At 73.8% G+C, this 55,563-nt stretch carries 55 protein-coding genes, 1 tRNA gene and 1 riboswitch (1 of these 57 only partly in view); of the genes, 32 read left to right on the plus strand and 24 right to left on the minus strand.

From position 1 onward, the window contains the following. Positions 1–1,218, minus strand: a 1,218-nt coding sequence (locus tag MWU57_RS18430) for a sensor histidine kinase (RefSeq protein ID WP_246909290.1), incomplete at its 3' end; no start/stop codon positions are given. A 138-nt stretch (positions 1,219–1,356) separates the two neighbouring features. On the opposite strand from MWU57_RS18430, the gene MWU57_RS11350 reads away from it, so the two are divergent. Then, positions 1,357–2,118: a GAP family protein gene (locus MWU57_RS11350; RefSeq protein WP_246909291.1), complete on the plus strand. Its 762-nt coding sequence runs from the start codon at positions 1,357–1,359 to the stop codon at positions 2,116–2,118. A 7-nt stretch (positions 2,119–2,125) separates the two neighbouring features. Here the strand turns inward: MWU57_RS11350 and MWU57_RS11355 are convergent, their stop codons facing one another. Continuing rightward, a complete protein-coding gene (locus MWU57_RS11355) occupies positions 2,126–2,767 on the minus strand; it encodes an HAD family hydrolase (RefSeq protein WP_246909293.1) in 642 nt (213 codons plus the stop codon). Positions 2,768–2,871: 104 nt separating this feature from the next. Here MWU57_RS11355 and MWU57_RS11360 point away from each other — a divergent pair, with 104 nt between their 5' ends. Further along, positions 2,872–3,759: a sugar phosphate isomerase/epimerase gene (locus tag MWU57_RS11360; protein ID WP_246909294.1), complete on the plus strand. Its 888-nt coding sequence runs from the start codon at positions 2,872–2,874 to the stop codon at positions 3,757–3,759. 27 nt (positions 3,760–3,786) lie between these two features. Here MWU57_RS11360 and MWU57_RS11365 read toward each other — a convergent pair whose 3' ends face one another. Beyond that, complete coding sequence (locus tag MWU57_RS11365; RefSeq protein ID WP_246909295.1) at positions 3,787–4,392, minus strand: TetR/AcrR family transcriptional regulator; 606 nt, start codon at positions 4,390–4,392, stop codon at positions 3,787–3,789. A 52-nt stretch (positions 4,393–4,444) separates the two neighbouring features. On the opposite strand from MWU57_RS11365, the gene MWU57_RS11370 reads away from it, so the two are divergent. From MWU57_RS11370 to MWU57_RS11380, 3 genes are all read left to right on the plus strand, one after another. Continuing rightward, positions 4,445–5,011, plus strand: coding sequence for a DinB family protein (locus tag MWU57_RS11370; RefSeq protein ID WP_246909296.1), 567 nt, complete (start codon positions 4,445–4,447; stop codon positions 5,009–5,011). A gap of 71 nt (positions 5,012–5,082) precedes the next feature. Further along, positions 5,083–6,090 (plus strand): hypothetical protein, encoded by a 1,008-nt coding sequence (locus MWU57_RS11375; protein ID WP_106264485.1) that lies wholly within the window; start codon positions 5,083–5,085, stop codon positions 6,088–6,090. A 755-nt stretch (positions 6,091–6,845) separates the two neighbouring features. Continuing rightward, on the plus strand, positions 6,846–7,892 hold the full coding sequence (locus MWU57_RS11380) for a pirin family protein (RefSeq protein ID WP_246909297.1): 1,047 nt from the start codon (positions 6,846–6,848) through the stop codon (positions 7,890–7,892). A gap of 12 nt (positions 7,893–7,904) precedes the next feature. On the opposite strand, the gene MWU57_RS11385 is transcribed toward MWU57_RS11380, so the two are convergent. Beyond that, on the minus strand, positions 7,905–9,224 hold the full coding sequence (locus MWU57_RS11385) for a hypothetical protein (protein ID WP_246909298.1): 1,320 nt from the start codon (positions 9,222–9,224) through the stop codon (positions 7,905–7,907). 247 nt (positions 9,225–9,471) lie between these two features. Here MWU57_RS11385 and MWU57_RS11390 point away from each other — a divergent pair, with 247 nt between their 5' ends. Together MWU57_RS11390 and MWU57_RS11395 are read left to right on the plus strand one after the other, a co-directional pair. Next, a complete protein-coding gene (locus tag MWU57_RS11390) occupies positions 9,472–10,032 on the plus strand; it encodes an RNA polymerase sigma factor (RefSeq protein ID WP_246909299.1) in 561 nt (186 codons plus the stop codon). Between the two features lie 11 nt (positions 10,033–10,043). Next, positions 10,044–11,009, plus strand: coding sequence for a CU044_5270 family protein (locus MWU57_RS11395; RefSeq protein ID WP_246909301.1), 966 nt, complete (start codon positions 10,044–10,046; stop codon positions 11,007–11,009). A 35-nt stretch (positions 11,010–11,044) separates the two neighbouring features. On the opposite strand, the gene MWU57_RS11400 is transcribed toward MWU57_RS11395, so the two are convergent. Next, entirely contained in the window at positions 11,045–11,536 is a 492-nt protein-coding gene (locus MWU57_RS11400) for a DUF6328 family protein (protein ID WP_246909303.1), read from the minus strand. 156 nt (positions 11,537–11,692) lie between these two features. On the opposite strand from MWU57_RS11400, the gene MWU57_RS11405 reads away from it, so the two are divergent. Continuing rightward, positions 11,693–12,163, plus strand: coding sequence for a DUF4395 family protein (locus MWU57_RS11405; protein ID WP_246909304.1), 471 nt, complete (start codon positions 11,693–11,695; stop codon positions 12,161–12,163). A 68-nt stretch (positions 12,164–12,231) separates the two neighbouring features. On the opposite strand, the gene MWU57_RS11410 is transcribed toward MWU57_RS11405, so the two are convergent. Next, positions 12,232–12,302, minus strand: a tRNA-Gly gene (locus MWU57_RS11410). A 105-nt stretch (positions 12,303–12,407) separates the two neighbouring features. On the opposite strand from MWU57_RS11410, the gene dcd reads away from it, so the two are divergent. From dcd to MWU57_RS11455, 9 genes are all read left to right on the plus strand, one after another. After that, the gene (gene dcd / locus MWU57_RS11415) at positions 12,408–12,983 is read left to right on the plus strand and encodes a dCTP deaminase (RefSeq protein WP_246909305.1); all 576 of its coding nucleotides are present in this window, start codon (positions 12,408–12,410) and stop codon (positions 12,981–12,983) included. A 104-nt stretch (positions 12,984–13,087) separates the two neighbouring features. Then, positions 13,088–14,212, plus strand: coding sequence for a hypothetical protein (locus MWU57_RS11420; protein WP_106264505.1), 1,125 nt, complete (start codon positions 13,088–13,090; stop codon positions 14,210–14,212). Between the two features lie 92 nt (positions 14,213–14,304). After that, complete coding sequence (locus MWU57_RS11425) at positions 14,305–17,190, plus strand: Na+/H+ antiporter subunit A (protein ID WP_246909306.1); 2,886 nt, start codon at positions 14,305–14,307, stop codon at positions 17,188–17,190. Further along, the gene (locus MWU57_RS11430; protein ID WP_246909307.1) at positions 17,187–17,741 is read left to right on the plus strand and encodes a Na(+)/H(+) antiporter subunit C; all 555 of its coding nucleotides are present in this window, start codon (positions 17,187–17,189) and stop codon (positions 17,739–17,741) included. The genes MWU57_RS11425 and MWU57_RS11430 overlap by 4 nt, the downstream gene beginning before the upstream one ends. Continuing rightward, positions 17,738–19,342 (plus strand): Na+/H+ antiporter subunit D, encoded by a 1,605-nt coding sequence (locus tag MWU57_RS11435; RefSeq protein WP_246909308.1) that lies wholly within the window; start codon positions 17,738–17,740, stop codon positions 19,340–19,342. Before MWU57_RS11430 ends, MWU57_RS11435 begins: the two co-directional genes overlap by 4 nt. Further along, positions 19,339–19,941, plus strand: a complete 603-nt coding sequence (locus MWU57_RS11440; RefSeq protein WP_246909309.1) for a Na+/H+ antiporter subunit E — start codon at positions 19,339–19,341, stop codon at positions 19,939–19,941. The genes MWU57_RS11435 and MWU57_RS11440 overlap by 4 nt, the downstream gene beginning before the upstream one ends. Further along, positions 19,941–20,273: a monovalent cation/H+ antiporter complex subunit F gene (locus MWU57_RS11445; RefSeq protein ID WP_246909311.1), complete on the plus strand. Its 333-nt coding sequence runs from the start codon at positions 19,941–19,943 to the stop codon at positions 20,271–20,273. Before MWU57_RS11440 ends, MWU57_RS11445 begins: the two co-directional genes overlap by 1 nt. After that, on the plus strand, positions 20,270–20,791 hold the full coding sequence (mnhG, locus tag MWU57_RS11450; RefSeq protein ID WP_106264515.1) for a monovalent cation/H(+) antiporter subunit G: 522 nt from the start codon (positions 20,270–20,272) through the stop codon (positions 20,789–20,791). The genes MWU57_RS11445 and mnhG overlap by 4 nt, the downstream gene beginning before the upstream one ends. Before the next feature lie 116 nt (positions 20,792–20,907). Further along, the gene (locus MWU57_RS11455) at positions 20,908–22,827 is read left to right on the plus strand and encodes a heavy metal translocating P-type ATPase (RefSeq protein WP_246909313.1); all 1,920 of its coding nucleotides are present in this window, start codon (positions 20,908–20,910) and stop codon (positions 22,825–22,827) included. On the opposite strand, the gene MWU57_RS11460 is transcribed toward MWU57_RS11455, so the two are convergent. From MWU57_RS11460 to MWU57_RS11475, 4 genes are all read right to left on the minus strand, one after another. Then, a complete protein-coding gene (locus MWU57_RS11460; RefSeq protein ID WP_246909314.1) occupies positions 22,773–23,297 on the minus strand; it encodes a methylated-DNA--[protein]-cysteine S-methyltransferase in 525 nt (174 codons plus the stop codon). The two genes, MWU57_RS11455 and MWU57_RS11460, sit on opposite strands and share 55 nt — an antisense overlap. Further along, complete coding sequence (locus MWU57_RS11465) at positions 23,294–24,835, minus strand: AlkA N-terminal domain-containing protein (RefSeq protein WP_246909315.1); 1,542 nt, start codon at positions 24,833–24,835, stop codon at positions 23,294–23,296. Before MWU57_RS11465 ends, MWU57_RS11460 begins: the two co-directional genes overlap by 4 nt. Before the next feature lie 76 nt (positions 24,836–24,911). Continuing rightward, a complete protein-coding gene (locus tag MWU57_RS11470) occupies positions 24,912–25,907 on the minus strand; it encodes an alpha/beta hydrolase (protein ID WP_246909316.1) in 996 nt (331 codons plus the stop codon). Between the two features lie 14 nt (positions 25,908–25,921). Continuing rightward, positions 25,922–26,893 carry a hypothetical protein gene (locus tag MWU57_RS11475; RefSeq protein ID WP_246909317.1) on the minus strand — a complete coding sequence of 324 codons (972 nt, stop codon included), beginning with the start codon at positions 26,891–26,893 and terminating at the stop codon, positions 25,922–25,924. A 148-nt stretch (positions 26,894–27,041) separates the two neighbouring features. Between MWU57_RS11475 and clpB the strand changes: the two genes are divergently transcribed. Continuing rightward, entirely contained in the window at positions 27,042–29,669 is a 2,628-nt protein-coding gene (gene clpB, locus MWU57_RS11480; protein ID WP_106264526.1) for an ATP-dependent chaperone ClpB, read from the plus strand. Here the strand turns inward: clpB and MWU57_RS11485 are convergent. The 7 genes from MWU57_RS11485 to MWU57_RS11515 form a co-directional block, all read right to left on the minus strand. Continuing rightward, on the minus strand, positions 29,638–30,321 hold the full coding sequence (locus MWU57_RS11485) for a response regulator transcription factor (RefSeq protein WP_246909318.1): 684 nt from the start codon (positions 30,319–30,321) through the stop codon (positions 29,638–29,640). The two genes, clpB and MWU57_RS11485, sit on opposite strands and share 32 nt — an antisense overlap. Next, a complete protein-coding gene (locus MWU57_RS18435) occupies positions 30,318–31,706 on the minus strand; it encodes a sensor histidine kinase (protein ID WP_246909319.1) in 1,389 nt (462 codons plus the stop codon). Before MWU57_RS18435 ends, MWU57_RS11485 begins: the two co-directional genes overlap by 4 nt. Positions 31,707–31,798: 92 nt before the next feature. Further along, positions 31,799–32,674 carry a hypothetical protein gene (locus MWU57_RS11495; protein WP_106264532.1) on the minus strand — a complete coding sequence of 292 codons (876 nt, stop codon included), beginning with the start codon at positions 32,672–32,674 and terminating at the stop codon, positions 31,799–31,801. Continuing rightward, positions 32,674–33,387 carry an ABC transporter ATP-binding protein gene (locus MWU57_RS11500; protein ID WP_106264534.1) on the minus strand — a complete coding sequence of 238 codons (714 nt, stop codon included), beginning with the start codon at positions 33,385–33,387 and terminating at the stop codon, positions 32,674–32,676. The genes MWU57_RS11495 and MWU57_RS11500 overlap by 1 nt, the downstream gene beginning before the upstream one ends. Before the next feature lie 196 nt (positions 33,388–33,583). Next, positions 33,584–34,459 carry a C40 family peptidase gene (locus MWU57_RS11505; protein ID WP_246909320.1) on the minus strand — a complete coding sequence of 292 codons (876 nt, stop codon included), beginning with the start codon at positions 34,457–34,459 and terminating at the stop codon, positions 33,584–33,586. A 1-nt stretch (position 34,460) separates the two neighbouring features. Continuing rightward, a riboswitch (cyclic di-AMP (ydaO/yuaA leader) is annotated at positions 34,461–34,605 on the minus strand. Between the two features lie 325 nt (positions 34,606–34,930). Beyond that, positions 34,931–35,683 (minus strand): septum formation family protein, encoded by a 753-nt coding sequence (locus MWU57_RS11510; protein ID WP_246909321.1) that lies wholly within the window; start codon positions 35,681–35,683, stop codon positions 34,931–34,933. Between the two features lie 43 nt (positions 35,684–35,726). After that, positions 35,727–36,527: an exodeoxyribonuclease III gene (locus MWU57_RS11515; protein WP_246909322.1), complete on the minus strand. Its 801-nt coding sequence runs from the start codon at positions 36,525–36,527 to the stop codon at positions 35,727–35,729. 30 nt (positions 36,528–36,557) lie between these two features. Between MWU57_RS11515 and MWU57_RS11520 the strand changes: the two genes are divergently transcribed. Beyond that, positions 36,558–37,331 carry an SDR family oxidoreductase gene (locus MWU57_RS11520; RefSeq protein WP_106264542.1) on the plus strand — a complete coding sequence of 258 codons (774 nt, stop codon included), beginning with the start codon at positions 36,558–36,560 and terminating at the stop codon, positions 37,329–37,331. Between the two features lie 4 nt (positions 37,332–37,335). Here MWU57_RS11520 and MWU57_RS11525 read toward each other — a convergent pair whose 3' ends face one another. The 3 genes from MWU57_RS11525 to MWU57_RS11535 are packed head-to-tail and all read right to left on the minus strand — an operon-like array spanning position 37,336 to position 40,229. Then, a complete protein-coding gene (locus MWU57_RS11525; RefSeq protein ID WP_246909323.1) occupies positions 37,336–38,361 on the minus strand; it encodes a TetR/AcrR family transcriptional regulator in 1,026 nt (341 codons plus the stop codon). Positions 38,362–38,418: 57 nt separating this feature from the next. Next, positions 38,419–39,252 (minus strand): ABC transporter permease, encoded by an 834-nt coding sequence (locus MWU57_RS11530; protein ID WP_246909324.1) that lies wholly within the window; start codon positions 39,250–39,252, stop codon positions 38,419–38,421. Next, a complete protein-coding gene (locus MWU57_RS11535; RefSeq protein ID WP_246909325.1) occupies positions 39,249–40,229 on the minus strand; it encodes an ATP-binding cassette domain-containing protein in 981 nt (326 codons plus the stop codon). Before MWU57_RS11535 ends, MWU57_RS11530 begins: the two co-directional genes overlap by 4 nt. 137 nt (positions 40,230–40,366) lie before the next feature. Between MWU57_RS11535 and pyrE the strand changes: the two genes are divergently transcribed. Continuing rightward, entirely contained in the window at positions 40,367–40,945 is a 579-nt protein-coding gene (gene pyrE, locus MWU57_RS11540) for an orotate phosphoribosyltransferase (RefSeq protein WP_246909326.1), read from the plus strand. A gap of 92 nt (positions 40,946–41,037) precedes the next feature. On the opposite strand, the gene MWU57_RS11545 is transcribed toward pyrE, so the two are convergent. Then, positions 41,038–41,814, minus strand: a complete 777-nt coding sequence (locus MWU57_RS11545) for an HAD-IIA family hydrolase (RefSeq protein WP_106264549.1) — start codon at positions 41,812–41,814, stop codon at positions 41,038–41,040. Positions 41,815–41,842: 28 nt separating this feature from the next. On the opposite strand from MWU57_RS11545, the gene MWU57_RS11550 reads away from it, so the two are divergent. From MWU57_RS11550 to fbaA, 3 genes are all read left to right on the plus strand, one after another. After that, a complete protein-coding gene (locus tag MWU57_RS11550) occupies positions 41,843–42,817 on the plus strand; it encodes a DUF368 domain-containing protein (protein ID WP_246909327.1) in 975 nt (324 codons plus the stop codon). Continuing rightward, positions 42,810–43,454: a TrmH family RNA methyltransferase gene (locus MWU57_RS11555; RefSeq protein ID WP_246909328.1), complete on the plus strand. Its 645-nt coding sequence runs from the start codon at positions 42,810–42,812 to the stop codon at positions 43,452–43,454. Before MWU57_RS11550 ends, MWU57_RS11555 begins: the two co-directional genes overlap by 8 nt. A gap of 160 nt (positions 43,455–43,614) precedes the next feature. Then, positions 43,615–44,634: a class II fructose-bisphosphate aldolase gene (gene fbaA, locus MWU57_RS11560; RefSeq protein WP_246909329.1), complete on the plus strand. Its 1,020-nt coding sequence runs from the start codon at positions 43,615–43,617 to the stop codon at positions 44,632–44,634. A gap of 64 nt (positions 44,635–44,698) precedes the next feature. Here the strand turns inward: fbaA and MWU57_RS11565 are convergent, their stop codons facing one another. Continuing rightward, complete coding sequence (locus tag MWU57_RS11565; RefSeq protein WP_106264557.1) at positions 44,699–45,121, minus strand: STAS domain-containing protein; 423 nt, start codon at positions 45,119–45,121, stop codon at positions 44,699–44,701. Positions 45,122–45,235: 114 nt separating this feature from the next. On the opposite strand from MWU57_RS11565, the gene MWU57_RS11570 reads away from it, so the two are divergent. Beyond that, on the plus strand, positions 45,236–47,506 hold the full coding sequence (locus tag MWU57_RS11570; RefSeq protein ID WP_106264559.1) for a SpoIIE family protein phosphatase: 2,271 nt from the start codon (positions 45,236–45,238) through the stop codon (positions 47,504–47,506). A gap of 56 nt (positions 47,507–47,562) precedes the next feature. Here the strand turns inward: MWU57_RS11570 and MWU57_RS11575 are convergent, their stop codons facing one another. Continuing rightward, on the minus strand, positions 47,563–48,012 hold the full coding sequence (locus MWU57_RS11575) for a DUF3151 domain-containing protein (protein ID WP_246909331.1): 450 nt from the start codon (positions 48,010–48,012) through the stop codon (positions 47,563–47,565). A gap of 124 nt (positions 48,013–48,136) precedes the next feature. On the opposite strand from MWU57_RS11575, the gene MWU57_RS11580 reads away from it, so the two are divergent. The 5 genes from MWU57_RS11580 (at position 48,137) to MWU57_RS11600 (ending at position 53,117) form a co-directional block, all read left to right on the plus strand. Continuing rightward, positions 48,137–48,514: an STAS domain-containing protein gene (locus MWU57_RS11580; RefSeq protein WP_106264563.1), complete on the plus strand. Its 378-nt coding sequence runs from the start codon at positions 48,137–48,139 to the stop codon at positions 48,512–48,514. Between the two features lie 120 nt (positions 48,515–48,634). Further along, positions 48,635–49,930, plus strand: a complete 1,296-nt coding sequence (locus MWU57_RS11585) for an adenylosuccinate synthase (RefSeq protein ID WP_246909334.1) — start codon at positions 48,635–48,637, stop codon at positions 49,928–49,930. Positions 49,931–49,963: 33 nt separating this feature from the next. Next, complete coding sequence (locus MWU57_RS11590; protein WP_246909335.1) at positions 49,964–50,698, plus strand: transporter substrate-binding domain-containing protein; 735 nt, start codon at positions 49,964–49,966, stop codon at positions 50,696–50,698. An 85-nt stretch (positions 50,699–50,783) separates the two neighbouring features. Then, the gene (gene purD / locus MWU57_RS11595; protein ID WP_106264568.1) at positions 50,784–52,079 is read left to right on the plus strand and encodes a phosphoribosylamine--glycine ligase; all 1,296 of its coding nucleotides are present in this window, start codon (positions 50,784–50,786) and stop codon (positions 52,077–52,079) included. A gap of 75 nt (positions 52,080–52,154) precedes the next feature. Continuing rightward, the gene (locus tag MWU57_RS11600; RefSeq protein ID WP_246909353.1) at positions 52,155–53,117 is read left to right on the plus strand and encodes a phosphoribosylaminoimidazolesuccinocarboxamide synthase; all 963 of its coding nucleotides are present in this window, start codon (positions 52,155–52,157) and stop codon (positions 53,115–53,117) included. 18 nt (positions 53,118–53,135) lie between these two features. Here MWU57_RS11600 and MWU57_RS11605 read toward each other — a convergent pair whose 3' ends face one another. Further along, entirely contained in the window at positions 53,136–53,975 is an 840-nt protein-coding gene (locus MWU57_RS11605) for a DUF4190 domain-containing protein (RefSeq protein ID WP_246909336.1), read from the minus strand. A 218-nt stretch (positions 53,976–54,193) separates the two neighbouring features. Between MWU57_RS11605 and purS the strand changes: the two genes are divergently transcribed. The 3 genes in view from purS to MWU57_RS11620 are tightly spaced (at most 17 nt apart) and all read left to right on the plus strand, a layout consistent with a single transcriptional unit that may run on beyond the window. Further along, positions 54,194–54,466, plus strand: coding sequence for a phosphoribosylformylglycinamidine synthase subunit PurS (gene purS / locus MWU57_RS11610; protein WP_106264576.1), 273 nt, complete (start codon positions 54,194–54,196; stop codon positions 54,464–54,466). Then, positions 54,466–55,197: a phosphoribosylformylglycinamidine synthase subunit PurQ gene (gene purQ / locus MWU57_RS11615; protein ID WP_246909337.1), complete on the plus strand. Its 732-nt coding sequence runs from the start codon at positions 54,466–54,468 to the stop codon at positions 55,195–55,197. The genes purS and purQ overlap by 1 nt, the downstream gene beginning before the upstream one ends. A gap of 17 nt (positions 55,198–55,214) precedes the next feature. Beyond that, positions 55,215–55,563 carry the 5' portion of a GNAT family N-acetyltransferase gene (locus MWU57_RS11620; RefSeq protein ID WP_246909338.1) on the plus strand. Its footprint extends 161 nt past the window's final position, so the window shows 349 of its 510 coding nt (coding positions 1–349); its start codon is at positions 55,215–55,217; its stop codon lies off the right edge, out of view.

Consider the following 55,563-nt stretch of genomic DNA (forward strand, 5'->3'; position numbering starts at 1 on the left):
CACGACACGCCGCTGAGCCGCGTGACCCGACGGCGCGTCGTGCACCCACAGCGAGGGGAGGGGGTTGCTGATGCGCAGGGTCAGACCGGCGCCCTCGTCGAGGGCGACCGTCACGGGTTCACCGGGGGCGTGCTTGCGGGCGTTCGTCAGCGCCTCCTGCGCGATGCGGTGCAGGGCCTGCCCGACGGCGGCCGGGACCGCACGGCCCGCGAGCTGCTGCGGGTCGTCGACGGTGACGTCGTCGCCGGCCGAGCGCGCCGTCCGCACCAGCTCGCCCAGCCCGTCGAGGCGGCCCGGGGCGGTGAGCGGGTCGGGCGGGACGTCGGCGCGCAGCAGCTCGATCATCGACCGCATCTCGGTGAGCGAGGCGACCGAGCTCTCGCGCACCTGCTCCAGGGCGGCGCGGTCCCGCCCCGCATCGGGCGGCAGGGCGAGCGCCGCGCCGGAGTGGATCGCGATGGACGACAGGTGCGAGGCGATGACGTCGTGCAGGTCGCGGGCCATCGCCGCCCGCTCGGCCTGGACGGCCTCGTGCCGGTCCAGAGCGGCGATGCGGGCCTGGTCGGCGGCGCGCTCGCGCTCCAGGTCCGCCGCCCGGGCGGCCTCGTCGGCGCGGGCCCGCTCGAGGTCGGCGAGCTCGGACTTCTGCCGCACGTTGTCCGCCCACCACATCGGCATCACCACGACCGCGGCCATCTGCAGACCGGCGAACACGAAGTAGCGCAGCTCCTGGCTCGCCTCCCCGGCAGCGACCGCCACCGCCAGGGTGAGCGTCGCCGCGGCCGTCCACAACCAGGTCCGCGCCGTGCGGCCGGTCCGCAGGACGGCCTCGTAGAGCAGCTCCCACAGCACCACGAGCAGGATCGCCAGGCTGCCGCCCCACACGAGGTCGAGGGCCACGACGGCGAGGCCGGCGGCGAGCGCGAGCAGCGGGTGCGTGCGCTTGGCGAGGAGCACCAGGCAGCCGACGGCGAGCAGCGCGACGCGCCACCACGGCTCCGGGTCGACCGAGCCCAGCGGTCCGACCTGCTGGACGAGGTCGACCAGCCCGACCCCCAGCAGCACGAGGCCGACGACGAAGGCCACGACGGCACCGAGCACGTCCGCCAGCAGGTCCTCACCGGTCCACGCCCGCAGCGGGCTCCACGCCCGCAGCGGGGTCCACGCCCGGAGCGGGCCGCGCCGCGGGCTCGCGCTGGCGGAGGGCTCGGTGCTCACGTCCCCATCCCAGCACAGCGCGCGGAGCGGCGGATCGGCGAAAGGATGGACACGCCGCGCCAGGAGCCTCGGAGGCGGGCCCGAGGATCATCCGTCCGGCGGACGCCGCGGACCTGCTCCCCGGGCGATGCTCGGCCCATGGACCTTCCAGTGGACCTCGTCGGGACCGAGGGCGGGCTCGTCGCGATGGCGGGCGTGCTCGTCGTGCTCGCGCTCGTCGACTCGACCAGCTTCGGCACCCTGCTCGTTCCCGTCTGGCTGCTCCTGGCCCCCGGCCGGGTGCGGTCCGGTCGCGTGCTCGCCTACCTCGGCACCGTGGCCGTCGCCTACCTGCTGATCGGTGTCGCGGTGCTGCTCGGTGCCGGTGTGGTGCTCGCACGGTTCGGCGACGTCCTGGAGTCGCGGCCGGTCCTGCTGGCGCAGCTCGTGCTGGGCGTCGGCCTGCTGGCGCTGAGCTTCCGGTTCGACGGCAAGCGGTCGGCCCGCCGGGCCGAGGCGGCCGGCGGGCGGCCGGGTCGGTTGGCGCGGTGGCGCGGACGGGCCCTCGGGCTCGACCCCGGCTCCTCGTCCGTGCTGCCGCTGATGGGCCTGGCGCTCGGGGCCGTCACGCTGGAGGCGGCGACGATGCTGCCGTACCTGGCCGCGATCGGCCTGCTGACGGCGTCGGACCTCGCGACCCCGGTGACGGTGGGGATCCTCGCCCTGTACTGCGTGGTGATGGTGCTGCCGGCGCTGCTCCTGCTCGGCGGACGCCTGGTGGCGGCACGGTGGATCGACCCGCTGCTGCACCGCCTCGAGCGGTGGTTGTCGAAGAACGCCGCCGAGATGACCGGCTGGGTGCTCGGCGTCGTCGGTGTGCTGCTCGCCCTGGACGCCGTCGGGCGCCTCGGGTGGACGTGAGCCGCCGTCAGGCGAGGAGGCCCGGCAGCTCGAGCAGCGAGTCGACGACGTCGACGCGGCCCGCGGCGGGGCGCGTCGCGTGCAGGTACCCCCACGGTCCGCGACGGACCAGCACGGGCCGCATCCCGGCGTCGGCCGCCGGGAGAACGTCGTTGTCGAGGCGGTCGCCCACGTAGGCGATGTCCGACGGCGGCACTCCGGTCAGCTCCGCCACCGCGGCGAAGAACCGGGGGTCGGGCTTCTCGACGCCCCACTCGTCGGAGGTGCGGATGCTGTCGACGGGCAGGTCCATCGCCTCGAGCGCGGCACGCGCCTGGGGCGGCTGGTTCCCGGCGACGACGACGGCGAACCCGGCGTCGCGCAGCGCGGCCAGAGCGGGGCGGACGTCGTCGTAGAGGTCGTCCGCGTCGAAGTTCTCACGCAGGTCGTCGGGGTCGTCGACGGCCCACCGGGCGATCTCCGCGGGCAGGTCGATGCCGGGACGGGCGAGCTCGAACGCGTCCTCCAGCGGACGGTCCGTGGCGGCGCAGGCACCGATCAGGCCGAGGAACGTGCCGGCCGGGACGCCGAGCCGGCCCGCCCAGCGGGAGAAGATGCGGGTCTCGTCCACGAGGGTCTCACCGACGTCGAACACCACCGCGCGCACCATGTGCCCGAGCCTAGCCTCCGCGCCGGGCATGGGATGCGCGCTCTTCGGGGGGCAGAGGTAGCGTGTTCAGCGCACGTTCAGATCCCCGGCCTAAGGTGAGTGACATGACCGATCCGGCGATCCCCGTGACGCTGTCCACAGCGTCCGTCTACCCGCGCCGTGCGGCGTTCGCCTTCGAGTCCGCGGCCGAGATCGGCTACGACGGCGTCGAGGTCATGGTCTGGTCCGACCCCGCCACGCAGGACCCGAAGGCGCTCTCGCGGCTCGCGGCCGACACCGGCATGCCGATCCGCTCGATCCACGCCCCGACGCTGCTGGTCAGCCAGCGGGTGTGGGGGCGGTCCCCGGCGGACAAGCTCGCCCGAGCCGTGGACATGGCGGGCGAGCTGGGCGCGCGGACCGTCGTCGTGCACCCGCCGTTCCGCTGGCAGTACCGCTACGCCCGCAGCTTCGAGGAGCAGGTGCGCGAGCTCAACGCGGCCAGCCCGGTGACCGTCGCGGTGGAGAACATGTACCCGTGGCGCCCCCACTCCCGGCTCGACCGGGAGCTCAAGGCGTACCTGCCCGGCTGGGACCCGATGGAGCACGGCTACGACGCCGTGACGCTCGACCTCTCGCACGCCGCGATCGCGCAGCAGGACGGCCTGAGCCTGCTCCACGAGTTCGGCGACCGCTTGCGGCACGTGCACCTGGCGGACGGCACGTTCAACGCGCGCGACGAGCACCTCGTGCCGGGACGGGGCGACATGCACTGCGACAAGGTGCTGACCGAGCTGGCCCACTCCGGGTTCGACGGCGACGTGGTGCTGGAGATCTCCACCCGCAAGGCGTACGACGCCCACGAGCGGCACACCGACCTCGTGGCCGGGCTGGAGTTCGCGCGCGCCTACCTCTCGCCGGAGCCCGTCCCGTACACGCCGCCGCCCCCGGAGCACCGGCACCGTCCGGCGGACGCGTGGGAGCCGGAGCGCCCCGGCCTCGCGGGCTCCTGACCTGGCGGGCTCCTGACCCCGCGGGGGTCAGGCGGCCAGCGAGGGGCGGGCGCCGACCGCGCGGAGCACGAACGTCTCCGCGGCGCTGATGGCGCGCTCCCGGGCCGCCGGCTCCTCGGGGATGAGCCGGCCCGAGAGGCAGGCGTTGACGAGCTGCACGGTCGGCTCGATGTCCTGGCGCGGGAACGAGCCGACGGCGATGCCGTCGTGCAGGATCCGCTTGAGGATGGACTCCACGATCTCGGCGTGCTCGCGCAGCCGGTTCTGCGTGGACCGGGAGAGCACGGTCCGCAGGTCCGGGCCGGGCGCCAGGTGGAAGACGCGTGCGAGCTGGGCCTGCTGGCGGATGTAGGTGCGCAGCTGCTCCACGGGGTCCTGGACCTCGGCGAGCGCGCGCTCCAGCGTCAGGGCGTACTGCTCGGTCTCGTGGGTGATGAACCCGAGGAGCAGCGACTCCTTGTCGGAGAAGTGGTTGTACACCGCGGTGCGCCCCACGCCGGCCGCCGTCGCGATGTCGGCCAGCGTGATCGTGTCGAACCCGCGCTCCGCCATGAGCGTGGACAGCGCCGCGAACAGCTTGTGCCGGGTCATCTGGCGGTGCTCGTGCAGACTCTTGCCGATGATCTTGGGCATGCTGACATCATAGGCAGCGTGTGTCAGGTCAAGGGCCGCTATCCTCCCGGTTGTGACTGATGACACCGGTGGCCGGGAGCCGGAGCGCGAGGGCACCCGTGACGGCATCGTCCCCGACACCAAGGACTGGACGTGGGTGATCGAGCGCCCGTGCGACGAGTGCGGCTTCGACCCGACCGGCGTCGACCCCCTCGCCGTCGGTGACGCCGTCCGGGCGACCGTCCCGGCCTGGCAGGGCGTCCTCGCCCGGCCCGAGGTCCGGCGTCGGCCCGCCCCCGGGGTCTGGTCGCCGCTGGAGTACGCGGCCCACGTGCGCGACGTCTTCCGGGTCTTCGACGAGCGGCTCGCGCTCATGCTGGCGACGGACGGCGCGGCGTTCCCGAACTGGGACCAGGACGCGGCGGCGGTGGCCGGCGGGTACGCGCAGGCCGACCCCGCGGTGGTCGCCACCGAGCTGGCCGCCGCCGCGGGCGCCGTCGCCGACCGGTTCGACACCGTGCGCGTGGACCAGCTCGAGCGGGTCGGGCGGCGCTCCAACGGGTCCACCTTCACGGTGCGGACCTTCGGGCGGTACTTCCTCCACGACGTCGTCCACCACCTCCACGACGTGCGCGCCTGACCTGCCGCCCGTCACACGCCTGTAACACGCGGGGCTTATGGCGGACGGCGGGGAGGAGTACCTTGCGCGACATGTCGTACGTGCAGACGCTCGTCCCGCCGGAGCACGCCTCGAACCACGTCCTCGTCGTGCCCGAGGCGTGGGGGCCCGACCGTGTCCGGGGACTCGCCGACGCATGGTTCCCGGACGTGCGGTGGCTGAAGGAGCCGCGGGCCGACGCCGCCCCGCGGCCCCACGGCGGCGCACGCTTCCGGGGCATGGCCACCGGACCCGCCCAGCAGGCCGGGCCCGGCGTGCTCGGCGTCGGCGACGAGCACGGGGCGGCCGGGCCGTTCCCGGTCAGCGAGACGCTGTCGCCCCAGGCCGGTCTGACCGGGCGGGCCGCGGCGTACGCCCTCGGCCGCGTCGACGGCATGTTCGACGCCCGTGCCGGGCGACCGACGACCACGGAGGACCGCGACGGCATCGCGCGGGCCTTCGCGGCCGGGCTGCCCGAGGGCGAGGAGCTCCGGCTGGTCCAGTGGGGCGTCGCGGTGGCACGCAAGACCAGCGGGGTGCTGCTCGCCGACGGGCGCCAGCTGCTGCACCCCGACCCGGCGAGCGCCGTGGACCTCGCCCTCTTCGCGGCCCACCTCGTCCCGCCCGACGAGCTGCTCGGCTTGCTGCGCTCGTTCGTCGCGACCGCGGAGCAGGAGTCCAGCACGACGGCCCCCGACGGCACGGCCCGCACGCGCCTCGTGGCGCGCACTCCCTACGACGGCACCATCACGGTGGAGGCGGAACGCGTCGAACGCGTGCCGCGCGCCCTCGTCGGGCTCGACTGGCGCGAGTACGGGCCGCACACCTACCGGATGGCGTGGGTGCCGCAGGACCCCTACGAGCTGGGTCTCGAGCAGCCCTCCGGGGTCCACGTCATCGCCCGGGCGCGCATGCGGGCGATGATCGCGCGGATCGCCCTCCTGCTGCACTCGACGGTCGGCGGCGCGATGGTCGACGACGGGGCTTTCCTCGCGACGACGGCGGAGGTCGAGCGGCGGACGGCCGAGGACCAGCGCACGGCGTCGCGCGCCTGGATCTGAGCGGGTGGCGCCGGGGGACGCCGCCGCCGTTGTCCACAGGTGTGTGGAGGACCGGCGCCGTGCGCCGGTACCTGCGACGACGCCGGTGAACGCCGGGCTCGTCGTCGGTGCCCGGTGGCGGGACGGGCGAGCCGGACATCCCTCTCGAACGGCTCGGACCCGCAGGATCCTGCGGCTGCGACTCGTTACCACGCTGTTCCCGCGGTCGACAACTCGACCGGCCTCCCGCCGTCGAACCTCCCGACGGCGCGCCGGTGCTGGCGTGTCGTCCACAGATTTCTTCCACAGGGTTGTGGACGGTATGGGGATTCCGGGCGTCGGGCTGTGGACGACGCTGTGGCCGAAGATCCACGGCCCCCGACCCCTTGCAGACCTCCTCCAGCGGGTCTAGAAACGTGGCTATCGGTCTCGACGGGATGTGGCACGGATCACGGTGACGTGGCAGTGGCGCAGACCGCCGGGATGAAGGTCGACCGGAGAACGACGGGCCGATCCGCACCGAGTGCGGGCCGTGGGTGACGACACGGGTGTCCGGCGGCGCCGGAAGACCAGCCGCGTCCGAGGACTCTGCGGAGAACGGGCCGGCCGAGGCGACGACGCATCAGGCCTCGACCGGTTTGGCAGAAGATCCGGAGCTGTGACGTCGACGCAGCGCCCCGACAGCGATCGCTGGGGAACGCGGTGATGCCGAGGCCCCCGGCCGCCCCGGGGGCCTCGGCCGCCCGTGGGAGCGCGACCGCGCGTAATCTCGGCCCATGAGCAACCTCGAGACGCGTCCCGCCGAGCAGGTGTGCGAGGCCGGGAGCGCGGCCGGCGGTATCGAGCTGCTGGACGCGCGCGACGTCCCGCTCGGGGGACCGCGCGCCATGACGGTCCGCCGCACCATCCCGCAGCGCCGACGGTCCCTCATCGGGGCGTGGTGCTTCTGCGACCACTACGGCCCGGACGACGTCTCGTCGTCGGCCGGCATGCAGGTGCCGCCGCACCCCCACATCGGGCTGCAGACGGTGAGCTGGTTGTTCGCCGGGGAGATCCTGCACCGCGACTCCGTCGGCTCGCTGCAGACCGTGCGCCCGGGCGAGCTCAACCTCATGACGGCGGGCCGGGGCATCTCCCACTCGGAGGAGTCGCCGGAGGACGCGTCCGAGCACCCGCGGCCGCCGACCCTGCACGGCGTCCAGCTGTGGACGGTGCTGCCCGGCGAGGCGAAGGACGGCGAACCGGCCTTCGAGCACCACGCGAACCTTCCCGTCGCCGTGCATGCCGGCGTCCGTGTGCAGGTCTTCATGGGCACGCTGCGGGTGGCGGGCGAGGCGCTGGTGTCGCCGGCTCGCACCTGGACCCCGCTCGTGGGGGCCCAGCTCGACCTGGAGGCCGGGGCGTCGGTCGAGCTCGACGTCGACCCCGGGTTCGAGCACGGCCTGCTCGTCGATGCCGGCGAGGCGCGACTGGAGGAGACGACCGTCCCGGTGGGCACGCTGGCGTACGCGGGACCGGGCCGCCGCCGGCTCGTCGTCTCGGCGGGCGAGGAAGCCGTCCGCGCGGTCCTCATCGGCGGCACGCCGTTCGACGAGGACGTCGTCATGTGGTGGAACTTCGTGGGGCGCAGCCACGAGGAGATCGTCGAGGCGCGCGCGGACTGGGCCGCGCAGGTCACCGATGCGGACGACGGCGGCACCGGCTACGCCGCGGGATCCGCCGACCGGCGCTTCGGCCGGGTCGACGGGTACGCGAGCGGGCCGCTGCGGGCTCCGGCCCTCCCGGACGTCCGGCTCCGACCACGCCGGCGACCGGGGGAGTGAGCCCCGCCGTCGTCAGGGGAAGGTGATCCGGAGCTTGGCGCTCCGCATCCCCGTGCCGATGTTGACCACCTTGATCTTCAGGTCGCCGCTGCGGCTGGTGAACGTCTGCCCCTCCCGCATGGTCGACCGGCGGTTCGACTCGCGCCCCATGGGCACGATGAGGTGCTCCCCCGGGTAGGCCCAGGTGGAGGACCCCCCGGCCATCCGGCTCACGGTGATGCCGTACCGCACGGTGTAGTCGGAGGACGCCCGGTAGGGCAGGCGGGTGTACGGGTAGCGCACGCCGGGCTCCGCTCGCCGCAGCTCGATGAAGTAGACGTCACCGGTGCGCGGGTCGCGGGCACGGACCAGCGTGGGCCGCCGCGTGTCGCGGTGCCGCGCGGTGAGGAGCACCGTCTGGTTGCCGTCCCGGGCGCCCACGTACCGCTGCTCGGACCGCGGCAGCACCCCGAGCCGGCGCTTCTGGGCGCCGGAGAGCGCGGGGACGCCGTCGGCCGCGAACTCGGACCCCATCAGGTCGAGGGGGTCGAGGCCCTCGGCGGCCCCGCAGCGCGAGCTCTTGAATCCGCCGTCGGCCTTGCCCTCGCACCAGCCGACACCGGAGTGCTCGAGGCCCATGTTGTGCGCGAGCTCGTGCGCCAGCGTGGCCACGCCCTTCTCGTACTGGCCGTGGCCCCACCGCTGCCCGGAGCCGTAGCCGTTCGGCCCGCCGAAGAGCGAGAACGTCCACCCGCCCGGTGAGTTGCGCCCGGCCTTCGACGGCATCGAGCCGAGGCCGACCTTGCCCCCGCAGGTCGTGCCGTAGCGGGACCCGCCCGCGTAGTCGCCCTTGCGGTAGGGGAAGAGCACGGCGAGATGGGCTCGGCGGTCCGGCCCGCGGTCGGCGGACGTGTACCAGCGCTTGCCGTAGTGCTTGGACCCGCCGCGCTTGACCTGCTTGAGCACCTGCTGGGTGGTGCGGCACGCCCCGTCGCCCGTGTTGATCCGACGCACCTTTCCGGAGCGGACGAACTTCACCTTGCCGCCGGACTGCTCGGACCAGTAGACCGACACCTCCTTGAGGAGGCGGTCGACATCAGAGCGGCGAATCCATTTCTTGACGCGCTTCTGCGAGACGTTCTTCGGTGTCGCGACGACGACCTGCACGGTGTGCTGCTTCTTGCTGGTGGTCGCCGCCGTCGCCAGGGCGCGGGTGCCGTCGTTCGCCGACGACCGCCCGAATCGGGACGAGTCCACCGAGGACTCCCAGGTCACAGGGCTGGCGTCGTGCGGTTCCCGCACGTCCGGGGCGGCCGCGGCGGCGGTCACGTCGACCAGGAGCAGAGCGGCCACGACAGTGGCGACCACAGGAAAGCGGAACGACATATCGAGCCCCCGAGCCGATCGACATCGATTTGTCGGAGCGTATCGACGAAGTGCGGAACGTGCCTGTCGAGCGATAATGTCCTTTTGGTCTGATATCGGATTTTCGGCATGGTCCCCGCGAGGAGATCGCGGCACGCCAACGGCACCGTCGACACCGTGTGTTGCACTTGCGCGCGGTCGAACGACGTAGGGGTGTGAGACGAAGGATGAGGTCGTGACAGCCGGCCCGGACATGGTGTTCAGCGAGGTCTTTCGCGCGATGTACCCCGAGGTGCTGCGGTTCGTGCAGCGGCGTGCAGGGCCCGACGCCGCCGAGGACCTCGCGGCCGAGGTCTTCACGATCGCGTGGGGAAAGTGGGGCGCCGTGCCGCGTGAGGTCCGTCCGTGGCTGTTCGGCGTCGCCCGGAACGTGCTGGCCGAGGACCGGCGTGTCCAGGGACGGAGACGCCGGCTCGAGCTGCGGCTCGGCGGTGAGCGGGAGCCGCTATATGACGAGGTCGGTCTGACAGCCATGACGGTGGACCTGCAGGTCGCGTGGGCCCGGCTGAGTGATGTCGACCGCGAGGCACTTGCTCTGGTCGCCTGGGACGGCCTGACCGGGCGCGAGGCGGCTCAGGTGCTCGGCTGCACACGAGCGGCCTTCTCCGTCCGCCTCAGCCGGGCGCGCCGGCGCCTCAAGCGCCTGCTCTCCGACGTCGAACCGCACGCGGCCACGGGTTCCACTCCGTGCGTCGCTCATGACTCCACGCCGTCCACCCTCAAGGGAACGCCATGACGAAAAGCTTGATGGATGACCCGGTGATGCGTCGCCTGGCTGACGCCGACCCTGTGCCTACCGGCCCCCTGACTCTGGCCGAGACCGCGCGAGCCCAATCCGTGCTGTACCGCATCATGGCTCGACCGCGGACCGCCGTGCGCCGCTCGCACCGACGGCGGTTGTGGACCCGAGGGGCCGCAGCCGCAGCCGCGCTCGCCACCGCACTGCTCGCCGGGACGTTCGCCACGACACCGGCATCGGCACGGTACGTCCTGCTCGAGGCGGCAGCCGGTGCCGCGGTCCAGCCGGTGGAGGATGGCGAGTACTGGTACGTGCGGTCACAAGAGGACGATCCGCGATCGGTTCCGTACCAGCGCGAGGTCTGGAGGTCTGCGGACAGCTTCCTCCTGCGAAGCGAGTCCTCGGCCGCTTTCGCGGCATGGGAAGCGGGCGTGTCGTTCCTGGATCCTGAACTGGTCCGGGTGCAGGACATGAGCAACGACGACGGGACCATCGCGGGGTTCGGAGACGGTGTGCAGCTCACCTGGGCAAAGCTCGAGTCCTTGCCCAGCGATCCTGATGCGCTCTCCCGGCAACTCACCGCAGAGCTTGCCGTCTCGGGACACGGCGGTGACTGGGACCTGTGGAACCAGGTCGTCGGCATGCTGCAGGAGAGCCCTGCTTCACCAGAGCTGCGTCGTGGGTTGTGGCAAGTTCTCTCCGGCATCTCGGGCGTGGAACTCGTCGGGGCCGTCACCGACAGCGCCGGGCGCGAGGCGACGGCGATCCAGGCCGACTTCACCGACAGGAGGCTGCCGCGGTACGAGCTTCTGCTCGATCCCGGGGACGGGGCCTTGCTGGAGACCCGGGTCTACGACCTCGACGACTCGCTGCTGTTCCGCTCGACCGTGCTGGAGCAGGGCTACCGGGATGCAGCACCGGCGCCGGAGCCCCCGCTCTGCGGACCCGGCTCCGCACCCGAGCAGTCCTGCTGAACCGGTGGTACCTGTCGGCGTGCGCCGGCGTGGTGTCAATGCCGTCGTCGGATGACCACGGGCAGCACGACCCACAGCCCGAGCAGCAGCAGGGCGCACCCGCCGCCGACGATCAGGCCCGCCGTGCGGTCCAGCACGACGTCGAAGACGAGCAGCGCCGTGGAGGACAGCGCGACGGCGAGCAGCACCAGGGCGGCACGGGTCATCCGGTCGCCGACGGTGACGACCGGCCGCTTGAGGTGCTTGCGGAACAGCGCCCGGTGGATCGCGACCGGCGCGACGAAGAGTCCGGTGGCCGCGATGCAGGTCAGCAGATCGACGAGATAGACGTTGCGCTGGAAGGTGTCGAGATCCTCGAACCGGGACTGGAACGGCAGGATCAGCAGGAACCCGGTGAGGATCTGCACGCCGGTCTGCATGACGCGTAGCTCCTGGAGCAGCTCGACCCAGTTGCGGTCGGAGCGCTCCTCCGGCGACTCCTCGCGGCCGTCCTGGCGGTGCTCCGGCGTCCCGGCGCTGCTGGACATGCTCTCCTCCTCATGCCGTTCGAAGGGTCCTCATCGTGCCATCGGCCCCGACACGTCGCAGCGGTGCGCGGGCCCCCGGAGCTGCTCGACGAGCGCGAAGAGTAGGGTGAAGGGTGCCGTGAGTTCGACAGCGGCCCGCACCGACAGGAGCGCCACATGGGCGGCTTCGAGATCACCTCGTGTCCCCTGAGGAACCAGGTCGATCCGCGCGCCCTGCGGTTCGCCGCCGGCGCCACGGCCCTCGTGCTCGCCGTCGTGCTGCTCACCGTCGGCGCCGCTCGGCCCCTCGCCCTCGGGCTGCTCGCGTCGCAGGTCGCCGTGTTCGGTTTCACCGCGTTCGTGAGCGTGCAGTGGTCCGTGTGGGCACAGCTCTTCGCGCGCGTCGTCTGGCCCCGGATCGGCGCGGCGACGCAACTGGTAGACGCTCGCTCGGCGCGCTTCGCCCAGCTCCTCGGTTTCGTGCTGACCGCCGCGGCACTGGTGGGCTTCGTCCTCGGCGCCGACGGTGCGGCCAGCGCCCTGATCGTCGTCGTCGTGGCCGCGGCAGCCGTCGACGCCGCCACGGGCCGGTGCGCGGGGTGCGCGATCTACCGGCTGGCTCGCCGGAGGCGCTCGCACGCCGGGTGAGGGCCCGTGCCCCGCACCGGGAGACGACGAAGGGCCCGGCCGTCCTGGCCGGGCCCTTCGAACTGCGGAGCGGGTGACGGGAATCGAACCCGCGCTATCAGCTTGGGAAGCTGAAGTTCTACCATTGAACTACACCCGCACGATCGTCCTCGACGACGCGCGTCCCGATCATACCCAACACCCCGCCACATGCCGAAACCGGGCGCGCGGTGCACGCCGGGGGGCGGCCGACTACCGTGTCCACGTGCTGCTCTCCGACCGCGACATCCGTGCCGAGCTCGACGCCGGGCGCGTCGCCCTGGACCCCTACGACCCGGAGATGGTCCAGCCGTCGAGCATCGACGTCCGGCTCGACCGGTACTTCCGGCTGTTCGACAACCACCGGTACCCGTTCATCGACCCGTCCCAGGAGCAGCCCGAGCTGACCCGCCTGGTCGAGGTGGAACCCGGTGAGCCCATGGTGCTGCACCCGGGGGAGTTCGTCCTCGGCTCCACCTACGAGGCCGTCACGCTGCCCGACGACGTCGCCGCGCGGCTCGAGGGCAAGTCGAGCCTCGGCCGCCTCGGCCTGCTCACGCACAGCACCGCGGGCTTCATCGACCCGGGCTTCTCCGGGCACGTCACCCTCGAGCTGAGCAACGTGGCGACCCTGCCGATCACGCTGTGGCCGGGGATGAAGATCGGCCAGCTCTGCTTCTTCCGGCTCTCCTCGCCGGCCGAGCACCCGTACGGCTCGGAGCGCTACGGCTCGCGCTACCAGGGTCAGCGCGGCCCGACGGCGAGCCGGTCCTGGCAGTCCTTCCACCGCTCGGACGTATGAGCGCGTACTACCGGGGTGGCCGACGTCGGTACGCTCGGTCCCGCCGCGCGGGTTCCACGACCAGGCACGACGCGGCGCCCCGGTCCCGGAAGGAGCTCCGTCAGATGGCCAAGCAGTCGCCACCGTCCCTGCCACCGCTGCCACGTGCGACCACGCAGGGCCACCAGGCCCGGCACCTGCTGGCCGTGCCCGCCGACGTCCAGGTCGACGAGGTCGAGGTGCTGGCGATGTCCCGGTTCTCGGGCGCGCGCTGGGACGTGGCTCCGGCCTCCCTCCTGGGTGCCGACCTGCCGGCCGGACGGATCGCCGCCCCGGGAGAGCCGGGCGTGCTCCGCCTGACCCGGCACAGCCACGTCCACGGCCCCTACGCCCCGCGCGGTGACGGCATGGACCTCGGCCTGCCCAGCAGCACCGAGATGGTGTTCGACGTGATCACCCCGCGCGAGCGCTGGGACGACCCACCGTTCCCCGGCGGCGGGGACCGTGACGGGATCGCCCGGTCCTTCCCCTCGGGTCTGCCGAACCGCGAGGAGGAGCGCGTCGTGGCATGGCTGGTGGCGGCCGCCCGCCGGCTGGGCGGTTCGGCGCGGCTCGACGTCGCGGCCCTGTGGGACCCGGCGGAGGAGGCGCGGCGCGGCCCGGGTGCCGGCGTCGTGCTCACCCCGGACCCCGGTGCCGCCGTCGACCTCACCGTCTGGTCGGACATCTGGTTGGACCCGCAGGCCGCGCACCGCGTCCTGCAGGAGGTGCACCCGCGCGTCGTGCTCGCCACGGAAGGTGCCGACTACCAGGGCCCGCCCCCCGGGATCGCCGACAAGCCGCTCTACCCGGGCGAGAAGATGGACCCGGACGTGCGGCGTGCGCTGCACGCCCGCGCCGACGACTTCGACATCGCCGCGCTCCAGGAGCCGGTGGTCCTGGACGGGTACGGGCTCACCATCGACCTGGGCCACGACGGCTACGTCACGGTGGAGGTCAGCGGCGACGAGGTGCTGCCCCTGCTCGTCAAGGAGCTGCCGTGGGCGGCGGGCGGCGCCATCTGCTACCGCGTCGTGTGGGACCCGCCGGACCTCCACGAGGCGCAGCGGGAGTTCCCGCAGCCCGCGCTCGTCGTGGCGCGCCGTCGGGCCTCGGACCTGGTCGGCAAGGTGGCGGCCGCCATCCAGGCGGCGGTCGGCGGCGAGATCGCGGACGAGTCCGAGTTCCTGCTCGCCCCCGAGGACCTGTAGCCCGACGCCGGCGCCCACCGCCGACCGGCCTCATCAGAGGTCCGGCGATACAGTGAAGCCCCCTCGCCCCGCCCCCGGACGGACGGAGTGTCGTGCTGCCGGTCCTGCTGCTCACCTTCCTGCTGGCGCTCGCCGCGCCGGCGTTGGTCGCCTGGTGGGGCCGGCGTGCGTTCTGGGTGCTGGCCCTGGGGCCCGCGTCGGCCGCCGCCTACGCGCTGGCCAGCACGGAGCGGGTCGCCGCCGGCGACCTCCCCGTCTCGAGCACCCCGTGGGTGCCGGGCCTGGACCTGTCGATCGACCTGCGGCTCGACACGCTCTCGTGGCTGCTGCTCCTCGTCGTCGGGGGCGTGGGCGCGCTCGTGCTCGTCTACTGCAGCGCCTACTTCTCCCGGGACGCGGAGGGCACCGGCCGGTTCGCCGCCGTCCTGACGGCCTTCGCCGGCGCGATGATCGGCGTCGTCACCGCCGACGACCTGCTGCTCCTGTTCGTCTTCTGGGAGCTCACCACCGTCTTCTCCTACCTGCTGATCGGTCACTACGCCGAGCGCAAGACCTCCCGGCGCGCGGCGATGCAGGCGATCGTCGTGACGACGGGCGGCGGCCTCGCGATGCTGGTGGGCCTCGTGGTCCTGGGTGTCTCGACGGGCACGTGGCGCATCTCCGAGGTCGTGGCCGCCCCGCCCACCGGTGCCGCCGCCGTCGTCGCCACCGTGTGCCTGATCGCCGGCGCCGCGACCAAGGCCGCGCTCGTCCCGTTCCACTTCTGGCTCCCTGCGGCGATGGTGGCGCCGACGCCGGTGTCGGCCTACCTGCACGCCGCGGCCATGGTGAAGGCCGGCGTCTACCTCGTGGCTCGGTTCGCCCCCGGGTTCGCCGAGCTGGCCGTGTGGCGGTGGCTGGTCCTGCTGCTGGGCGGCGGCACGCTCCTGCTCGGCGGCTACCGTGCGCTGCGCCAGCACGACCTCAAGCTCGTCCTGGCGTTCGGCACCGTGTCCCAGCTCGGCCTCATCGTGCTGCTGGTGGGCCTGGAGAGTCGCGCGCTCGCCCTGGCCGGGCTCGCGATGCTGGGCGCGCACGCGATGTTCAAGGGCGCGCTGTTCCTGGTGGCCGGCGCGGTGGACGTCGCCACGGGCACCCGTGACATGCGCAAGCTCTCGGGCCTGTGGCGCACCATGCCGGTCGCCGCCACGGCGGCCGCGCTGGCGACGGCGTCCATGGTCGGCCTGCCGCCGTTCGCCGGCTACGTGGCGAAGGAGGCGGCGCTCGAGGGGCTCTGGCACGACGCGACCCACGGCGGGGGCGTGGTGGTGGTGGTCGCGCTGGTCGCCGTCGTCGTCGGCTCGGTCCTGACCGTGGCCTACAGCCTGCGGTTCCTCTGGGGCGCGTTCGGGACCAAACCGACGGCGGCCGACGGCGGAGCGGCCGAGCCGACGCCGGTCGGACGGCGCTCCTGGTTGCTCGTCCTGCCGCCGCTGGTCCTCGGCCTGCTCGGGCTGGCGGCGGGTCTGACGCCGTCGACGGGCGAGCGGCTGCTCGGCCCGTACGCCGCGTCCTACCCGGCGGGCGAGCCGGGCCACCTGGTGCTGTGGGCCGGCCTGACGCCGGCGCTGGGCCTGTCGGTGCTGGTGCTCGCGGGCGGGGCGGTCCTGTTCTGGCAGCGACGGCCGGTCGAGCGGCTGCAGGGCCTCGCCTGGTCCCCGCGGGCTGCGGACCTGGTCTACCGCCGGTCGATGCGCCGGCTCGACGACCTGGCAGCCGACGTCACGGGCGCCACCCAGCGCGGTTCCCTGCCCGTCTACCTGAGCATCATCCTGGTGGTGCTGGCGGTGGCACCGGGGGCGGTGATCGCGTCGGGGCTGCTGGGCGGCAGCACCGTGGTCCCCGCGGCGGTGGCCTGGGACCGGCCGGCGCAGGCGGCCGTCGTGGCCGTGGTGGTGGCCGCCGCGGTGCTCGCCGCCCGTGCGCGGCGACGCCTCAAGGCGGTGGTGCTCGTGGGCGTCGCCGGGTACGGCAACGCCGGGCTGTTCCTCCTGCACGGCGCCCCCGACCTCGCCCTCACCCAGGTGCTCACGGAGACGGTGACGCTCGTCGTCCTCGTGCTGGTGCTGCGCCGGATGCCGACGTACTTCTCCGACCGGCCGCTGGCGGCCAGCCGGTGGCTCCGGCTCGTCCTGGCGGTCGTGACCGGCGCCGTGATGATGGCGCTGACGTTCGCGGCCCCGCTGGCCCGGGTCGCGATCCCGATCAGCGTGGACTTCCCCGAGGAGGCCGTGGAGTTCGGCGGAGGCCACAACATCGTCAACGTCACGCTCGTCGACATCCGCTCGTGGGACACCGTCGGCGAGATCTCCGTGATCCTCGTCGCGGCGACCGGCGTCGCGTCGATGGTCTTCCTGCGGCAGCGCAGCGGTGAGCTGCTCCGGCTCTCCCGGGCCGACGCCGACGGCCTCGGACCGGACGGCCACACCCGTGACGTGTGGATCGCCGCCGGGCGCACCGTGTCGCCCGCCCGCCGCTCCGTGATGTTCGAGGTGGTCACCCGGCTGATCTTCCACGCCATGATCGTCGTGGCGCTGTTCCTGCTCTTCAGCGGCCACAACGCGCCCGGCGGCGGGTTCGCGGCAGGGTTGATGGTGGGCATCGCGCTGACGGTGCGCTACCTGGCCGGCGGCGGGTACGAGCTGGGCGAGGCCCTCCCGGTGCAGCCGGGCGTGCTGCTCGGCTCCGGGCTGTTCCTGTCCGCCGGGGTGGGGCTGGCGGCCCTGCTGACCGGCAACGAGGTGCTGGAGAGCGTCATCATCGACCTCACCGTGCCCGTGCTGGGCAAGGTGCACCTGGTGACCTCGCTCTTCTTCGACGTCGGCGTGATGCTCGTGGTGGTCGGCCTCGTCCTCGACCTGCTGCGCACCCTCGGCGCCGAGATCGACCGGCAGAGCGAGCAGCGGTCACGTCCCCGCTCGACGGAGGGGGTCGCGTGATCGTCCTGGAGAACACCCCGTCGGCCGTGCTGCTCCTCGCCGTGGGCGTGCTGTGCGGCGCCGGCGTCTACCTGCTGCTGGACCGCCCGCTCACCCGGGTGCTGCTCGGCATCGTCCTGCTGAGCAACGGCGCCAACCTGATGCTCCTCGTCGCGGGAGGCCGCGCGGGGGCGTCGCCGGTGGTGGGCAACGCCCCGGCGGACGTGCGGATGAGCGACCCGCTCGCGCAGGCCATGATCCTCACGGCGATCGTCATCACGCTCGCGCTGACGTCGTTCGTGCTCGCGCTGGCGTACCGGTCCTGGCAGCTCCACGGCCACGACGAGGTCGCGGACGACGAGGAGGACCGGCGCGTGGCCCGGCAGGCCGCCGACAACGCGCCCGCGTACGAGGACTCCGACGCGGCCGAGACGGGCGAGACGCTGGACGAGGAGGCGGCCACCGTCTACGACCAGGTGGTCGAGCGTGCGGAACGGCTGCGCGCGCAGCGTGGGCGTGACGAGCGTGACGAGCGCGACCAGCACGGCCCGCAGGGTGGTGGTGCGCGATGATCGACACCGCTGCGCTGTGGTCCGTGCAGACCCTCGTGCCGCTGCCCGTGCTCCTGCCGCTCTTCGCGGCCGGTCTCACGCTCGCCCTGCACCGGTACGCGAACGTCCAGCGGGTCATCAGCGTCACGGCGCTGTCGGTGACGACGGCGTCGTCGGCCGGGCTCATGGCGGCGGCGGACAACGGCCCGGTGGTGGTGGACGTCGGCGGCTGGGCGGCACCCGTCGGCATCGCCCTGGTCGCGGACCGGCTCTCCGCCCTCACGCTCACCGTGAGCGGCGTGATGCTGCTGTGCGTGCTCCTCTACTCCCTCGGACAGGGCATCCCCGAGGGGGAGGACCCCCGCGAGGGTGGCCGCTTCGGCGGGACGATCCCGGTGGCGATCTTCCACCCGACGTACCTGGTGCTGGCCGCGGGCGTCGCCAACGCGTTCCTGACGGGCGACCTGTTCAACCTCTACGTCGGTTTCGAGATCCTGCTCGCGGCGTCGGCGGTGCTGCTGACGCTCGGTGGGACGGCGGAACGGGTGCGGGCCGGGTCCGTGTACATCGTCGTGACCTTGATGTCCTCGCTGCTGTTCCTCACGGCGATCGCCCTGATCTACGCCGCGACGGGCACCGTCAACATGGCGCAGCTCGCCGAGCGCCTGCCGGACATCGACCCCACCGTGCGCCTCGCGCTGCAGGCCCTGCTGCTGCTGGCGTTCGCCATCAAGGCGGCGATCTTCCCGCTGGCCGCCTGGCTGCCCGACTCGTACCCGACCGCCCCCGCCCCGGTGACGGCGGTCTTCGCGGGCCTGCTGACCAAGGTGGGCGTCTACTCGATCCTGCGGACCCAGACGCTGCTGTTCCCCGACGACGACGCCGTGGACCGGGTGCTGATGGCTCTCGCGCTGGCCACGATGCTGGTGGGCATCCTGGGCGCCGTCGCCCAGAACGACGTCAAGCGGCTGCTGTCGTTCACGCTGGTGAGCCACATCGGCTACATGATCTTCGGTGTCGCGCTCGCCTCCGAGGCGGGCACCGCCGCCGCCATCTTCTACGTGGTGCACCACATCTCCGTCCAGACGGCGTTGTTCCTCGTGGTGGGGCTCGTGGAGTGGCGGGGCGGGTCGACGTCGCTGGACCGGCTGGGCGGTCTGGCCCGCCTCGCACCGGTCCTGGCCGTGCTGTTCTTCGTCCCGGCGATGAACCTCGCGGGCATCCCCCCGTTCTCGGGTTTTCTGGGCAAGGTGGGGCTGATCACCGAGGGCGTCCGGGACGGGTCGGGCCTCGCGTGGGCGCTGGTCGTGGGATCGGTGGTCACGTCGCTGCTCACCCTCTACGCCGTCGTGAAGGCGTGGAACAAGGCGTTCTGGCAGGAGGCGCCGTCGGGCGTCGCGCGTGACCTGGCCCTGCCGCGCAGCCTGGTGCTGCCGGCGGGCGCCCTCGTGGCCTTCGGCCTGGCGCTCACCGTGGTCGCCGGACCGCTGTACGGCTATGCGGAGCGGGCCGCGCGCACCTCGATGGACGGGTTCACCTACGTCAACGCCGTGTACCCCGGCGGGTCGGAGCGCGGCACGGGCGAGTCGGTGGAGGTCTCCGAGGACGAGGGGCAGCCATGACCGAGCAACCGCGCCGTCGTGCCGGCGCCCTGCGCCGTGTGGTGGGCCGCCCGGTGGCCCAGTGGCCCGCCGTGGTGCTGCTCGCCGCCGTCTGGGTGCTGCTGTGGGGCGACCTGTCCTGGGCCAACGTGATCGCGGGCGCGCTCCTCGCCGTCGTGGTGGTGGTGGCCTTCCCGCTCCCGCCGATCAAGGCCGACGCCGCGTTCCGGTTCCTGCCGTTCTGCCGGCTCGCGTGGCGGTTCGTCGCGGACCTGGTGGTCGCCTCGCTCCAGGTGGCCTGGACCGCCCTGCGGCCCGGCCCGCCGCCGCAGGGGGCGATCGTGCGGGTGCAGCTGCGCAACCCGGACGACGTGTTCCTGACCCTCACCTCGGTGCTGGCCACCCTGGTCCCGGGGACGCTCGCGGTGGAGACCAGCCGGCGGACCGGTCGCGTGTTCGTGCACGTGCTCGACATCGAAGGGTTCGGCGGGGCCGACGGGGTGCGCCGCAGCACCGAGGAGCTCGAGGAGCGCGTGCTGCGGGCCCTCGCCGGTGACGCCGTCCTCGAGCGGTGCGGCCTGGCGGGACCGACGGAGCACCACGAGGAGGTGCCGACCTGATGGTCGTGGTGGTCGTGATCGCGGCGGTGCTGGTGGCGGCCGCCGCCCTGATGGCGCTGGTACGCGTGGAGCGCGGCCCCTCGATGCTCGACCGCGCGCTCGGCCTGGACCTGCTGACGGCGAGCCTCGTGTGCGCGATCGCCATCGAGGCCGTGTGGTCGCGACGCACCGAGACGGTGCCGATCCTCCTGGCGCTCTCGCTGGTGGGGTTCGTGGGCTCGGTGGTCATCTCGCGGTTCGGCGTCCGCCAGTCCGGGTCCCGGCCGGACGTGGGGGCGGAGTCGGGCGCACCGGCGGAAGCCGGGTCCACGGACGAGGAGGAGCCCGTATGACGGAGGTCGACGCCGGCACCTGGACGACGGTCGCTGACGTCGTCGCCGCGATCTGCCTGCTGGCCGGCGCCTTCCTGACCTTCGCGGCCGGCGTCGGGGTGCTGCGGTTCCCCTCGCTGCTCGACCGGATGCACGTGGTGACCAAGCCGCAGGTGCTCGGCCTGCTCCTGCTGCTCCTCGCCCTCGCGCTGCGGGTGCGCAGCTGGTCGGCGGTGTCGATGCTGGTCCTGGTGGCCGTGTTCCAGCTCGCGACGGCGCCCGTGGCGGCGCACCTGGTCAGCCGCGCCGGGTTCCGCACCGGCAAGGTGGACGAGGCCGTGCTGCGGCCGAACGAGATGGCGGGACCGCTCGACGCCCCCGACGACGAGGACGCCGACGGTGCCGACGACGGTGCCGACGACGGTGCCGACGGTGCCGGGCCGGTCGACGCCGACTCCGCTGAGCCGGACCATCCCGGGCCCGGTGGTCCGGGACGCACCTTGGACGACGATCCCGCCGGCCGGCCCCGGGACCACTGAACCGGCAGGACCTTCGCCTCTGGCCTCCCACCGGCGCGGCTCCGCACGGTGGTGGTGGGGTGCGGCGGACGCCGCGGCCCCGCGTGCGTCCGCCGAGGCCGCAGAGGTGGTTGCTGATGAGGACGAGGGACGAACGAGGTCGACGCCTCGCAGTCCGCCGCTATCCGTGGGTCACCGCCACGGTGGCGACGGGGGGCGTCGGCGGCCTGCTCGAAGCGTTCGGTCCGGCCGGGTCGGCGCAGATCGCCGTCTCGGCCTTCGCGCTCGTCCTCGTCGTGGTCCGGGGGCGCCGCATGGTCATGGACCTGCGTGCCGGTACCTACGGCGTCGACATGCTGGCCGTGCTGTCGGTGGCCGCCACGGTGCTGGTCGGCGAGTACTGGGCAGCGTTGGTCGTGTGCCTCATGCTCTCCGGCGGGGAGGCGCTCGAGACCTCGGCGAACGGCCGGGCGCGCCGCGAGCTGACGGCTCTGCTCGCCCGGGAGCCCCGCGTCGCCCAGCGCGCCGGGCCCGAGGGGGCGCTCGAGGAGGTACCCGTCGATCAGATCCGGCCCGAGGACGAGGTGTGGGTCCGGCCGGGGGAGGTCGTCCCGGTGGACGGGCTCCTCCTCACCGCGGCCGCGACGTTCGACGAGTCCTCGCTGACCGGGGAGTCGCTCCCGGTGGAGCACCACCGCGGTGACCCGGTGCTCTCGGGCTCGGTCGCCGGCTCGGATGCGGTGCGGGTGCGTGCCACGGCGACCGCGGCGACGTCGCAGTACCAGGCGATCATCGAGCTCGTGAAGCAGGCGCAGGCGTCCAAGGCGCCGTTCGTCCGCCTCGCGGACCGCGTGGCGGTGCCCTTCACGGTGGTGGCGCTCCTGGTCGCTGCCGCGGCCTGGGCGTTGAGCGGGGACGCGACCCGGTTCGCGGAGGTGCTCGTCGTCGCCACCCCCTGCCCGCTGATCATCGCCGCGCCCGTGGCGTTCATGTCGGGGATGTCCCGCGCCGCGTCGAACGGGATCATCGTCAAGTCCGCGGGCACCCTCGAGCTGCTGTCCCGGGTGCGGACGGTCGCCCTCGACAAGACGGGGACGCTCACCCGGGGTGCACCCGTCGTCGCGGAGGTGCTGCCCGTCCCGGGGCGCAGCGCCGAGGAGCTGCTCGCGCTCGCGGCCTCCGTCGAGCAGTACTCGGTGCATGCGCTGGCCGCCGCCATCGTGCGGGCCGCGCACCAGCGCGGCATCGAGCTCTCGCCCGGGCACGACGTCGTGGAGGAGACGGCCCGTGGTGCTCGCGCGGAGGTCGACGGGCACGCCGTCGCCGTGGGCAAGCTGGCCTACGTCGGTGAGGACCCCCGCCACCCCGCCCCCCGGCCCGGGGCCGGGCAGATCGGTGTCCACGTGGCGGTCGACGGCTCGTACGCGGGGACGGTGCTCCTCGCGGACGAGCTCCGACCCGAGGCCCGCCACACGCTGGCGGCCCTGCGCGGCGCCGGGGTCCGCACCACCGTCATGCTCACCGGGGACGCCGAGGTCACCGCCCGGCACGTCGCGGACCAGGTGGGCATCGACGACGTGCGCGCCGGGCTCCTGCCGCAGGACAAGGTCGACGCCGTGCGACGGCTGCCGGACCGCCCGGTGCTGATGGTGGGGGACGGGGTGAACGACGCGCCCGTCCTCGCCGTGGCCGACATCGGCATGGCCATGGGGGCACGAGGCTCGACGGCCGCGACGGAGTCGGCCGACGCGGTGGCGGTGCACGACGACCTGGCGCGCACCGTCACGGCGGTGCGGATCGGTCAGCGCACCGTGCGCGTCGCGTGGCAGGCCATCGCGCTCGGGATCGGGCTGTCGTCGCTGCTCATGGTCGTGGCGGCCACCGGGCGGCTCCCCGCGCTCGCCGGCGCATGGCTGCAGGAGGGGGTCGACCTCGCCTGCATCCTGTGGGCGCTCCTGGCCACGCGCCCCGGACGGGACGAGACCCGGTCCGGGGCGACAGGTCAGGCCGCGGCGCGCTCGCGGGCGAGCAGCGACTCCTTGATGTCCAACCCGTAGCGGAACCCGCCGAGCGTCCCGTCGCTGCGCAGCACGCGGTGGCACGGCACGAACAGGGCGGCGGCGTTGCGGGCGCACGCTCCGGCGGCGGCGCGCACGGCTGCCGGCCGACCGGTCCGGTCGGCGTACTCGGTGTACGTCACCCGGGTCCCCGGCGGGACGGTCCGCAGCACCTCCCAGGCGTGCTGGCGGTAGGGCCCGGACCGCTGCCGTACGGGCACCTGCCCGACGCCGGTCGGGTCGCCGGCGTAGTAGGCCCGCACGGCCGTCGCGGGGGCCGCGACGTCGGCGGCGGACTCGGGGACCGCGCGGACCGTCGGGGCGCCCGGGCCGGCCGGCAGCAGCTCCGGGTGGACCAGCGTGAGCAGGGACGCGACGTCGTCGGTCCACCCGGAGGCGAGCACCACGCCGTCGTCGGCGACGATCGTGAACGGGCCGTCGGGGGTGTCGAGGGTGGTCGAGGCGGTCATGGCGAGGTCCTTCCGGTGGGGGCGGCGGCACGCCAGACGTGCCGGGCGGCGTACGAGCGCCAGGGCGCCCAGGAGGCGGCGCGCTCGGCGAGCGCGCGGGGGTCGTCAGGCAGGCCCAGCGCCCGGGCGCCGGCGCGCAGCGCCACGTCGCCCGTCAGCCAGGTGTCGGGGTGGCCCAGCACGCGCAGCGCGACGTACCCGGAGGTCCACGGGCCGATGCCCGGGCGGGCCTCGAGGTCGGCACGCAGGGCGTCGGCATCGGCCCCGACGTCGAGGCGGAGCGTGCCGTCGGCCAGCGCGCGGGCGGTCGTGGTGACCGTCTGCCGCTGGCGGGCGGGCAGCGCGAGGTGGGCGCCGTCGTCGTCGGCGACCTGCGCGGCGGTCGGGAACAGCCGGGTCAGCCCGTCGAACCCGGACGCGTACGGCGTGCCGGCGGCTGCGGTCAGCCGGCCGAGGTGGGTACGGGCCGCGGCGACGGAGATCTGCTGGCCCACGATCGCGCGGACCACGAGCTCGTGCGGGTCGGCGGCGCCCGGCACGCGGGTGCCCGGGGTCGCGGCGACGCTCGCGGCCAGCGCCGGGTCGGCGCCGAGCGCGGCGTCCACGGCGACCGGGTCGGCGTCCAGGTCGAGCAGGCGGCGCACGCGGGCGACGGCGGTGGCGACGTCCTGCAGCGAGGCGAGCTCCAGGCGCAGGGCCACCCGCCCGGGGCCGACGGCGGCACCGGCGGTCACGTGCACGGCGCCGGGGCCGTGGGGCAGCAGGAGCGTGCGGGCGTACGTCGCCTGACGACCGTCGACACTGGCGGTCTCCACGCCCTCGACGGCGCGCGCGCCGAGATAGGCGACGGTCCCGACGGCGTCGAACGGTTCGCGCACGGGGAGCGTGACCTGGAGGCGGACACGGCTGGTGGGCTCGTCCCCGGTGCGGTCCGTGGGGACGGCGATGGCGGGGCCGGTGGCGCGGGCGCGCAGCTCCGTCGGGGTGGTCGCGAAGATCTCCCGCACCGTGTCGTTGAGCTGGCGGATGCTGCCGAACCCGGCGGCGAACGCGACGTCGGCCACCGGCAGGGCGGTGCTGGTCAGCAGGGTGCGGGCGGTCTGCGCGCGGTGCGCCCGGGCGAGGGTGAGGGGGCCGGCGCCGAGGTCCTCGCGCAGCACGCGGCCCACGTGCCGGGGGCTGTAACCGAGGCGGGCGGCCAGGCCGTCGACGCCCTCGCGGTCGACGACGCCGTCGGCCACGAGCCGCATGGCGCGCGCCGTCAGGTCGCCGCGCAGGTCCCACGCCGGGGTGCCGGGCGCGGCCTCCGGCAGGCAGCGCTTGCAGGCCCGGTACCCGGCGCCGTGGGCGGCCGCGCTGGTCAGGTAGAAGGTGACGTTCTCCTGCCGCGGGGTGCGGGCCGGGCAGGAGGGACGGCAGTAGATGCCGGTGGTGCGCACGGCGGTGAAGAACTGTCCGTCGAACCGCACGTCGCGCGCGGCGATCGCGCGGTAGCGCTCGGCGAACACGGGGTCCGGTGCGGTGGCGGGGAGGATCACGAGACCCATCCTCGCGTGCCGTGGCGGCGTTCGGCTAGCGGGATTCGGACATGGCGGTGGGTCCGCCGCGACCCGCTCAGACGGAGGCGTCGAGCCAGCCGACGACGGCGTCGAGGAACTCGTCGCGGGCCGGGGCAGGGGAGAGGGTCAGGTCGTGCGCCCCGCCGCGGACGGTCATGTAGCTGACGTCGTCGCCGAGCACCGGCGCGACGGCGCGCATGTGCCCCACGTCCAGCACCGTGTCGGTGGTGAGGTGCTGGTCGCGGCTGGACCGGTCGGAGGAGAGCACGAGCACCGGGACGTCCAGGTCCAGGCCGCGGGAGAGGCGTCGCTGGGACCGCAGCACCGACCGCAGCCAGACCGCCCGGACGGCGAAGGGCTCGTGCCACTTCCACGCGGGGTCGAACTCCCACTCGCCGCCGTGCTCGGCGTGCAGGGCCAGGGCGTAGTCCGCCACGAGGTGGCTCACCACGGCCCGCGGCGCCACCGGGGCGACCGTCTCCACCATCGCTGTCGCGGCCCAGCGCGTCAGGCGAGGCTTGTTCAACCGGAACCACGGGCTGTTGAGCACCACGGCGTCGGCCCGGCCGGGCCGTGCCGCGGCCCACAGCGGGGCGACCAGGCCGCCCGTGGAGTGGCCCAGCACGACCAGCCGCTCGTGCCCGGCGGCCCGGACGACGGCGGCGGCCGCGTCCAGGTCCTGGGCGTAGACCGCGATGTCCGGCACCTGGTTCGGGTCGTGGCCCGCTGCGGCGTGCGCGCCCCATGAGCGTCCGTGCCCGCGCAGGTCGACGGCGTAGAACGCGTACCCCGCGGCTCCGAGCGCCCGGGCCACGTGCGGGTGGAAGAAGTAGTCGACGAACCCGTGGACCGCCAGCACGGCGACCCGCGCGGGCCTGCCGTCGGGCGCCACCGAAGGTGTGTACCGCACGAGCGTGGCCTCGGCGCCGTCGGGCAGGGGCAGGGTGCGTGCCTCGAAGCCGTCGCCCAGCAGGTCGGGGCGCCAGGCGGTCGGCTCCGGGGACACGGGTGTGGCAGGACCGGGTGCGGCGGGGCCGGGTGCGGACGTCATCCCGCCGAGCCTACTCAGCGGGGCTGGTCGGGTCGCTCGCCGGGGGCTCCGGGGTCCTCCGGCGCGCCACCCGGTGCGTCGGGCCGCTCGGGCGCCGGGTGCGGCGGCTCCGCCGGCGGCTGCGGGGAGGCGAGCGGCGGCTGGCCCGGCGCGGCCACGGGCGGCTGGCCCAGCGGCGGCGCGGGCTGGGGCGGCGTGCCCCCGGGCGTGTACGGGTTGGGCGCCGACGCGCCGCCGGTGTGGCTGCCGGGTCCCGTCGCGTAGCTGCCGGTGCCCGTCGCGGCGGCGGTCCCGTCGCGGCGGTTGTTGCGCACCACCAGGACGGCGACGAGCGCGATGACGGCCAGGCCGACCACGACGCCGACGATCCACCAGGGGAACCCGCCGGAACCGAGCCCGCCGCCGGCGTCGCCACGGGCGTAGATCTCGGTGCTCTCGCCCATGGCGGGGCGCCACTCGACCGTGCTGCCCTCGACGGTGCCGTTCGTGTCGGTGATCTCGCCCGGGAACGTGACGGCCAGGCGGACGTCGAAGGCGTCCGCGACCCCGCCGGGCAGGGAGTCGAGCTGACCCGTGTCGTCGGTCATGTCCATGGTGCCGGCCACGACGTACTCGTCGCCCTCACGGGTGATGGACAGCTCGTCGGTGCCCGTACCGGACAGTTCCTCGATCGGGACGTCGGTGAACGTCATCGTGGTGCCGGTGTACTCGCCGTCCGCGTACGGCTCCTGGGTCGCGCCCTCCGGCAGGTCGCTGGCGATCTCGCCGCCGGCCTGGTCCCAGAGCTGCTGGGGGTCCATGCCCATGCTGGTGGCGAGCTCGTCGGAGAACCCCATGACGAGCGACCCCGAGACGGTGTCGTCCTCGGACAGCGTCATGTCCATGTCGACCTTCATGCAGCCGGCGAGGGCGAGCAGCCCCACCATGGCGAGCAGGGCGACGACGGCGGTGCGGAGGCGGCCTCGGCCTCGGGTGGGTGTCTGCACCTGTCCAGCATCACCCACGGAGGGGCGGGCGGCACGCGCTGGCGGCAGGACGTGCGCCCGACGGCCTGCGCGGCAGGGTTGAGTGGAATAGACTCAACTTTGCGGAGGTTGAACTCGGCAGCACCCCAGGAGCGGACACGGAGGACCCATGGACACCAAGTTCACGACGATGTCGCAGCAGGCCATCGGCGACGCCGTGCAGTCGGCGTCGGCGGCCGGCAACCCCCAGCTCGAGCCGGCCCACCTGCTGGCCGCGCTGCTGCAGCAGTCCGGCGGGGTCGCCGTCGGTCTCCTCGAGGCCGTCGGTGCCAACCCGCAGCAGATCGGTCAGAAGGTGCGCGCGGCGCTCGTCGCGCTGCCCACGGTGAGCGGCGAGGGCGTCGCCCAGCCGGCACCGTCCCGGCCGATGCAGTCCGTCCTGACCACCTCCGCGCAGGAGGCCGAGGGACTCGGCGACGAGTACGTCTCGACCGAGCACCTGCTCATCGCGCTGGCCGCCGGGCAGTCCTCGGCCGCGCAGGCGCTGACGGCGGCGGGGGCGACGGCCGACGCGCTGCGTGCCGCGCTGCCCGCGGTCCGCGGCTCCGGACGCGTCACCAGCCCCAACCCGGAGGGCACCTACAAGGCCCTGGAGCAGTACGGCACCGACCTCACCGCGCGCGCCCGGGACGGCAAGCTCGACCCGGTCATCGGCCGGGACGCCGAGATCCGGCGCGTCGTGCAGGTGCTGTCCCGCCGCACCAAGAACAACCCCGTGCTCATCGGCGAGCCCGGCGTCGGCAAGACGGCCGTCGTCGAAGGCCTGGCCCAGCGCATCGTCGCCGGCGACGTCCCGACGTCGCTGCAGGGCAAGCGCCTCGTCGCGCTGGACCTGGTCGGCATGGTCGCCGGCGCCAAGTACCGCGGCGAGTTCGAGGAACGGCTCAAGGCGGTCCTCGAGGAGATCGCCTCGTCCGACGGCGAGGTCGTCACCTTCATCGACGAGCTGCACACCGTCGTGGGCGCGGGCGCCGGCGGGGAAGGCGCCATGGACGCGGGCAACATGCTCAAGCCCATGCTCGCCCGTGGCGAGCTGCGGATGGTGGGCGCCACCACCCTGGACGAGTTCCGCGAGCACATCGAGACGGACCCGGCCCTCGAGCGGCGCTTCCAGCAGGTCTTCGTCGGCGAGCCCTCGGTCGAGGACACCGTGGCGATCCTGCGGGGGCTCAAGGAGCGGTACGAGGCGCACCACAAGGTGACCATCGCCGACTCCGCCCTCGTCGCCGCCGCGACGCTGTCCGACCGGTACGTCTCCGGCCGCCAGCTCCCCGACAAGGCCATCGACCTGGTCGACGAGGCCGCCTCCCGCCTGCGCATGGAGCTCGACTCCTCGCCCGTCGAGATCGACGAGCTGCAGCGTGCCGTCACCCGGCTGGAGATGGAGGAGGTCGTGCTCTCCGAGGCCGACAACTCGGCCGACGCGACCGCGCAGGACCGCCTCGAGCGCCTCCGCTCGGACCTGGCGGACAAGCGCGAGCAGCTGGCCGCGCTGACGGCCCGCTGGGAGGCGGAGAAGGCCGGCCACAACCGGGTGGGCGACCTGCGCGCCCGGCTCGACGAGCTCCGCGTGGACGCCGAGCGCAAGCTCCGCGAGGGCGACCTCGAGGGCGCCGCGCGCGTGCAGTACGGCGAGATCCCCGCCGTCGAACGCGAGCTGACCGATGCCGAGCAGGCCGAGGCCTCCGTCTCCGCGGCCGAGGACGTCGCGCACGAGGCGCCGATGATCGCCGACCGGGTCGGCGCGGACGAGGTCGCCGAGGTCGTCGCGGCCTGGACCGGTATCCCGGCCGGGCGGATGCTGCAGGGCGAGCAGGAGAAGCTCCTCGGCATGGAGGACGTGATCGGCGAACGGCTGATCGGGCAGCGGTCGGCGGTGGCCGCCGTGTCCGACGCCGTCCGGCGCTCGCGGGCCGGCGTCGCCGACCCCGACCGCCCCACCGGTTCGTTCCTGTTCCTCGGCCCCACGGGCGTGGGCAAGACCGAGCTCGCGAAGTCGCTGGCCGACTTCCTCTTCGACGACGAGCGGGCGATGGTCCGCATCGACATGTCGGAGTACTCCGAGAAGCACTCGGTCGCGCGCCTGGTCGGCGCCCCTCCGGGGTACGTCGGCTACGAGGAGGGCGGCCAGCTCACCGAGGCGGTGCGCCGCCGGCCGTACTCCGTGGTGCTGCTCGACGAGGTGGAGAAGGCGCACCCCGAGGTGTTCGACATCCTGCTGCAGGTGCTCGACGACGGCCGCCTGACGGACGGCCAGGGCCGCACGGTGGACTTCCGCAACACCATCCTGGTGCTGACGTCGAACCTGGGGTCCCAGTTCCTCGTGGACCCGACGCTGGACGACGCCGCGAAGCGGGAGAACGTGCTGACGACCGTCCGGGCGTCGTTCAAGCCCGAGTTCCTCAACCGGCTGGACGACGTGGTGGTGTTCGACGCGCTGTCGATCACCGAGCTGGGGCGGATCGTCGAGCTCCAGGTCGCCGCCTTCGCGGCGCGGCTCGCGGACCGGCGCATCACCCTGTCGGTGACGGAGTCGGCGCGTGAGTGGCTGGCGCTCGAGGGCTTCGACCCGGCGTACGGCGCCCGCCCGCTGCGGCGCCTGGTGCAGCGGGAGATCGGGGACCGGCTGGCCCGGCTCCTGCTCTCCGGTGACGTGACCGACGGCGACCGGGTCGTCGTCGACCGCGACCCGGAGGGCGGGGGGCTCACCGTGGCCCCGGAGGTGCTGAACGCCTGACCGGGCCCGCGACCCCGTGCTCGAACGCCCACACGACCAGCTGGACGCGGTCGCGGGTGCCGGTCTTCGTCATGACCCGGCCCAGGTGGGACTTGACGGTGCTCGGTTCGAGGAACAGCGCGGCGGCGATCTCCGCGTTCGACGACCCCCGGCACAGCAGGGTGACGATCTCGTGCTCGCGCGGCGTCAGCAGACCGGCCGCGCCGTCGTCGCGCGGCGCGGGCGCCCGCCGGCGGGCGAACTCGTCCAGGACGCGCCGGGTGAGCGAGGAGTCCACGAGCCCGTCGCCCGACGCCACCCGCCGGACCGCGTCGACCAGCACCTCCGGCTCGGCGTCCTTGAGCAGGAACCCGCTGGCCCCGGCCTCGAGGGCGCCGAACACGTAGTCGTCCAGGTCGAACGTGCTCACCACGAGCACCGGCACCGGGTCGACGACGCCGGGCCCGGCCAGCTCCCGGGTCGCGGTGATGCCGTCGCCCCCGGGCATGCGGACGTCCATGCACACGACGTCGGGACGCACCCGCCGGACGACCTCGACGGCCTGGGTGCCGCTGGAGGCCTCGCCCACGACGTCGATCCCCTCGGAGCCGAGGATGACCGCGAAACCCGCGCGGACCACGGACTGGTCGTCGACCAGCACCACCCGGGTCACGACGCCTCCTGCCCGACGCCGGGGCGGGTCGGCTCCTGCAGCGTCTCGGCGCCGGGCGCCGCGCGGCCGATGGGTACCTCGCGGGGGACCGCCAGGCGGACGAGCCAGGCGCCGTCGGGCGTGACCGAGGCCTGCAGCGTGCCGCCGACCAGGGCGGCGCGCTCGGACATGCCGATGATGCCGTGCCCCGGCGGTGCGGCCCGCCCGGGGCGTCCCTCGGCGGGCCGGCCGGCCGCCGCCGGGCCGTCGCCTGGCACGACGACGCGGTTGCGCACGGTGAGCACCACCTCGTCCGGCCGGTGGTCGACGACGACGGTGACGGGCTGGCCGGGCGCGTGCCGGCGGGCGTTCGCGAGCGACTCCTGCAGCACCCGGTAGACGGTGCGCTGGGCGTTCGGCGGGAGGTCCTGCTCGGTACCCCGGACCTCGTGGCGGACGTCCGCACCCGTGGACCGGGCGAGGGTGAGCAGCGCCGGCAGGTCGTCGAGGGTGGGCTGCGGTGCGTCGCCGTCGCGGCCGTCGGCCCGGTCGCCGGACCGCAGCAGGCCGACGACGAGGCGCAGGTCGTCCAGCGTCGAGCGGCCCTGCGTGCGGATCCAGCGCAACGACTCCCGCGCGCGGTCCGGGTCCGTGCCGACGAGACGCTCCGCCGCGGCGGCCTGGACGACGATGCCGGACAGGTGGTGCGCGGCGACGTCGTGCAGCTCGCGCGCCATGCGGCCGCGCTCCTCGAGCACCGCGCGGGCCGCCAGCGCCTCCCGCTCACGCTCCGCCTGCTCGACACGTTCGCGCAGCTGCGTCTCCAGCTCCCGGCGGGTGCCGACGTACACACCGACGGCTGTGGCCGCCACGTAGGCCAGCACCGCGGACAGCAGCCCGGTCCAGAGCTGGGTCGCGGCGGTGCCGGCGGCGGGGAGGTGCTCGGGGACGGGTCCCGTGAGCACGAACGCGAGGACGGTCTGCACGACCGCCGCCGCGCCCGACCACCCGAGCGCGCCGCGCCGCGGGAGGTGCGCGCCCACCGAGTAGGCCGCGACCAGCGTGGCCGGCGCCTGGAAGGTCATGAGCGGAGGCAGGACCGCCACGAGCGCCACCTGGGCGGCGGCGACGAGCGCGAGGCAGAGCAGCGGGGACCGCCGGCGCAGGGTCAGGAGCATGGCCTGGGCGACGATGACGCCGACCACCGCGAGGCGCCCGCCGGTCCCGAGGTGCCCGGCGTCGGCGGCCTGGCCGACGAGCGGTGCGACCACCTCGTCGAACGCCACCCGCTCCACCACCAGGAAGAGGACGAGCGTCAGGGCACCGACCACCGCCCCGAGCGCGGCGTCGCGGGCGGTGGGGGTGGCACGGGCGGCGCGGAGACGCCGGAACAGGGGGCCGGTCACGCGGTGCCTTCCGTCCGTCGGGTGCTGGGGCGAGGATACCGGTGGCCCGGCAGACCGGGCCGGGAGGCCACGGTCCGCCGGACGCGCCGGGGTCACACGAGGTCGCGGCGGCGGAACGTGACCGCCCCGGAGCCGAGCACGACGACCACCCACGCGGCGAGCCCGGCGAGGGCGGCTGCCACCCCGATCGTCCCGGCGTCACCGAGGAGGCCGGCGGCGCCCTGGCCGGTCGACGCGAGCGCGCCGAGGGTCAGGGGCATCCACGACACGGCGGAGGAACCGCCGGACAGCAGGGCGACGACCGTCTGGACCATGGGCTCGACGAAGGCGACCGCCACGACCACGACGACCGCGGCGACCTGGCCCCGCACGAGGATGCCGACCCCCAGGCCCAGCCAGGCGAACGCGACGAGGACGCACAGACCGCGCGCCCAGATCCCCAGGACGTCACCGGCCCCGAGGGCCAGCCCGGTGCCCGGTGCGGTCAGCAGCGCGGACGCGAGGCCGAGCGCCGAGACGAGCGCGAGCCCGGCACCGATCGTCGCCGCCGCCGCGGCCGTCGCGCCCACCTTGCCCAGCAGGACGCGGGTGCGCGACGGGACCACGAGCGCGGTCGGGACGATGCCGCCCGTGCGGAAGTCCGTCGTGCCGGCGAGCGCGCCCAGGATGAGCATGCACAGGGTCGCGACCCCGACGGATCCCGTGCCCGACGGCCCGTTGCCGAGCAGGTCGAGCATGCCGCGCTGGACGGAGGCGCTGCCCAGGTCCGTCAGGGCGGCCAGGTCGGGGACCAGGTCCGCGGCCGGACCGGTCGGCCCCTCGGTGGCGGCGAGCTCGTCGAGGCCCTCGAGCAGGCGGGGCAGCAGGATGGTCACCGTCTGGAGGAGCGCGGCGCCGGCGAGCGCGACGATCCCGATGATCCACGGCGACCGGGTGGAACGGAGCTTGAGCATCTCGGCACGGAACATCAGCGGACTCCTGCGGTGGTGGCGGTCAGGTCGAGGTAGACGTCCTCGAGGGAGGCGTCGCGGACGAGCTCGTCCAGCGGGCCCGCGGTGATGACCCGGCCCTGTCCGACGACGACGACGTCGTCGGCCACCTGCGTCACCTCGGCGAGGACGTGGCTGGCGAGCAGGACGGCACCGCCGCCGTCGGCGAAGGACCGCAGCATCTCGCGCAGCCAGCGCATGCCGGCCGGGTCGAGCCCGTTGGCGGGTTCGTCGAGGACGAGCACCGCCGGGTCGCCGAGGAGCGCGGCGGCCAGCCCGAGCCGCTGCCGCATCCCCAGCGAGTAGGTGCGCACCCGGCGGTCGGCGGCGGGTGTCATCGACACGATCTCCAGGACGTCGTCGACCCGGTGGGCGGGGAGCCCGGCCGCCAGGGCGAGGATCCGGAGGTGGTCCCGGCCGGTGCGGCCGGGGTGCAGGCCACCGGCGTCGAGCAGCGCGCCCACGGTCCGGGCGGGCTGGTCGAGGTCGTGGTGGCGGCGACCCTGGACGAGTGCCTCACCGGCGGTGGGTGCGGCGAGCCCGAGCAGGACGTGCAGGGTGGTGGTCTTGCCGGCGCCGTTCGGGCCGAGCAGACCGACGACGCGGCCCGGTTCGACCGTCAGGTCGACGTCGTGCACGGCGTCGAACGCTCCGTACGACTTGCGGAGCCCGGTGATCTGGATGGCGGGCACGTGATCCCCTCTCGCGTGTGGCCGGGCCGGTTCCGGCGCGGTGCTCCCAGCCTGGCCGGGGCGGTGTCGTCGTCGCTTCTGGCGGGAGGGGGAACGTGGCCTACGACTTTTGGGGGAACGCCGCACGCCCGTGCCCGGCACGGCTCGAACAGGTCGAGCCGTGCCGGGCACGGGCGTGCGGTGCGTGCGGTGCGCGTCAGACGCGGACGAACGTGGGGTTGTCCTGCCACATCTTGCGCTTGACGACGCCGACGCCGGGACGCGCCGACTCGATGATCTTGCCGTTGCCGGCGTAGATCGAGACGTGGCCCGGGGTGTAGACGATGTCACCGGGGCGGGCCTGGGACCGCGAGACCGCCTTGCCGGCCCGCTTCTGCGCGGACGTGGTGCGCGGCAGGTTCTTGCCGGTCGCCTTCTTGTACACGTACGAGGTGAAGCCGGAGCAGTCGAAGCCCGACGACGGGCTGGTGCCGCCGTAGGAGTAGCGGTAGCCGACGTACCGGTTGGCGACCTGGACGACCTTGGCCCCGCTCGTCTGCTTCGCCTTCACCCGGATGGTGCGGTGCTTCTTGACCTTGGCCAGGCCGGTGGACTTGGCGGGCACGACGGTCAGGCGGATGCGGTTCTTGCCGACGTCGTAGTGCTTCAGCAACGGCTTCATGCGCACGATGCCGTTCTTGTTGAGCTTCTTGACGTTGACCTTCTTGCCGTCGACGAAGAGCCGGACCCGGCCCTTGACCGCGTCGCCGCCCTTCGTGGCCTGGACGGTGAACCGGGGACGGGTGCTGCCCTTGCCCTGCTTGGCGGTCTTGCGCGAGACCGACACCTTGACGACGGGCTTGGAGGTCCGGGCCGTGACGAGCCCGTGGCCGGTGGTCGAGAGGCCGGCCGTCGAGGTGGCCGCCGCGGTGGACGGGGCGGGTGCTGCCGAGGCCTGGCCGGCTCCGGCGACGAGGGTGCCACCGGCGAGCGCGGCGGACAGGGCGATGGCGACGGTCGAGCGTCGCAGGCGCGGCATGCGCGCCGTGGTGGCGTCCTGCGGGCGCGCACCACTGTGGTGAGTGATGGACATGCTGACCTCTCGAGCCTGCGAGATGAGCTGTCGGATGAGGCCGAGAAGTGATGGCCCGCCGTCGTGGGACGGCTTAACCCCGAGGGCGGCACGAGTCCGCCCGAAGAACGTGGTTCTCCCGCTGCTGCCGTGGGTTCGGTGATGCCGGGCCGCCGGCAGCACTCGGCTTGCGGCCCGACCGTTCACCCCAGACGTGGGGCGACCCGCGAACGCTAACGACGGATCCCGGTCAGATCACAGTCGGATAACGGTGAGTTGCAGGGTCGTTCGCGAAGAACCCGTGAAGAAATCCGTCCGGGAGAACATCGGGGGCGAGTGCGGCAAATGCCGCTATATCTCGCCGGGCGCGGACAGATCGGCGGTCGATATGTCGTCGATGCCCGGTCCTGGCAGCTCGACGCGCGGGGCGCACCGGCACCATCGATGCAGGTCGGGCGCGGATCTTCACAACTCGGCGGCCCCTGGGCAGGCTCACTCCAGCAGGGTGCCGGTCCGCGGCGCGGCCGAGACGGTCACGCAGAGCCCGGCGCGGTCGCCCGCTTCCCACGACTCCTCGCTGGGTGTCCACAGGACCCACGTCAGGTCGTCCGCCAGCCCGGAGGCCTCCGCCCGCGCGCCGACCAGCTCGGGGGTGCACGCCCGTGCGGCGCGGGCCTGCACGACGTCGGCGCCCGGCCACACCTCGTCGACCGTCGAGTCGTGCCGCCCGACGACCTGGGCGACGTGCGCGTCTCGGCACGGCACCACCTCGACGGTGCCGACCGTCGCGGAGTCCGGCACGTCGGCCAGGCACGAGCCCAGCACGAGCTGGACGGCGTTCACCGTGCCGGGCTCCGCGACGTCGCCCGCCACCGGCTCCCAGGCCCGGTCGTGCGCGCGGTTCACGAGCCACGAGCCGCCCGCCGCCGCCACCACGACCAGCACCACCACGCCCAGCACGGACAGCACCCAGCCCCGTGCCCGACGGCGCGCGGCGGCCCGGGCGGCGGGCGTCGGCCCCCCGGGGGCGCCCCAGCGCGCCCCGTAGGCGGTCGGGTCCTCCGGCGTGGCCAGCCCACCCGCCGGGACCGGCCGGTCGACCGGGGTGCCGCCGTCGGCCCCGGGGTGGCCCGGAACCGCCGGACCGGCGGGACCTGCCGGCTCCACGGAACCTGCCGGACCTGCCGCGCCGGGGCCGGGGGAGACGAACAGCGGGTCCTCGGAGCGGTCCGGAACGTCGGTCATGGGAACAACCTAGAGCGTGCGGCTGGGTCCGCGGGTGCCGCGGTCAGCCCGCGAGGTCCAGGACGACCGGCACGTGGTCGCTCGCCCCCTTGCCCCGCCGCTCGTCCCGGTCCACGGTCACCGCCGTGACCCGGTCGCGCAGCGCCGGCGAGGCGTACGCGAAGTCGATCCGCAGCCCCTTGTTCCGCGGGAACGCGAGCTGCTGGTAGTCCCAGTACGTGTAGGTGTGCTCGGCCGGCAGGTGCTCGCGCGTCACCTCGGTGTACCCGGCGCCCTCGAACGCCGCGAACGCGGCCCGCTCCGCCGCCGAGACGTGCGTGTGGCCCTCGAACGCCGTCACGTCCCACACGTCCGTGTCCCGCGGGATCACGTTCCAGTCGCCCAGGAGCCCGACCTGCGCCGTCGGGTCGGCCGCCAGCCACCCCGCGGCCTGCGCCCGCAGCCCGTCGAGCCAGGCGAGCTTGTAGGCGTAGTGCGGGTCGGTCAGCGTGCGGCCGTGCGGCACGTACAGCGACCACACCCGCACGCCGCCGCACGTCGCGCCGATCGCGCGGGCCTCGACCCGCGGCTCCTGCCCCGGCTTGCCGAACGCCGGCTGCCCGGCGTACGACGTCTCGACCTCCTTCAGGCCCACGCGCGAGACGATCGCGACGCCGTTCCACTGGTGGTACCCGGTGTGGGCGACCTCGTAGCCCGCCGCCTCGAACGGAGCGACCGGGAGCTGGTCGTCACGGCACTTCGTCTCCTGGATCGCGAGCACGTCGATGCTCGAACGCTCCAGGAAGGCCAGCACCCGGTCCAGCCGGGTTCGCAGGGAGTTCACGTTCCACGTGGCGATACGCACGCAGGCACCCTAGGCACATAGAGTGCGGTCATGGGAACCGCGCTCGTCACCGGTGCCACCGCCGGCCTCGGACTGGAGTTCGCCTGGCAGCTCGCCACGGCGCGACACGACCTCGTGCTCGTGGCGCGCACCACCGAGCGCCTCGAACAGGTGGCCGGGCAGATCCGCGCCGCCGCTGGGGTCCAGGTGGAGGTGCTGCCCGCCGACCTCTCCGACGCCGACGACGTCGCCCGGGTCGCCGAGCGGCTCGCCGTCGCGGGGGACGAGCCGGGCGAGGACCGCCGTCCCGTGGGCCTGCTCGTCAACAACGCCGGGTTCGCCACCGCGCAGCGGTTCGTCGGGGGAGACGTCGGCACCGAGCTGGACGCCGTGGACGTCATGGTGCGCGCCGTCGTGCAGCTCAGCCACGCGGCCGTGGGGCAGATGACCGCCCGCGGGCGGGGCGCCGTCCTCAACGTCGGCTCGGTCGCCGCCCTCACCGCCGGCGGCACCTACGCCGCCGCCAAGGCCTACGTCCGGTCCTTCACCGAGGGGCTCGCCGTCGAGCTGCGGGGCTCCGGCGTGACCGCCACGGTGCTGTGCCCCGGCTTCACGCACACCGAGTTCCACGACCGCGCCGGGCTGTCGATGAGCCAGGTGCCCGACGGCGCGTGGCTCGGTGCCCCGTTCGTGGTGGCGCAGGCGCTCGCGGACGTGCGCCGCGGCGTCGTCATCTCCACGCCGTCGGTGCGCTACAAGGCGGCCTCGGCGCTGCTGCGCGTGCTGCCCCGCTCGGCCGTGCGGGCCATCGGCCACTACCGCTGACGGGTCAGTCCCGGGCGGCGCGTGCCGCGGCCTGACGTGCCGCCTCCGCCTCGGCCTGCCGTGCCGCCAGCTCGGCCTTCTCCAGCTCGCGCAGCCTCTTGCGGGCCTCCCGCACCTGCCGCTCGGCGTCCTTGCGACGGTGGGCGGCCTTCTTCACCCGGGGGTCGCCCGCGTAGGTGCGCGCCCGCGCCGCCGCCTCCTCGGCGAGCTCCCGGCTCCCGGGGTCGGTGCCCGACGGCGTCAGGGAGGCGTCGTCGTCCCCGGCGTGCGGTGCCCCGGCGCTCCCGGCGCGGTGCTCGATGAGCACGGCGATGCCGTCGAGCGTCCGGTCCAGGCCCCACTGGACGTCGTCGACCTCGTCGAGCCCGGGCGTCTGGGCGATGTAGGAGCCACGCTCGACGAGCGGTCGCAGGAAGGGGAAGCGGACCTCGTCGACCAGTGCACGCAGCGTGTCGGCGAGGCCGGCGGCGGCCGCCGCGCCGTCGTCCTCGGTGGCGGCGCGGTCGAGGTCGCGGCCGAGCGCGGCGGCGTTGCGCGTGTAGCCGTTGACCAGGAGGATCGTCGCGATCTTCTCCTCGTCCGCCAGAGGCGTCGAGCGCAGCGCGCGCAGCCCGGCGTCCGCTGCCCGCAGGTTGTTCGGCGTCAGGGGTGCGCCGGTGATCGGGATGTCCAGGACCCAGGGGTGGGCGCGGTACAGGGCGAGCGTGACCAGGGCCCACTCGCGCAGCTCGGCGCGCCAGTCGGCCGGCTCGTGCGCCGGCGGGAACTCGACGTCGATCACGGACTCCTGCATGAGGAGCAGCAGGTCGTCCTTGCTGGTGACGTACCGGTAGAGGGACATCGTGGTGAAGCCGAGGCTCTTGGCCACGCGAGCCATCGAGACGGCCCCGAGGCCGTCCGTGTCGGCGATCTCGACGGCCGCCGCGACGATGCGTTCGATGCTCAGCTCGCGCCGGGGCGCGCGCTCCGGGCGTTCGGCCACGCCCCACGCGAGGGCGAGGCCGGGAGGGAGCTCGGGTGCGTCCGTCATGGGGACATCATCGCTGACGGCCGCCCCGGCGAGCGGGCCGACCGCCGGCGAACCGTCTCACCGAGCCCTGCGGCGCCGGTAGAGGAGGCTCCCCGCCACGAGGCTGACGGCCAGGAAGCCGGTGAGCCAGGCGCACGCCGCCAGGAGCGTGGACGTCTCGAGGTTCCCCGTCAGCAGTCCGCGCACCGTCTCGATGATCGGCGTGAACGGCTGGTTCTCGGCGAACCCGTGCAGCCAGTCGGGCATGGTCTCCACCGGCACGAACCCGGAGCTGAGGTACGGCACGAAGAGGAAGATCATCGTCACCGACTGCGACGAGTCGACGCTCATCACGAGACCGAGCACGGCGCTGACCCAGGTGAACGTGACGATCGCGAACGTCGCGAAGGCGACGAACCCGAGCCAGCCCGCCGGTCCGGCGTCGGGCCGGAAGCCCAGCGCCAGGGCGACCGCGACCACCAGGACGGCGGAGGCCAGGTTGCGCACGACGCTCGCCACGACGTGCCCCCACAGGGCCGACGGCGAGAAGATCGGCAGGGTCTTGAACCGGTCGATGGTGCCCGAGGTCATGTCCTGCGCGACGGCGGTCGCCGCGGTCGCGGAGTTCATGCCCAGGCACATGACGAGCACGCCGGGCACCACGTAGTCGATGTAGTCACCGGTGCCGCCGCTGATCGCGCCGCCGAAGATGACGACGAACACGACCATGATCATGACCGGCAGCGCGAACGCGGTGATGATGCCGTCGACCGAGCGGATGCTGCGCCGGGCCTCGCGGCGGGACATGGTCGCCACGTCGCGCAGCGGAGCGCTGCGGCGGGTGCTCCGGTCCGGGCTGCGGCGGGCGGACGGCGGTGGTGCCGCGGGTGCGGCCGGGGTCTGGACGGTCATCGTGCGGTCTCCTGGACGGGCTGGACGGGCTGGGCGGGGTGCTGGGTGAGGGCGAGGAAGACGTCGTCGAGCGTCGGCCGGACGACGCTCACGCCGGAGACGGCGAGGCCGCCGGCGTCGGTGCGGTCGAGCACGTCGCGGATCGTCCGGACGGGCTCGGTGCTGGGGAAGGTCAGCGCGAGCGACCGGTGGTCGGTCTCGGCGGCCTCGAGGCCGGCCAGGCCCGCGAGCGCGACGTCGCGAGCGGCGGCGAGGCTCCGGGCGTCGTCGAACGTGACCCGCACGTGCTCGCCGGAGACCAGGGCCTTGAGCTCCGCGGCGCTGCCCCGGGCGGCGACGCGGCCGTCGGCCAGCACGGCGATGGTGTCCGCGAGGCGGTCGGCCTCCTCGAGGTACTGGGTCGTGAGCAGGACGGTGGTGCCGTCGGCGGCGAGCCCACGGACCACCTCCCACAGCTGGGAGCGCGAGGCCGGGTCGAGCCCTGTCGTGGGCTCGTCGAGCACGAGGACGTCGGGGTCGCCGACGAGGCTGATCGCCAGGTCGAGCCGGCGTCGCATGCCGCCGGAGTACGTGGCCACCTTGCGCTGGGCGGCGTCGGTGAGGCCGAACCGGGCGAGCAGCTCGGTGGCGCGGTGGCGGACGGCCCGCCGGGGCAGGTGGGCCAGGTCGGCCATCATCCGGAGGTTCTCGGCGCCGGTGGAGAACTCGTCCACGGAGGCGTACTGACCGGTCAGGGCGATCCGGCGCCGGACGGTCCCGGCCTCGCGGACGACGTCGGCCCCGGCCACGGTGACGGTGCCCGCGTCGGGCCGCAGCAGCGTGGTGAGGATGTTGACGCAGGTCGTCTTCCCGGCACCGTTCGGTCCGAGCAGGGCGAAGATCTCGCCGTGCCGGACGGTCAGGTCGACGCCGCGCAGGACGGGGGTGCGTCCGTAGGACTGGTGCAGTCCGTGGATCTCGATCATCGGGGGCTTCACGGGCGGGCTCCTTTGGTGTGTATGGCATACACGAGCGTATGGCATAAACAGAGTGTTGGCTATACACGAAGTGTGCTGGATACACGATGGCGGGCGAGCGCGCCCGGGAGCCCGGGGCGCCCGCGTACCCTGGTGCCGTGACTTCCGCCGACTTCTCCCCGACCCCCCGTGAGCAGCTGCTCGAGCTCGTCCAGGAGCTCGCCGTCGTGCACGGGAAGGTGACGCTCTCCTCCGGCAAGGAGGCCGACTACTACGTCGACCTGCGCCGCATCACGCTGCACCACCGGGCCGCGCCGCTCGTGGGCCACGTGCTGCTGGACCACCTGGAGGAGGTCGGGCTGGGCACGGCCGAGGTGGACGCCGTCGGCGGCCTCACGCTCGGCGCCGACCCCATCGCCGACGCGCTCCTGCACGCCGCGGCGTCGCGTGGGCAGGAGCTGGACGCGTTCGTGGTGCGCAAGTCCGCCAAGACCCACGGCATGCAGCGGCAGATCGAGGGTCCCGAGGTCGCCGGCCGCAAGGTCGTCGTGCTGGAGGACACCACCACCACGGGCGGCTCACCCATCACCGCGATCGAGGCGCTGCGCGCAGCGGGCGCCGAGGTGCTCGGCTGCGCGACCATCGTCGACCGCGCCACGGGGGCGGGGGAGAAGATCGAGGCTCTCGGCGTGCCGTACCACTACCTCTTCGGGCTGGACGACCTCGGCCTCGCCTGACCCCCCGGAGCGTTGTGGGCGCGAAATCTGGCCCGAATCGTCCGTAAAACGGCATTTTTGAGCCCAGAAATCGCGCCCACAACGCTCCGGGGTCAGACGCGGGGGATGAGGTCCGCGATCGAGTCCACCACGTGCGACGGCCGGAACGGGTGGTGGTCGACCTCCTCGGGCGCCGTCGACCCCGTGAGCACCAGGAACGTCTCCAGCCCCGCCTCGATCCCCGCCACGACGTCGGTGTCCATGCGGTCGCCGATCATCGCCGTCGTCTCCGAGTGCGCGTCGATGCGGTTGAGGGCCGAGCGGAACATCATCGGGTTGGGCTTGCCCACGTAGTAGGGCGAGCGCCCCGTCGCGGCGGTGATCATCGCCGCGACGGCCCCGGTGGCCGGCAGGGGCCCCTCCGTGGAGGGCCCGGTCGTGTCCGGGTTCGTGGCGATGAACCGCGCCCCGCCCTTGATGAGGCGGATCGCCTTGGTGATCGCCTCGAACGAGTACGTCCGCGTCTCGCCGAGCACCACGTAGTCCGGGTCGGTCTCCGTGAGCGTGTAGCCGGCGGCGTGCAGCGCGGTGGTCAGACCCGCCTCGCCGATGGCGTAGGCCGAGCCGTTGGGCACCTGGTCCGCCAGGAACGTGGCGGTCGCGAGGGCCGACGTCCAGATCGCCTCCTCCGGCACCTCGATGCCGGAGCGGGACAACCGCGCGGCGAGGTCGCGTGCCGTGAAGATCGAGTTGTTCGTCAGCACGAGGAAGGGGCGCCCGGCGTCGCGCAGCGTCGCGATGAACTCCGACGCGCCCGGGATGGCCTGCCCCTCGTGCACGAGGACGCCGTCCATGTCGGTGAGCCAGCACTCGATCTGTCGGTCCGTCATGGGCACACCGTAGCCGTAGGCTTCCTCTGTGATCGACGAGGCCCAGGAACCCCCGACGCACTCCGGCGCCGTGCGCCGCCACGCCGCACCCCCTGCGGGGACCTCGTGGCGGGCGGCTCCCGGGCTCGCCCTGCGCGGTGGGTTCGTGGGGATGGCGGAGTCGGTGCCCGGCATCTCCGGCGGCACCATCGCCCTGGTGACCGGCCTCTACGACCGGCTGCTGACGGCCGCCAGCCAGGTGGTGCACGCGGGCCGAGAGCTGGTCCAGGGCGTCGCCAAGGGCCGAGGTCTGCGGCCCGCGGGGCGGGCGCTGCGCGCGGTGGACTGGCGGTTCCTGCTGCCCGTGCTGGTCGGCATGGCCGTCCTGCTGCTCGTGTCGCTGAGCGTCATCGCCCCGCTCGTCGAGTCCCAGCCCGTGATGATGCGGGCGCTGTTCTTCGGCATGATCGCCGTGGCGGTCGTGGTCCCGCTGCGGATGATGCCCCACCGGTTCCGGCTCGCCGACGGCGCGGTCCTCGTCGTGGCCGTCGTCGTCGGGTTCTTCCTCGTGGGCCTGCCGCCCGCGGAGGTCGCGGACCCGTCCCTCTGGTACGTGTTCATCGGTGCCGCCATCGCCATCAACGCCCTGGTGCTCCCCGGGGTGTCCGGGTCGACGCTGCTGCTGGTCATGGGCCTGTACGTGCCGGTGCAGGAGGCCGTGAGCGACCGCGACCTGGCGTTCCTCGGCGCGTTCGCCCTCGGTGCCGTCGTCGGCCTGGCGAGCTTCGTCAAGCTGCTGCACTGGCTCCTCGAGCACCGCCGCCAGGTGACGATGGCGGTGCTGGCGGGCCTGATGATCGGCTCGCTGCGAGCGCTGTGGCCGTGGCAGGACGCCGACCAGGGGCTGCTCGCCCCGCCCGGCGCGGGCGCCGCCGTCGGCCCGGTCCTGATCGCCGTGGCGGGCGCCGCCGTCGTGGGCGCCGCGATCTGGTGGGAGTCGTCGCGGACCGACGAGCATGCCTGAGCCCGACGACGGCGCGCCCGCGCCGGTCGGCGTCGGTCCCTGGCCCGGCGAGCCGCCGGACGACCCCCGGTACGACCCGGAGCTGCTGGCCCACGGGGACCGCCGCAACGTCGTCGACCGCTACCGGTACTGGACCGTCGACGCGATCGTGGCGGACCTGGACGGACGCCGCCCACCGGACCGCCGGTTGCACGTGGCGATCGAGAACTGGGCGCACGACCTCAACATCGGGTCCGTGGTCCGTACGGCCAACGCCTTCAACGTCGCCGGGGTGCACATCGTGGGCCGACGGCGGTGGAACCGGCGGGGCGCGATGGTCACCGACCGCTACCTCCACGTCCACCACCACGCGGACGCCGGGGCGCTGACGGCCTGGGCGGCGACGGCGGGACCGGCGGGGGAGCGGCTGCCGGTCGTGGGCGTCGACAACGTGCCGGGCTCGGTGCCCCTGGAGCGCCGGGAGCTGCCCGCCCGCTGCGTGCTGCTGTTCGGCCAGGAGTCGAGCGGGCTGACGCCGGCGGCGCAGGCCGCCTGCGACGTCGTCGTCCACATCACCCAGCACGGCTCCACGCGCTCGCTGAACGCCGGTGCGGCGGCCGCGATCGCGATGCACACCTGGGCCCTGCAGCACGCGTGACCCGGGCGACCGTCTCGCTCTGCGGGCCCGGATGTGACGCCCATGACCGGGTCGTGAGAAAATCTGGATGCATGCGGGCCCGGAGGCCGCTCGCCACCAGTGAGGGTGTGTCGCCCGCCCGCCTGCGTTCCTCGTACGTTCCCTCATTGGAGTACCGCAGATGCCTATCGCAACCCCCGAGGTCTACGCCGAGATGATCGACCGGGCGAAGGCCGGCAAGTTCGCCTACCCCGCCGTCAACATCACCTCGTCGCAGACCGTCACCGCCGCGCTCCAGGGCTTCGCCGAGGCGGAGTCGGACGGCATCATCCAGGTCTCCGTGGGCGGCGGCGAGTACGCGTCGGGCTCCACGATCAAGGACCGCGTCACCGGCTCGCTGGCCCTCGCCGCGTACGCCGCCGAGGTCGCGAAGAACTACCCCGTCAACATCGCGATCCACACGGACCACTGCGTCAAGAAGAACCTCGACTCCTGGGTCCGCCCCCTGCTCGCCCTCGAGGCGGAGCAGGTGAAGGCCGGCAAGAACCCGACCTTCCAGTCGCACATGTTCGACGGCTCGGACATCCCGCTGGAGGAGAACCTCGTCATCGCCGAGGAGCTGCTCGAGCTGTCGCAGGCCGCGCGCACCATCCTCGAGGTCGAGATCGGCGTCGTCGGCGGCGAGGAGGACGGCCACGAGGCCGAGATCAACGAGAAGCTCTACACCACGGTCGAGGACGGCCTGGCCACGGTCCGCGCCCTCGGCGCCGGTGAGAAGGGCCGCTACCTGACGGCCCTGACCTTCGGCAACGTGCACGGCGTCTACAAGCCGGGTGCCGTCAAGCTGCGTCCGGAGATCCTCGCCGAGATCCAGCAGGCCGTCGGCGCCGAGATCGGCCAGGAGAACCCGTTCGACCTCGTGTTCCACGGCGGGTCCGGCTCCACGGCCGAGGAGGTCGCCACGGCGGTCGACAACGGCGTGATCAAGATGAACATCGACACGGACACGCAGTACGCGTTCTCGCGTCCGGTGGCGGGGCACTTCTTCACGAACTACGACGGCGTCCTGAAGGTCGACGGCGAGGTCGGCAACAAGAAGGCCTACGACCCGCGCGCCTGGGGCAAGCTGGCCGAGGCCGGCATGGCCGCGCGCATCGTCGAGGCGTGCCAGTGGCTGCGCTCGGCCGGCCACAAGATGTGATCTCTCGTCGTCGAGAGAGTGCTCAGCGCCCCTTCGCCGGTCACCGGCGGAGGGGCGTCGTGCGTCAGCGAGGGCCGGCGGTCGTGATGTCCAGGTCGACGCCGGGATCCTCGTCGACGATCTCCAGGAGCTCGCCGATCCGGGTGACCTCGAGGAGGAACCGCACGGTGGGAGGTGCGCGCAGCACCCGCACCTTGTGCGGGCTCCGGGACGCCAGGCGCGCCAGGAACGCCACGCCGGAGGAGTCCATGAAGGTGACGTGGTGCGCGTCGAGCTCCACCGGGAGGCCCGAGGCCTCGGCGTCGGAGATCGCCTCGCCGAGCTCGGCGCTGACGTCGGCGTCGATCTCGCCCGAGAGAACGACCCGTGCCCGGGAGGTGCCCACGATGACGTGGATGCTCGCGGGGTCGCCGATCTGGGGCGCCGTGTGCCCCGTGCCGTCGCCGGCCGCCGGGGCGCTCGGCGTCGCGTTCGATCCCTCCTGCACGGTGCTCCTTCCTCGAGCTGCTCGCTCTTCTCGGGTCTCAGCGGACACCAATCTACGGTTGAATGTGCAGCGAATGCACCAACTTGGCCGCGACACGTCGGAAACGGAGGGCGTATGACCGATTTGCCCGTCCCTTCCTCGCTCGCAGCCCTGGTTTCCGGCGAGCAGCTCGCCGCCGCGATCGCCACCACCACCGTCCCCGCCTTCATCACCGGGCCGTGGGAGGCCGGGATGCCGGTGATCTGGGTCAACGAGGCCTTCGAGCGGCTGGTCGGCGTCGGCGCCGACGGCCTGCGGATGCTCGGCCCGCACCCGCTCCTGGCACTCGTCGAGGACGACCCGAACCGTGCGGCCGCCCAGGCGGACCTCGCCGCGGGGCGCTCGATGCGGCGCATCGTCAGCGCCCGCAAGCGCGACGGCGGCGTGAGCTGGCTGCAGGTGGACGTCACGCCGATCCCGCACGCCGAGGGCGAGGAGATGCGCTGGGTCGGCGTCACGACCGACGTCTCCGAGTACGTCGACCAGCAGGCCGCCCAGCTCGCCTCGCTGGAGGTCGAGCGCCGGCAGCGTGCCGACCTGGACCTCATCGCCCAGACGACGGAGCTCCTGGGCGACCTGGAGTACCCGTTCGCGCTGCGGGACATCGCGGACCTGCTGCGCTCGCTCGTCCCGTGGAGCGGCTTCTACCTCAACGACGACGGCCTGCAGTACGCCGAGGGCGTCGACGTCGCGTCGCCCCCCTCCGGCCGCGGCCGGCGGCACACCCGGTACGTGCCGGAGACGTGGCACACCGACGACCTGCAGGGCGACGCCCCGCACCCCGACGAACCGGGCGAGGCGCCGGCCGGCGGACCGGATGGGAGCGCTCGCACCCCGGGTGCCGCCCCGTCGGTCGACCACGTCCAGGAGCTGCTCGACGGCGTGGTCGACGGTCCGGTCCGTCTCGACCTGGGCGGGTCCTACGGCCCGCACTCGGCGTCGGGCTGGCTGCGCCGCGACCTGGTGCGCCGCGTGGTGGAGGAGTCGGGCGTGGTGCCGCGCTCCGTCGTCGTGCACGCCGTGGCGGGCCGACGGCGGGTGCTGGGCCTGCTCGTGACGTGGCACGGCGACGCCGCCCGCGGGCCGGGCGCCACCGAGGCCGGTGGCTGGTCCGAGCCCGGGCCGGAGCACATCTTCACCGTCGTCGAGGTCGTCGCGCGCCGTGCGGGCACGGCCATCGACAACGCGCGCCTGTACGCCCGGGAGCACCGGCTCGCCGAGGCGTTGCAGCGCGCGATGCTGCCGGAGCAGGCGGACGTCTCGGGGCTCGACGTCTGGACCTACTACGCGCCCAACGCGGAGCACGCCCAGGTGGGCGGCGACTGGTACGACGTGCTGCAGATCAGCGACGGCACGGTCGGGCTCGTCATCGGTGACGTCGTCGGGCACGACGTCGAGGCCGCGGCCGCGATGGGTCAGCTCCGGTCGGTGGTGCGCGCCTACGCCTACGAGCTGACGACGCCCGGGACGGTGCTCGACCGGGTCGACCAGCTCGTCGCAGGGATGCGCGTGCCCCGGCCCGCCTCGATGGTCTACGCCACGCTGCGCCACGTCGCCGACGACGACTCGTGGTCGGTCGAGTACACGCGCGCCGGGCACCTGCCCCCGCTGCTGCTGCGCGACGGCGACGTCCGGCAGCTCGCGGGCGCGGGCGGCTCCCTCGTCGGTTTCGGCACCACGACCCGCACGACGGGCAGCGAGGTGCTGCACCGCGGCGACATCCTGCTGTTCTACACCGACGGTCTCATCGAGCGCCGCGACAGGTCGTTGAAGGTGGGGCTGGACACCCTCGTCGAGATGTCGGGCCGCATCACTGCGCGGGACTCCGCGGGCGTCGGCGAGGAGCTGCTCTCCCGGCTGGCGGACTCCCCGGAGGACGACGTCGCCATCGTGGTCGTGCGGGTGCCGGACCCGGTGCAGGACGCCCAGGTGACGGCGCTGAGCCCGCGCTCGCGGCGCTGGCTGCTCCCGAGCGAGCCCGCGTCCATCGGGCGGGCGCGGCACGCCGTGCTGCGCACCTGCCAGGCCTGGGGGCTGCCGGAGTCCGCGGCCGCGGAGCTGGTGGTCTCCGAGCTCGTGGCGAACGGCGTGCTGCACGGCTGGGGGAACATCGCCCTGCGCCTCTTCGACACGGGCGACGGCCTGCGGATCGAGGTCGAGGACGCCAACCCGGCGCCGCCGGTGGCCACCGACGGGCACCCGAACCGGGTGGGCGGGTTCGGCATGCAGATCGTCGAGCGGCTGGCGGACTGGGGCTGGCGTCCTGCGGGCTCGGGCAAGCTGGTGTGGGCCAAGCTGCGGTCGCAGCCCGCCGATGGGCAGGACTCGGTCCCGCTGCCGGGATAGGGCCCCGCGTCGGCCCGGCGTCCGCGGCAGCCCCGCGCGCGTCAGCCCCGTTCGCGTCAGCTCAGCGTGAGCGTGCGCACCTCGCCCGCCGAGGTGCCGGCGTCCACGAGGAACTGCGCGCAGCGGTCGGCCTCCGCGTCCTCGCCGATGCTGCCGGCGGCACGCGACAGGGCGAGCAGGGCTCGCAGGAATCCTTGGTTGGGCAGGTGGTCGGCGGGGATCTTCCCCTGGCCCCGCCAGCCCGCGCGGCGCAGCGCGTCGAGCCCGCGGTGGTAGCCGGTGCGAGCGTAGGCGTAGGCGGTCACGGCATGGACGACGTCGTCGCCCCCGTCGAGCGTCTGCTCGGCCAGCACGGCCCACACCAGGCTCGACGCCGGGTCCGCGGCGGCGACGCGGGCCGGGTCCTGGCCCTCGGCGAGGGCGGTCCGCGCCGCGGCGTGCTCGTCCGGCAGGTACGTCGGGGGCGGCCCACCGAGAAGGTTGTCCACAGGCTGGGAGGTGCTCATGGCGACATTCTCCCAGGCGATCGGCCGATTGCCCACGCCGTGCCCCCACGGCGCGCGGCCCGACGCGACGTCGAGGGCGGCCTCGGGGGTCCGTGGAGCGCCCGACGCGGGTAGTCTCGTGGGCATGATCGAGATCGCGACGTCCTCGACGACGACGACGCTCGTGATCGCCGGGGACCTGGACCTTGCCGAGCGGGACCAGTTCCCCGAGATCGCGGCGCGGGTGGTGGGGCTGCGCCGTCAGCTCCTGGTGATCGACATGTGCCGGGTGACGTTCATGGACTCCACCGGGGCGGCGTTCCTCATCTCCCTGGCGGACTCGGGGCGCAAGCGTGGAGGCGCGACGGTGCTCCGCGGGTCCGACGAGCGCGACCTCTTCGTGCTGGAGGTCTGCGGCGCGCTCGACCTGTTCCGGATCGACCACGATCACCAGTGCGAGCAGTCCGACACGTCCACCGGGGCGACACCGGTCCAGCTCCCGCAACGCCCGCGTCCGTCCTGACCTGCCGGTCGCGACCCGCCCGGCGCCGCCCCCGGCCCCGGGCCAAGGTCATGGCCGGGTAAACTTCGGCGAGGCCCGGGGCAGCCGCCGGGCTCACCGATTCACGAGGAGAGTTGATCCATGCCAGCCGTGGTGCTCGTCGGCGCCCAGTGGGGCGATGAGGGCAAGGGGAAGGCGACCGATCTTCTCGGAGACCGCGTCGACTACGTGGTGAAGTTCAACGGCGGCAACAACGCCGGGCACACCGTCGTCATCGGGGACGAGAAGTACGCCCTGCACCTGTTGCCGTCCGGCATCCTGTCGCCCGGCGTCACGCCGGTCATCTCGAACGGCGTCGTGGTGGACATCGAGGTCCTCTTCGAGGAGCTGGACGGGCTGATCGAGCGCGGTGTGGACGTCTCGCGCCTGCTCGTCTCGCAGGGCGCGCACGTCATCGCCGGCTACCACCGCACGGTGGACAAGGTGACCGAGCGGTTCCTGGGCAAGCGCCGGATCGGCACGACGGGCCGCGGGATCGGGCCCGCCTACGCGGACAAGATCAACCGCGTCGGCCTGCGCGTCGCGGACCTCTTCGACGAGAAGATCCTGGCGGAGAAGATCGAGGGCGCGCTCGACCAGAAGAACCACCTGCTGGTGAAGGTCTACAACCGCCGGGCCATCGAGGTCCAGGAGACCGTCGACGAGCTCCTGCAGCACGCGGAGCGGCTGCGGCCCATGGTGGCCGACACCGGGCTCGCGCTGAACCAGGCGCTCGATCGCGGCGAGACCGTCCTGTTCGAGGGCGGCCAGGCGACGATGCTCGACGTCGACCACGGCACGTACCCGTTCGTCACGTCGTCGAACGCGACGGCCGGCGGCGCGGTGACGGGCTCCGGCGTCGGGCCCACGCGCGTCGACTCCGTGATCGGCGTGGTCAAGGCCTACACCACCCGGGTGGGCGAGGGGCCGTTCCCGACGGAGCTGTTCGACGACAAGGGCGCCTACCTGCAGAAGGCGGGCGGCGAGTTCGGCGTCACGACCGGGCGGCCGCGCCGCTGCGGCTGGTACGACGCCGTCATCTCCCGCTACGCGGCGCGCGTCAACGGGCTCACGGACCTGGTGCTGACCAAGCTCGACGTGCTCACCGGCCTGGAGAAGGTCCCGGTCTGCGTCGCGTACGACGTCGACGGCGAGCGGTACGACGAGATGCCGATCGACCAGACAGCGTTCCACCACGCGAAGCCGATCTACGAGGAGCTCGACGGCTGGTGGGAGGACATCTCGCGCTGCCGGACGTTCGAGGACCTGCCCGTCAACGCCCAGCGCTACGTGCGCCGGCTCGAGGAGATCTCCGGCTGCCGGGTCTCCGCCATCGGCGTCGGGCCGCGCCGCGACGAGATCATCGGGATCCACGACCTCATCCACGCGCGGGCCTGAGCCGCGGCAGCGGCGCTGTCTACACTCGCGGGCATGGTCGACCAGCCGCCCGTCCCCGGCCCTGACATCGTCGCCGCGCTCGCCCCGGAGGGTGCGCTGCGGGCGGTGGTGAACCTCGGCAACCCGGTGCTCGCCCAGGGCGCGCCGGACGAGCCGCGGGGCGTCACCGTGGATCTCGCCCGGGAGCTCGCCGACCGCCTCGGGGTGCCGGCGTCGTTCGAGTGCGTCGACGCCGCCCGGCTGTCGTTCGCGGCCGTGACGGAGGGGCGTGCCGACGTCGGCTTCCTCGCCGTGGAGCCCGCCCGCGCCGCCGAGGTGGCGTTCACCGAGCCGTACGCGCTGATCGAGGGCGTGTTCGCCGTCCCGCAGGCGTCGTCCGTGCAGGTCGCGGACGACGTGGACGCCACCGGGGTGCGTGTCGGGGTCAAGGAGGGGTCCGCCTACGACCTCTACCTCACGCGCACGCTGACGCGAGCCGAGGTGGTCCGTGGCGACGAGGGGACGGCAGTGTTCGAGGCCGAGGGCCTCGAGGTCGCGGCGGGCATCCGCCAGCCCGTCGAGCGGTGGGTCGCGCAGCGGTCCGGGCTGCGCGTCGTCGAGCCATGTTTCACGGAGATCCGTCAGGCCGTCGCCACCGGTCGCGACCGCTCGCCGGAGGCCGTCGCGTGGCTGCGGGACGCGGTCGTGGCCCTGCGCGACGGCGGGTTCGTCGCCGCGGCCCTCGCGCGGTCCGGCCAGGAGGCGACCGTGCCGGGGACGCCTGCCTGACCCGGCCGGCCGGACCCGGCACGACGCCACCGGTCAGGGCCGTGGTCCTGGCAGGCGGTCGTGGGCGCCCCTAGACTGGGCGCCCGTGAAGATCCTCGTCGTCGGGAACGGTGCCCGCGAGCACGCCATCGTCCACTCCCTCGCCTCGGAGCCGGCTGCCGGCGGTGTCGCGCACGAGCTGCACGCGGCTCCCGGCAACCCGGGCATGCGAGCGCAGGCCACGGTGCACGCGGTGGACGCGAACGACGGCGGAGCGGTCGCCGCGCTCGCCGTCTCGCTCGGCGCGGACCTCGTCGTCGTCGGTCCGGAGGCACCGCTGGTCGCCGGGGTCGCCGACGCCGTGCGGGCCGCCGGGGTGCCGGTGTTCGGCCCGTCCGCCGAGGCCGCGAGGCTCGAGGGGTCGAAGGCGTTCGCGAAGGAGGTCATGGCCGCGGCCAACGTGCCGACGGCGATGGCCCACGTGTGCACCACCCTCGACGAGGTCACCGCGGCCCTCGATGCCTTCGGGCCGCCGTTCGTCGTCAAGGACGACGGGCTGGCCGCCGGCAAGGGCGTCGTGGTGACGTCCGACCGGGACGCCGCCGTCGAGCACGCCCGAGCCTCCCTGGCCGCCCGCGGTGACGCGGGCACCGTGGTGATCGAGGAGTACCTGGACGGCCCGGAGGTGTCCCTGTTCTGCCTCTGCGACGGCACGACCGTCGTGCCGATGGTGCCCGCACAGGACTTCAAGCGCGTGGGCGACGACGACGCCGGACCCAACACCGGGGGGATGGGCGCCTACACGCCGCTCGACTGGGCTCCTGCCGGGCTCGTCGGCGAGGTGGTCGACCGCATCGCCCAGCCCACCGTCGACGAGATGGCTCGCCGTGGCACCCCGTTCACCGGTGTGCTGTACGTGGGCCTCGCGCTGACCTCCCGCGGGACCCGTGTCGTCGAGTTCAACGTGCGGTTCGGCGACCCGGAGATCCAGGCGGTGCTGGCGCGGTTGCGCACCCCGCTGTCGGGCGTGCTGCTGGCCGCCGCCCAGGGCAGGCTCGCCGAGATCGAGCCGCTCAACTGGTCCGACGACGCCGTCGTCAACGTCGTCGTGGCGTCGCAGGGCTACCCGGAGTCGCCCCGCAAGGGCGACCCGATCAGCGGGATCGACGCGGCGGCCGCGCTGGACGGGGTGCACGTGCTGCATGCCGGCACCGCGGTGGCCGACGGCGGCACGCTCGTCAGCGCCGGGGGCCGCGTCCTGTCGGTGGTCGGGCACGGCGCGGACCTCGCGGCCGCACGCGCGGCGTCGTACGCGGGGGTCGCGCTGGTGGACCTGCCGGGCTCGCACCACCGCAGCGACATCGCGCTCCGGGCGGAGCGCGGCGAGGTGTCCGTGCCCTGAGCTCGGCCCGTCGGACGGCGGAGTGAGAGACTGTGCGCCGTGACCGACGCGCGCCCCACCTCGACGCCCGAGAACCTGACCAACGACGCCTTCGCCGGCGGCCCGCTGGACCTGCCCGGCTGGCGGCACGTGTACTCCGGCAAGGTCCGCGACCTGTACGAGCCGGACCTGCCCGCGCTCGGTGGGGTGCACCCGCTGGGTGACGTCGTCCTCGTCGTCGCGAGCGACCGGGTCTCCGCGTACGACCACGTCCTGTCGCCGGGCATCCCCGACAAGGGTGTGGTGCTCACGCAGCTCAGCCTGTGGTGGTTCGAGCAGCTCGCCGACCTGGTCGACAACCACGTGGTGACCACCGAGCCCAGCGCCGAGCCGGGCGACGGGCTGGTGCCCGACGTCGTCGTCGGCCGCGCGATGATCTGCCGCCGCCTGGAGATGTTCCCCGTCGAGTGCGTGGCGCGCGGCTACCTCACCGGTTCGGGACTGGCCGAGTACCGGGCCGGCGGCGAGGTCACCGGCATCCCGTTGCCGGACGGGCTGGTGGACGGTTCCCGGCTGCCGGAGCCGATCTTCACCCCGGCGACCAAGGCCGAGGTGGGGGAGCACGACGAGAACGTGCCGTTCGACGAGGTGGCGCGCCGGATCGGCGGCGAGGACGCCGCTCGCCTGCGCGACCTGACCTTGGCGGTCTACCGCCGCGCCGAGGAGATCGCCCGGGACCGCGGCGTCATCCTCGCGGACACCAAGCTCGAGTTCGGCACGGTGCCCGACGGCGGGACGGACGCCGGGCGGATCGTCCTCGGCGACGAGGTGCTCACCCCGGACAGCTCCCGGTTCTGGCCCGCCGACTCCTGGGAGCCGGGCCGGGCGCAGCCGAGCTTCGACAAGCAGTTCGTGCGGGACTGGCTCACCTCGGACGCCTCCGGGTGGGACCGCGCGGGCGGGGGCGAACCGCCCGCGCTGCCCGCCGACGTCGTGCGCCGCACCCGCGACCGCTACCTCGAGGCGTACGAGCGGATCACGGGCGCGGCGCTGGCCTGACGCCTCCGGGCTGACGCCTCAGAGACCGGAGCCGGCGACGCTGCCCGCCTCGAGCGGGCTGCCGTCCATCGTGGCCGCCGAGCAGAGCAGCAGCCGGTCCCCGAGGGCCCACGACGCCTGGGTGGGGTGGAAGTAGACCGCCTCGAGCGCGGAGTCCGCGTACTCGACGCCGATGTACTCGGAGAATGCGTCCAGGCACAGCGTCTCGATCTGGCTGACCATCGCGTCGTCGCCGGGGTACTCCGTGGCCTCGACCTGGTCCACGGCGATGACCTCGGCGCCGTGCGGGCCGGCGCAGTCCGCGGGGCTCATCGGGTCGCCGCTGGTGAGGTCGGCCGGCGGGTCGAAGCAGTCGCCCACGACCATGTCGAGCCCCATCGACTGCTGGTAGCTGTCGTTGAAGCTCTCCTGGAACCCCTCCTGGAAGCTGTCCTGGACGTCCTCGTTGGTGGCCAGCACGAAGAAGAACACGATCACCAGGCTCCAGGCGACGGTCGCGATCGCGCCGAGGACGATGCCCGCGATCGCGAAGCCCTTGCCGGAGCGGCCGGACCGCTTGGTCCGGACCAGGCCCGCGATACCGAGCCCCACCGCGACGAGGGCCATGCCCAGGATGCCCGTGACCAGCGCTGCGATCGAGACGCCGTCGGTCCCCTGCGGCTGCGGTGCCGCGTACGACGGCTGTTCCCCGGGCACTGGTGCGGGCGGCTGACCAGGGCCGTACGGCGACGTGCCCGGGGCCGCCGGCGGTGCGTCCTGCCCTGCACCGTCACGGGACGGGTCGGGCCCCGTCGGCGGGGTCGGTGTGGCGGTGCCGTCCGCCGGCCGGTACGGGTCGGGCGAAGGGGTCGACGTCACGGTTTCTCCAGTTGTGTGTGCTGTTGCGACAGTTGCGACCCTAGCGGTGCCCACCGACGGTGGGCGAGACCCGGGTCACGGACCGGGACGGGTAGACTGACGCCGGAATCCCGCCGTCGTGCTCCCGCCCGTCTCGCGCGCCCCGCGTAGCTCGTACCGTCCGCGCGTGGACCGGGATCCCGGAGCGACGGCCCGTGCAGAGCCCTGAGGAGCCCGTTGTGGGACGCGTCGTCGTCGAGGTCATGCCCAAGCCCGAGATCCTGGACCCCCAGGGCAAGGCCGTGGTCGGGGCGCTGCCGCGCCTCGGTTTCACGCAGTTCTCCGGTGTCCGTCAGGGCAAGCGGTTCGAGCTCGAGGTCGACGGCGAGGTGACGCCCGAGGTGCTCGAGGCCGCCCGTCAGGCCGCCGGGACGCTGCTGTCCAACCCGGTCATCGAGGACGTCGTGCGCGTCGCCGACGCCTCGGAGGAGTCCGCCGGGGTGTCCGCCTGATGAGCGCCGGCACCGTGGAGAGGACGCTGGCCTCCGCTCGCATCGGCGTCATCACGTTCCCCGGGACGCTGGACGACCGGGACGCCGCCCGCGCCGTCCGCCTCGCCGGCGGCGAGCCGGTGTCGCTGTTCCACGCGGACGGCGACCTCCAGGGCGTCGACGCCGTCGTGCTGCCCGGCGGGTTCTCCTACGGCGACTACCTGCGTGCCGGCGCGATCTCCCGGTTCGCACCCGCGATGGACGCCGTCGTCGACGCCGCCCGCGGCGGGATGCCCGTGCTGGGCATCTGCAACGGGTTCCAGGTCCTCACCGAGTCGCACCTGCTGCCGGGGTCCATGGTCAAGAACGACCACCTGCACTTCGTGTGCCGCGAGCAGGTGCTCTCCGTCGAGAACGCCGAGACCGCCTGGACCAACCGGTACACCGCGGGGCAGCAGATCACGATCCCGCTGAAGAACCAGGACGGCCAGTTCGTCGCCGACGAGCGCACCCTCGACGAGCTCGAGGGCGAGGGCCGGGTCGCGTTCCGCTACGTCGGGACGAACCCGAACGGTTCGCGCCGCGACATCGCGGGCATCACCAACGCCGCGGGCAACGTGGTCGGTCTCATGCCGCACCCTGAGCACGCCGTCGAGGCCGGGTTCGGCCCGGACAGCGCCGAGGGTCACCGTGCCGGTACGGACGGTCTCGGCTTCTTCACCTCGGTGCTGGCCTCGCTCGTCCACGCGTGACCACGAGAAGCCCTCGCATGACGGCGGAGGTCTGCGCCGGCACGGCGGAGATCGTCGAGGTGCCCTGGGGGGACGCCGACGCCGCCGCGCTGCGTGCCGAGGCCGTCGCGGACCTCGGGCGCCGCTACGGCGGGGACGAGGACGCGAAGGAGGTCATCGACCCGGCGAGCATCGTCGTGACCCTGCTGGCACGGGTCGACGGGGCCCCGGCGGGCTGCGGCAGCATCCGGGACGTCTCGGGCACCGACGACGGCCGCGGCTGGGGTGCCACGCACCCCGCGGCCACCGGTGAGGTCAAGCGGGTCTACGTGCTCGACGGCCACCGCGGGCGGGGCATCGCACGACGGCTCATGGCGGGTCTGGAGC

The sequence above is a fragment of the Isoptericola sp. S6320L genome (assembly GCF_023015685.1).
Classification (GTDB): Bacteria; Actinomycetota; Actinomycetes; order Actinomycetales; family Cellulomonadaceae; genus Isoptericola; species Isoptericola halotolerans_A.

Bases quoted from the DNA above. Each gene is read 5' to 3' on its own strand.
- MWU57_RS11400 (WP_246909303.1), bottom strand. From the start codon at position 11,536: ATGTCCAGCAGCGCCGGGACGCCGGAGCACCGCCAGGACGGCCGCGAG.
- MWU57_RS11455 (WP_246909313.1), top strand. From the start codon at position 20,908: ATGAGGACGAGGGACGAACGAGGTCGACGCCTCGCAGTCCGCCGCTAT.
- MWU57_RS11495 (WP_106264532.1), bottom strand. From the start codon at position 32,674: ATGTTCCGTGCCGAGATGCTCAAGCTCCGTTCCACCCGGTCGCCGTGG.
- MWU57_RS11590 (WP_246909335.1), top strand. From the start codon at position 49,964: ATGGTCGACCAGCCGCCCGTCCCCGGCCCTGACATCGTCGCCGCGCTC.
- MWU57_RS11350 (WP_246909291.1), top strand. From the start codon at position 1,357: ATGGACCTTCCAGTGGACCTCGTCGGGACCGAGGGCGGGCTCGTCGCG.
- MWU57_RS11380 (WP_246909297.1), top strand. From the start codon at position 6,846: ATGAGCAACCTCGAGACGCGTCCCGCCGAGCAGGTGTGCGAGGCCGGG.
- MWU57_RS11420 (WP_106264505.1), top strand. From the start codon at position 13,088: ATGGCCAAGCAGTCGCCACCGTCCCTGCCACCGCTGCCACGTGCGACC.
- MWU57_RS11405 (WP_246909304.1), top strand. From the start codon at position 11,693: ATGGGCGGCTTCGAGATCACCTCGTGTCCCCTGAGGAACCAGGTCGAT.
- MWU57_RS11505 (WP_246909320.1), bottom strand. From the start codon at position 34,459: ATGTCCATCACTCACCACAGTGGTGCGCGCCCGCAGGACGCCACCACG.
- MWU57_RS11545 (WP_106264549.1), bottom strand. From the start codon at position 41,814: ATGACGGACCGACAGATCGAGTGCTGGCTCACCGACATGGACGGCGTC.
- MWU57_RS11555 (WP_246909328.1), top strand. From the start codon at position 42,810: ATGCCTGAGCCCGACGACGGCGCGCCCGCGCCGGTCGGCGTCGGTCCC.
- clpB (WP_106264526.1), top strand. From the start codon at position 27,042: ATGGACACCAAGTTCACGACGATGTCGCAGCAGGCCATCGGCGACGCC.
- MWU57_RS11470 (WP_246909316.1), bottom strand. From the start codon at position 25,907: ATGACGTCCGCACCCGGCCCCGCCGCACCCGGTCCTGCCACACCCGTG.
- MWU57_RS11435 (WP_246909308.1), top strand. From the start codon at position 17,738: ATGATCGACACCGCTGCGCTGTGGTCCGTGCAGACCCTCGTGCCGCTG.
- MWU57_RS11520 (WP_106264542.1), top strand. From the start codon at position 36,558: ATGGGAACCGCGCTCGTCACCGGTGCCACCGCCGGCCTCGGACTGGAG.
- MWU57_RS11575 (WP_246909331.1), bottom strand. From the start codon at position 48,012: ATGAGCACCTCCCAGCCTGTGGACAACCTTCTCGGTGGGCCGCCCCCG.
- MWU57_RS11525 (WP_246909323.1), bottom strand. From the start codon at position 38,361: ATGACGGACGCACCCGAGCTCCCTCCCGGCCTCGCCCTCGCGTGGGGC.
- MWU57_RS11440 (WP_246909309.1), top strand. From the start codon at position 19,339: ATGACCGAGCAACCGCGCCGTCGTGCCGGCGCCCTGCGCCGTGTGGTG.
- fbaA (WP_246909329.1), top strand. From the start codon at position 43,615: ATGCCTATCGCAACCCCCGAGGTCTACGCCGAGATGATCGACCGGGCG.
- MWU57_RS11460 (WP_246909314.1), bottom strand. From the start codon at position 23,297: ATGACCGCCTCGACCACCCTCGACACCCCCGACGGCCCGTTCACGATC.
- purQ (WP_246909337.1), top strand. From the start codon at position 54,466: ATGAGCGCCGGCACCGTGGAGAGGACGCTGGCCTCCGCTCGCATCGGC.
- MWU57_RS11360 (WP_246909294.1), top strand. From the start codon at position 2,872: ATGACCGATCCGGCGATCCCCGTGACGCTGTCCACAGCGTCCGTCTAC.
- MWU57_RS11530 (WP_246909324.1), bottom strand. From the start codon at position 39,252: ATGACCGTCCAGACCCCGGCCGCACCCGCGGCACCACCGCCGTCCGCC.
- mnhG (WP_106264515.1), top strand. From the start codon at position 20,270: ATGACGGAGGTCGACGCCGGCACCTGGACGACGGTCGCTGACGTCGTC.
- MWU57_RS11570 (WP_106264559.1), top strand. From the start codon at position 45,236: ATGACCGATTTGCCCGTCCCTTCCTCGCTCGCAGCCCTGGTTTCCGGC.
- MWU57_RS11365 (WP_246909295.1), bottom strand. From the start codon at position 4,392: ATGCCCAAGATCATCGGCAAGAGTCTGCACGAGCACCGCCAGATGACC.
- MWU57_RS11510 (WP_246909321.1), bottom strand. From the start codon at position 35,683: ATGACCGACGTTCCGGACCGCTCCGAGGACCCGCTGTTCGTCTCCCCC.
- MWU57_RS11375 (WP_106264485.1), top strand. From the start codon at position 5,083: ATGTCGTACGTGCAGACGCTCGTCCCGCCGGAGCACGCCTCGAACCAC.
- MWU57_RS11585 (WP_246909334.1), top strand. From the start codon at position 48,635: ATGCCAGCCGTGGTGCTCGTCGGCGCCCAGTGGGGCGATGAGGGCAAG.
- MWU57_RS11580 (WP_106264563.1), top strand. From the start codon at position 48,137: ATGATCGAGATCGCGACGTCCTCGACGACGACGACGCTCGTGATCGCC.
- MWU57_RS11445 (WP_246909311.1), top strand. From the start codon at position 19,941: ATGGTCGTGGTGGTCGTGATCGCGGCGGTGCTGGTGGCGGCCGCCGCC.
- MWU57_RS11355 (WP_246909293.1), bottom strand. From the start codon at position 2,767: ATGGTGCGCGCGGTGGTGTTCGACGTCGGTGAGACCCTCGTGGACGAG.
- MWU57_RS11395 (WP_246909301.1), top strand. From the start codon at position 10,044: ATGGATGACCCGGTGATGCGTCGCCTGGCTGACGCCGACCCTGTGCCT.